This window comes from Salipiger mucosus DSM 16094, assembly GCF_000442255.1.
GTDB classification, from domain to species: domain Bacteria; phylum Pseudomonadota; class Alphaproteobacteria; order Rhodobacterales; family Rhodobacteraceae; genus Salipiger; species Salipiger mucosus.
Genome location: NZ_KE557274.1, coordinates 444,772 through 501,519, shown reverse-complemented (window position 1 = coordinate 501,519; position 56,748 = coordinate 444,772). Strand labels below are relative to the sequence as shown.

Sequence of the window (56,748 nt, the reverse complement as noted above, 5' to 3'; positions counted from 1 at the left end):
CCATTTTCCGCCTCTTTAAGAATTTCTCTGAATATCAGCCGCAGTGAAGGCGTCGTCGGAAGGCGGTCGCGCAGGGAATATTTGAATGGCGAAGCACCCGAAAACCAACCAGGACGGCAGCCGGACCAGGGGCAAGGCGACGAAGAACAAGGCGCCATCCTCGCGGAAGTCGACCGAGGCGCCGCGTTCTCCCGTGGAGGACGTCGTCGCCACGCGCATGCTTCGGGACACCACGGTTCGCGAGAAGGTCTACCTGCAGAACAGGGTCCTGCTCGTCGTATCCGTGGCACTGTGTCTCTCGATCATCGCGAACGTCATGCTGGCCCTTCGGGAACCCGACATCCAGTACTTCGCGACCGACACCAATGGCAGCCTTCTGCCGCTGACGTCTCTCGACCAACCGGTGCAATCGGTCAACGAGGTCCTGAGCTGGTCCACCGATGCGATCACCAAGGCCTACACCTTCTCCTTCGCGAACTACCGCCAACAGCTGCAGGACGCGCGGGACGCCTTCACTACGGAGGGCTGGAGCGGATTTCAGACTGCGCTGGAAGAGAGCGGCAACCTGCGCACCGTGATCGCGAACCGCTTCGTGACGACCGCGGTGCCGCGCGGCGCGCCGGTCGTGGTCAGCGAAGGGTATCTCAACGGCCGCTACGCCTGGAAGATCGAGGTCCCGATCCTCGTGACCTACGAGTCCGCCAACAAGAGCACGACGCAGGATCTGATCGTGCAGGCCGTCATCGTGCGCCGACCCGAACTCGAACATCCGAAGGGCATCGGAATTGCCCAGATCATCGCTCAGTAAGAGGCTCCCCATGAAGTACAGTCGAAACCAAAGATTCCTTTCCATGGTCGCTGCCTGTGCGCTGGCGACCGCCGCACATCCCGCGTTCGCGCAATCCGGGGGTGGAGACGGTGATATCGTCATCTATTCGGAACAGGCCAATCCTGAAAATCCGATCTCCATCCGGAACACCTCCGGGGCGCAGGGGCGGGCTTCCCAGAGCCAGGTCTCCATCAACGCGCAGCAGACAAGCACAGGTGCGCGTGGCGACATTCCGGAAAGCTCGCTGTCCGATCTGCCCGAGATGACCCCGGAGGAAGCCGAGGCCATGTCGGAGATCTTCAAGATCATCGAGAAGAGCAATGCCGTCGACGAGATCCAGGCCGACGATCCGCTTTCCGGGATGTCGCCCCAGCAACGGGCATTCATCGAGGCCATGCAAGGCGTCGTTCCGATGACCCCGGATCAGATCAGGCTGTTCAAACAGCGCTATGACCAAACGCAGCGCGCGGAACGTGAGAGCGTGGGCGAGGACCCGGCACGGACCAGCCGCTCGGTGGACCTTTCCCTCAAGCCAGGCGAGGACATCCCGGTGATCCGCATGCAGCCGGGCCGGGTGTCGACGATCACCTTTTCGGATCGCAATGGAAACCCCTGGCCGGTCCTGTCGGTGACCACCGGCGACTCCAGCGCCTTCGCGGCTCAAACGGCCGGCGAGCAGGGAGATACGAACATCCTGGTGGTCAACCCGCAGCAGGACTACGCCTCCTCGAACATGGTGGTGACCCTCGTGGACAACCCGGTTCCCGTTCTGCTGACCCTCGAGGCCCGGGACGAGGAAACGGTGGATTACCGAACCGATGTCCGGATCGACGGCAAGGGGCCAAACTCGAACTACGCCATCACCGAAGAGCGCGGCCTGTCCCCCACCGGGGACAAGACGATGATGTCCTTCCTGGACGGACTGCCGCCGCGCGGCGCCGAGAAGATGCAGACGTCGAACCCCGGCGTCGAGGCCTGGATGTTCCAGGGCAAGATGTACGTCCGAACCCACGGTGAGGTTCTGTCCCCGGCCTATGTCGCGAAGAGCTCGAACGTCAGTGGCGTCAGCGTCTTCGTGCTCCAGGAAAACCCGATCCTTCTGATTTCGCAGAACGGGGAAATGAACAGCGTCTCGGCGCGCAGGAACTGAGGACCAGAATGGCGGACGACAAGAAGAACGCATTCCAAAGGATCGCCGGAGACAAGAGCTCCAAGCGCATTCTCTTTTTCATCGGAGGTATCGTGCTAGTCATTTTCACAATCGTCTTCTTCCTCGGGGGCGGAGAAGCCGCCGAAGGTAACGAAAGCCGACTGCGCTCGGCTCCGAACCAGCGCGACGATATCATCCAGGGCGACGTCAGCGACAACTACGAGCAGGCACTCCGGGAATCCGACCGGCAGCGGATCGAACAAGCCAGGGATGAGGGCAGATCCGCCCTGCCCTCCATCATGGGATCCTCCGTTCAGGACGAAGACCAGGTCTCCCTGAATGTCGAACAGGACCCGGAACCGGAAATCATCCGCCCGGATGTCCAGGAATCCGGCGAGATCGAACCGGTGGCCATCCCTCAGGAGGTTGCACCCGAGGAGGAAGAGGCTGCCGATCCGCGTCCCATCATCCGGCCTCGCGATACCGTTCAGGAGCCTCGCTCCATGGAGCCACGCAACCGGCCGTCGCAGTCCGGGCCCAACCAGACGGAGCCACAGCTGGTCGAACGTCCGCAGCCAAAGACGGACGATAATCTCCGGTCGCTCTATGCCCAGCAGATGTCACGGATTGCCCAGCGCATGGATAGCCAGCCTGGCAGCCCCTCGACGCAGTATGTCTACCAGCCCGACACTTCGGCGCCTGGCAATGCGAACGCCACCGCATCGGCCGGTGCTCGGGGATCTCAGAGCGGTGACATGCCGCCTGCGATCCTGCGCGAACGTGGGCAAGCAGGTGGTCCCGGCGGCTCCAGCGCCCGGGCGTCCGTTACCGATAGCCCGCAGGCCGAAATGGCCAACCAGGGACCTCCGCAGCAGGAGAAACCGCCGTTTCAGAAGCCGATGCCCGGCGAAATCATCTACGCGTCCATGATCACCCGTGCAGACAGCGATGCCCCGGGGCCCGTCGTAGCGAAAATCCTGCAGGGTGAACTGGCCGGCGCGAGGGTTCTGGGGAACTTCTCGGTGAACAACGAGAAACTGATGCTGGAGTTCACGACGCTTTCGGTCGACGAGACCATGAGCGGCAAGCAGGTGAACAAGACCTACGGCATCCGGGCGGTGGCGGTCGATACCGAACACGTCGGGACCGGCATTGCCACCAGCGTCGACCGTCACCTGGTTTCCAGGATCGCGGTCAAGGCGAGCACCGCTTTCCTGTCCGGGCTCGGCTCGGCCATCGCGACTTCCGGCCAGACCGTGAACTCGCTCGGGGATGGCCAGAGTGAAACGGAAACGCCGGAAAGGTCCCTGCGCACGAACGCTCTGATCGCCGGTGGCGAGGCCGCCAGCGAGACCGGGGCCATCATCGACGAGTATCTCGGCGGACGCCCCACCACGGTGCGTGTCGAAGCCGGCACCCCGCTCGGGATCCTCTTTTTACAGTGACGAAAGCGCGCCTTCCAAGGTTTTCAGGATAGTGGAGTTAGCACATGGCCGACGACGAAGAATTTGAAAAAGAGCTCAAAGACATGGCTCAGGGCGGCTTCCCGGGAAGCGGCTCGGACGATGATGACGAAGATATCTTCGGAGGTGACCCTGATTTCTTCTCTGACCTCGAGGACGAGGAGGAGGACGATGACGTGCCGCCCCCACCGGCCGGCGATCCGGACGACGAGGACTTCGCCGAAGATCAGGCCGGCGAAGATCCTGATTTTTTCGCGGACGAGGACGGCGCGGATGATTTCGAGGACGAGGATCCGGATGACGAGGATCCACTGTCGGAATTCATGGAAGACGACGATGATGACGAAGAGGAGGATGACGACGCCTTCTCCGAGGAGTCGGATGGCGCCGGTAAGAAAGGGAAGATGATCTTCTGGGGCGCTGTCTCGGCCCTGGCGTTGACCGTAGGGTCCGTCGGCTTCTTTGTCGTGGTTCCCATGCTGACAGGCGGAAACGCCCAACCCGAACCCAGGACCCCTGCGACCTACGAGCAACCGGCAAACGTCTCCCGCGGGTATTCTCCGGATTCCGAACGCAACCCGGTCAGCATTCCGGGTGAAACCGGCAACGGGTCCGGGGCCCAGCGCCCGGAAGGCCTTCCTTCGATGCCGGGCAATTCCGGGCCGGCCGGCAACGGTGGCGGCCAGGAGCCCTCGCTGGATGAGCGGCCGTCCCTGGGTGGCGGGAATTCAGGATCCGGAACACCGTCTCTCGAACTTGATGGACCGGATGGTGGCACCTCCCCGGGGATGCAGCTTCCCGGCGGGACGGGCGACCGCCCCGAGAAAACGGACGCCTCAACGGATATGCCGGGCAACTCCCTCATGCCGGACCTGACCCCGGGAGACGGGGCACAGGAGGCCGATCCTGAAAATGCCTCGGCCGACGCGGACACGGGAACCATCGTCGCGAAACTCGATGATGTCATCACGCGCCTGGACGGGTTCGAGGACGAGTTCCTGACCGAGAAGGACACGCGTGAGCTTGTCGGCGAGATCGTTGCCCGGGAAGTCTCCAAGGCGAAGACCACCACGTCCGGAAACGATGCAGCAGGCTCCGGTGAGGTCCAGGTCCTTCGTACGACCCTGGAGGAAATGTCCAAGCGCCTCGAGGCCATGGAGGAGAAACAGCGCACCAGCCTCGAGGATCTCGAGGAGCGGATTGCCGTCATGGATGACGAAGGGTCCGGACCGCGCGGGACATCGGCTGATGACCCCACGCTTCAGCTTCCCGATGTCACGGCATCGACGGGATCCGACGAGCCGGAGGATGAAACCGCGGCGAAGGAAGACGATACCTCATCCGAGGGCGCCGAGATCAAGAAGGCAAAGTCGGAAGCCGCGCGTCTGCGCCGCCAGCTGGCCAGCAAGAAGCGGGAACTGGACGCCATCAATGCGAAGGGGCGCGGGGTCAGTCCGCCGTCACGGCCGCACATGTTCACCGACTACCGCCTGGCCGGGATGTCGAACGACCTGGCATGGATCGAGACCCCCACGGGCGTCTCCATGTTCGGCGTCGGACAGGACGTGCCGGGCGCGGGCCGGATCCGCGAGTTCCGGGAGATGGACGGCAACTTCGCCGTCATCACCACCAAGGGCGTGATCTTTCCCTGATCCTTCCAGGGAACCAGACATGTACCAGAACAGCTCCCGGAGATTTCTTCGGGAGCTGTCTTTCCAGGAGTTTCACTTGGCGGTCTTTGCACTCTTTGCCGGGATGTGTTCTAGGTTGCGCACCCGATCAGTGAACTCTTGACCACCTGCATGACCGACCTTCTCGTTTTCCTACCTGCTTGCTTTGCCTTGAACCTGGCATTCGGTCCAAACAATCTCCTGGCACTCACGCATGGAGCGCAGAATGGCGTGGCCTTCGCACTCAGCGCCAGCACCGCACGCTTGGCCGCATTCGTTCCGATGATCGCTGCCAGTGCGCTCGGCTTGGGTGTCCTGCTCTCGACCTCGGCACTTCTTTTCGGCGCGGTGAAGATCGTTGGCGCAATCTACCTGATTTGGATGGGCGTCAAACTAATATTGACCAAACCGGCGCCCGACGGTGTCGAGACAGACCATCTCAAGCCAACAATCCGGCAAGCATTGCGGCGCGAGGCGATGATTGCAGTCAGCAACCCCAAGGCGATCCTGATTTTCGCTGCGTTCTTTCCGCAGTTCGTCGATACCTCCTCCTATTGGCAAAGCTATGCCACTTTGGGCGCAATCTTCATCGCGCTCGAAGCCTGCGCGATCACCCTATATGCTGCGGCCGGACATTTCGCGGCCGCGTTCGCGTACACACGCCTGCACTGGTTTCAACGCACTTCTGGCGCTGGCATGATCGTCTTTGGATTGATCCTTTTCTTCAGCCGGCAACCCGGACGTGCATAGGCAGAGGCCCGATTTCGGGGTGAAATGGCAGTTGGCTCAGCTTGCCAGTTTCTCCTGGCGGGCAAATGGGCTGAGGCCCAGCCATGTTTGCATGGAGTCGGAAAGGTCCGACGATCCAACCAGAACCAAGTCCTCCCGTTTGACGGCGTCAGCGACCGAACGCAGGCCCATCCAGATTTCTGTCATCGTGCGCAAGTCCGAAGTCGCATAGAGATCGACATCGAAGCCAGGGTCGATGTGACAGAGATCCACGGTGCGGTCGGCTTCCACGATCAGCCACCATCGGCGCTGAGTCTCCGGGAGATCCGGATAGATGAACTCGATCACCACGCGTTGATCCGGAACCGGGCTCGTGTCGAGGTTTCGACGCATGTCCCACATCAGGAGTTCCGGGTCGAGGTTCTCTAGCGAGGGTTCGGTTTCCACCCACTTCTGTCCCCACATGCCGATGGCTTCGACCACTGGCTGCAGATCACGGCCGGCGTCGGTCAGACAATAGGCTTCCACATTCGTCGGACCCGGCACCCGTTCACGTGTTACGACACCGGCCGCCTCCAATTCGCGCAGGCGCTTGGCCAACAAGGCCGGTGACATCCTCGGGACTCCACGGCGCAACTCGTTGAAGCGCGTCGACCCGGCAACCAGCTCCCGCAAAAGGACGACGGTCCACCGAGTGCAGATGATTTCAGACGCCATCGCGACGGGGCAAAACTGCTTGTAGCTCGCGTTGGTCATTTGTGCACCTCCCAGACTGGTGGGGGGAAGTCTGCCTGTCGCGTTCGAGTCTAGCTAGTTCAGATATTGAACCGGGACCGGTTCATTTCGTGAACTGGCCAGCCGGACCCTTCGAATGCCAGGATTTTCAGTACGACGTCGTATTTTCGGCGTGTCGTCCACTGATTGAGTTCGAGGAGAACGAAATGCCGCTTGTAGACATTCAACTTATTGAAAGCGTGGTTGACGCGGACCAGAAACAGAAATTGGCGGCAAGCCCATGACCTCGGCCGACGTCAAGGACGCCCAGGGCGGAGCCCCTGCATGCAACGCCATAACGAGAAAGGAGGCAGCCATGTCCCCGACACTCGCAGAAGACCTTATGACCGTGACACTCTTCGAACGCCTCGGAGGCACCGCCGGCATCCGCAGGATCGTCGACGGGACCGTCGCGGCCCACATGGAAAACCCGCTGATCGGTCACCGGTTTCATCCCTACGCGAACCAGCCCGACCGGGTCGCAGAAATCAAAGAGCATACTTGCGATTTCTTTGCCGCCGGTAGCGGCGGGCCGGCTCAGTACAACGGCCGGAGCATGCCCGAGGCCCATCGAGGCATGGAGATCGAAGATGCGGAATATGATTCCGCGGCCAACGATATCCTGAATACAATGGAGGCTCTGAACTATGACGCGGCCACTCGCGCCGAAGTCAGAGCGATTCTGGAGTCTCTGAAGCCCGAAATCACCCACGTATGATCGAGCCGGCCGCTGGTCGATTTACGGAAAGGAGTCCATGATGACCGCAACTATTGAAACCCGCCGTTTCGAACGTCCGGATGACCGGCTCGACATGAAGGAGCACGGCGGCATCGACATCGTAAAAACCGCGGAAGGTTCCACGGGCATGTATGCCGTGTTCGAGCCCGGCTGGACCTGGGAAGCAGACGAAAAACCACTTCTGGGCTCTCCGGACACATGCCCGATGCATCACACCGGATACTGCCTTTCTGGCAGGCTGATCGTGAGAATGGTCGAAAGCGGGGAAGAGACGCCGATCACAAAGGGGGACTTTTTCGAAATTCCGCCGGGCCACGATGCCTATGTCGCTGGCGATGAACGGGTCGAAATGGTCCTCTTCGAAGCCGCCCATAGTCACTCCTGACCGGAACAATCACATCGGACGCAATGGTCGGATTCCCGCAATCCACCGTTCGCTGTCCGATGTCTTCGGTATCTCGCAGGGCTTGCAAAAGCGCCGCCGAAAGTGGCGCGATCATCAAAGCCAAGCCGCAATCGCGAGTGCAGTCTCTCCAACAAAGCATGGAGAGACTCATGGAATTCGAGATTAACGGAGACCTCGTATCGCTTCCGGAGAAGCTGCGGCACGCATCGCTATTGGACGTCATACGGGATCATTTCGGCCTCAAGGGTACAAAGTTCGGTTGCGGCCGCGGCCTCTGCGGAGCCTGCACGGTTCATGTCGACGGCTTGGCGACGCGGTCGTGTCAAATGACGCCGGCGTCCGTGGCAGGCTCATCAATCGTCACAATCGAAGGTCTGGTTGACGGAGGACGGCTGCACCCGGTGCAAAAAGCATGGATATCTGAACGCGTGCCGCAGTGCGGATATTGCCAGCCAGGACAGATTATGACGGCAGTGGCGTTCCTTCGGCATTCGCCGTCCCCCTCGGATGCCGACATACGGGCAACGATGAGCGGAAATCTCTGCCGCTGCGGGACATATCCTCGAATCCGTGCCGCCGTGGCGCGGGCGGCCAGGGACGCCGGCCATGACTGACCGGGGTACTGTCCTCGATCCGGAGCGTCGTCGCTTCCTGAAGTGCACTGGTTGGGCCGCCGCAGGTGTCGCCGCCGTTTCCGCGGGTTGGTTCGGGAACTCTGCCATCCCGGCAATGCCGACCTTGTCGAAGCCCGATTACCAGGACGGCCTGGCCTGGGTGCAGATGATGCCGGGCGGTCGTGTCCGCATCTTCTGCCCGCGGATGGAGATGGGACAGGGCGCTGGATTGGGGCTGTCCCAAGTCGTCGCTGAAGAATTGAACCTCCGCCAGGACGCCGTGGACCTGGTGCGGCCGAACACCTCTCAAGTGTCTCCGTTCATGTTTACGGTTGGCAGCGACAGCATTCGGCTTTTCGTGGGCCCACTTTCACAGGCATCCGCGTGTTTGCGTGATCACCTCCGAACGCGGGCGGCTGTGTTCGAGGGTCTTTCTCCCGATGAACTTCAGGAGGCCAATGGTGGCTTCATACGCCCGGACGGTGCGCACGTTGCCTACTCAAAGCTGGTTTCCGAAAAGCCGGTCGTGCTGGACGCCGGTATGGCCGAAGTATCCCCCTCGTCCCAGATCGACTACAGGAGCAAAGCTGCTCCGCAGGCCATTGGTGCCTCCTGGGCGCATCCGGAACTCGAAGCAATCGTCACCGGACGCGCTCCATACAGCCGGGACGTCGTATGCAAAAAAATGCTCTTTGGCGCGGTCCGCCCACCCCCCACATTTGGGCGCCCGCCTGCTGGCTGCGGATCGAAATGGCGCACTAAGCGTGACGGGCGTGATCGATGTCGTCGTGGACACCGAGGCGAATTTTGCAGGTATCGTCGCGCGAGACCCGTTTGTTCTGGATGCATCGCTGGAGAAATTGGCACCAAGATGGTCCGCCGAGAAAGATGGAGCGGAAGACCTTCAGGATTTCATGAACAGCGTGCATCTGCAGCAAACCGAAAGTTTCGAGCATGAACTCGTCGAGGAGGGCTCCGGAAACACCTCGTCGGAAGAGGAGATCCGGACAATTTCGGCCGAGTTCAGGACGTCTATGGCGGCTCACGCGGCAATGGAGCCACGCGCGGCCGTGGCGGATGTGGGGCCCGACAAGGCAGAAATCTGGTGCGGTACGCAGGACCCTTATTTTGTCAGGGCCCGGATCGCGGCGCTTCTCGGACGCCGCAGGGCAGATATCGTCATCCATCCGCAACGTATGGGCGGCGCCTTCGGTGGTCGCGTGGCCTGTGGCGCCGCGGAACAGGCCACGCGACTATCGGCGATGGTCGGCAGGCCAGTCCGCGTCCAATGGGATCGCGAAGCGGAATTCCGAAACAGCTACATGCAGCCACCGTTCGCGCATCGCGTATCGGCCGAAGTCAACGCGGCCGGAACTCTGACACGCTGGATGCAGGACTTCGTCTCGGCGCCGATCACCACCGGGCCTGTTTCCGCGCTCGGCGACGGGATGAGCCAGTTCATCGCAGCAGGGATTGACTGGTTCTCAGCCGACACCGGTACCGCGCGCGGAGCAGAGCACCCTTATTCCGCTGCGATCCAGCGGATTCGCTATTCAGATATCCGTACGGATTTGCCGTTCGGGCCATGGCGCGGCCTGGGTGCCGGCCCCAATACTTTCGTCACCGAGAGCGTCATGGACGAATTGGCAGAGGCCGTGGACATGGATCCGGTCGCCTTCCGCTTGCACAATCTCGCAAGTGGCCACGACCGTCTGGCCCACGTTCTGAAACGTGTCGCAAAGCTGTCAGGATGGGCAGGTCGTGCCTCGCAGGAAGCGTCGACAGGCGCACAGGGAGTTGCCTGCGGCATATATAAGGGCATGACCTACGTCGCTGCCGTCGCTCAGATCGAGGCCCTGCACGCCCAGCGAGAGATACGTGTGCGCAAGGTCTGGTGTGTTCAGGATTGTGGATGCGTGGTGAACCCGGACCAGGTTCGCGCGATGATCATGGGGAACATCGTCTGGGGGTGCGGCATGGCCCTGAAAGAGGAGCTGACGCTTGATGGTACCAGCGTCAGGCAAGATAACTTCGATACCTACGAGATCATGCGCAACGACGCCTGTCCCGATGTGGAGATCGAGCTTGTCCCCTCCGAGGAACCGCCGGCAGGAGCTGGAGAAGCCGCACTCGTGTCCATCGCGCCGGCAATAACGAATGCCGTACACGCCGCGACCGGTAATCGCATCCGACGCTTGCCCATTCGATCCGAAGATGTGTTCATCTGATCCATGACCCGTTGCGAGAGACCACCCAATGTTCAGGATTTCGCTTCCTCGAGTCTTGCCGAACTGATCCAGGCTTGGGTGAAGAAAGAGGCCGACAACGCGGCAGGAAACCGCCGGATTGATCCGCTGCGCGAGGGGCGGATTGAACCGCAAGCCAAGCGTGACTTGCTTGCGCGCGTCGTGCAGGTCTCAGGACCCTTCGCGCCGACAAAGGTGTGCGAAATGCTCGATCATATCGCGTACCATCCGATCTGGGCTGCCGCCCTTCGGTCGGCCACGCCAAGCGTGCTCTTCGACAAGTGGGCGCGCTTCGAGCGTTTCGCACACTCCAGGAACCGGCTTTCCATAACGCAAAACGCGGAGAACTCTGCAATCTGTCGACGGACAGCTGTGATTGGCGACATGCCATCCGACGCGGAGAACTTGTTCATCTGCGGTCTGGTCGTCGCACTTCTTGACGGTATTGGCTGTCGCGAAGTGACCTGCTACATGCGTCGTTCTGACGGAGGTGAGTGGTGCCTCGGCGGTTTGGGCCGGTTTACCTTCCCAAGGTCTTTGGCTGAGTTGGACACCGGTTTGTGGCGCCTGAGCTGGACACGTACCCAAGGCACGCCAGCAGACGTAGGCGAAAGCCCCCGGCCTCTCGTCTTGCCGACCAACGTGGAAACACCCGCGGATGCCAGGACACTTCGCCGGGTCGCAGCGTTAATAGCTCAGGATCCCTCTCGTCGGTGGCGCTTGGAGGATCTTGCCGACGAAGTTCAGCTTTCCAGGCGCACTCTCCAGCGACGACTTGGCGCCTGCGGTTTTCCGGTTTCCCGTCTCATCCGCCTGGTGCGGTTACAGGAGGCATGCCACCTTCTCGCAACTGGCAGTCTCAGCGTGACGGCTGTCGGCTTCTGTGCAGGCTATTCAGACAGTGCGCATTTGAGCCGGGATTTCCGGGACGCGATGGGGATAAGTCCGACAGAATTCCGCCGTGTACACGCCGAAGGTGATTTTTCGGATGAGTTGCGAATTCCGGCCCTCGTCTGACTCTCGCCTTCACCACTTCTGAACTCACCGAAAACAGATTGTTACGAGGAACATCTCAGGTGACGCATGAGCGGCGATCCCAGACTCAGACTCTCGGTAAAGGCGAAGAACTGGCGGATGAACGACGAAGGCTCCGAGGATGCAGATGCCGAGTTCGGTCTCGTGCGCCGGAAGGTCCTCGAGCGTGACGACAGCACCTGTCAGCTCTGCGGCTTCAAGGCCAAGAAATGGCAGGAGGTTCACCACGTCAACGACGACCACTCCGATAACCGCAAGGAGAACCTTCTGACCGTCTGCTCGTATTGCCACATGTGCCAGCACATCGGCCTGGCCGGCCGCAACAAGGAAGCGGTCCTGGTGTGGCTTCCGGAGATCCCGCAGGCCACCCTGCATCACGTCGTCCGTGCCATTCAGGTTGCCCAGCGCTGGGCCGAGACAGCCTCCCAGGTCCGTAGCGTGAAACCGGATACGGTTCGTGCAGCCCAGAACATCTCGGACGGCGCCGGGAAACTCCAGGCCGCCTTGCGGGAGCGCGAAGACCATGCCGAGGCCCGCCTCGGAACAACCGACCTGGTCGAGATCGCGAATATCATGATGGCCATGCCGGACGACGTCTATGAGCGCCGCGGCGAGATGTTGCACGGTTTCAGGATGCTGCCGCTCGGTGTGCGCACCAACGAGAACGAGAACACGATGGAGAAGATCGTCGACAGCTGGATGGAGCCGGGCGGGCCCTACGTCAGCCTGAAACCGCAGACCTGGCTCGGCATTTTCAAGTCGGCACTTCGCAGCTGAAGAAAGAGACGACCTTGGCAGAGAAAGACGGGATCACGCGCAGGTTCGGCTATGTCGCCTTCGACAACGAGGGTGAGCCGGCGGACGGTTTTGCCTCGGTGGCAGGGCAGCCGGCAAAACGCATTTCCAGCATCTACGAACTGCCGACCGACGTGATCTGGTGGACGAACATCACTTTCGACGCCTTCTACAAGAAGTCCGATGCCTGGCGCAGTCCGTGGCTGAGGCACGACAAGTACCTCGTGGTGTCCCCGAAGGACGTCCTGAAGGAATGGGGCATGAACCCCACCGACGCCGACGTGACGACGGCCGCGCCAATCATCTCGGAGTTCTTCTCGCGGGTCATGCAGATGAGCTTCCGGCTCATTCGCGACGTGGACCCGCGCTCGCGCATGGAGGATGTTTTCGTGGGGCGCTTCTTGCGCGAGGACCTGCGGTGCGTTCTGCCGGAAGCCGAATACCCGAAATCGGAGGCCGCCACGGTCATCAAGTCGGGGAACGCCTGGCAGGAATTCACGCAGACCGGTGTCAGCCCGGTACGCGGTGGGCGTTGGGTCATGCTGCGCCGGCCGCGGGTTTCCTACGCGCAGGAGATGTTCCACACGCCGATCCCGCGCGGGCCCTTCGAGTTCTACGGGCGTTCGGAGATCCGCTCTGTGGCCAAGGACAAGATGAAATGGGTGCTCGACAACAACAACCCGTGCATCGCGGAGGTCACGGTCAACCGGATCGACGGAGACATCGCGCCGATCTATGGCTTCGGGAACGCCATGGAAAAGGAGAAGCGGATCGCGCGCAGCTGGGTGGCGCATCCCGAGCTCGTCGTCATGGACCACTTCACCGAGATCGACGTGAAGTCCCTCTACATGGGCTCCGAATACGATCTGATCGGGCCCAACCTGCCGGAGCCAGTGAAAGACTTCCTGTCATCAAAGTACACCGAGATCTCCTGGTCGGCCGGCGTTGTCGCCGAGACGCTTTGGCGCGCCTGCGCGCTGGGCGAGGAGAAGTCGAAGGTGCAGGGCCAGGAGCGCGCGCACACGAGCTGGCAGGGCGTCTGGATCAAGGGTGCCGACAAGGCCAACATGTTCCTGACCGCCATGCAGCTGGCCGAGAAGGGCTACTCTGTGGTCTCCTACGGCCTCGGATGGGTGCGCGCCGCTGTTCTCGAGGAGGACATCCCGGATCTCATCCGTCACGGGCTCTCGCTCGGGCTGCTGCCACAGGTGTCGGATCTGCCGAAGGGGCTCTTCTCGCATGACCGCAAGGTGCCCTGGCAGGGAGGCGTGGGCTCCATGGCGCTCGCGCAGTTCACCTTGACCGGAAATCGTGACCTCCTCTGGGGCATGGACACCATTCCTCTTCTCGGCCGGAAACAGCGCAAGCAGACGTTCATGGAACTCATGAAGAAACACGGCGGCGGATGAGCCAGACGGCGCGGCGCAGAGATCCCGTGCATAGACGCACATTGAAGTCAGGAGCCGGCAGATCAGTTCAACCCATCCATTCTCAACAACTTTGTAAGCGTTGGCTGCGCCCCACGCGCGTTCAGCTTGACGGCGGGAAGTTCCACGGCAGGAGATCGTCGATCCGACCTTGCGGATAGCCAGCGGCGATGGCCTCAAGGGTGGCCTTGAGATAGGCGAATGGTTCGACGCCGTTGATCTTTGCGGTTTCGATCAGTGACGCGATGCGGCCCCAGGCCCTGCCGCCCTCGTCGTGACCGGCGAACAACGCATTTTTTCTGTTCAGAGCGATAGGGCGGATCAGGTTTTCGNGACAGCGAGCCGGATATCGCGCCCCACGGCGCTGCTCTCCGCCTCTGGCGCAGGAGACCCCGCGTCACACACCACGAGAGGCGCGAACACCGCCTCATCTCCGGCGCCCTCATCGGCCGGCAGGACAAGCTTGCCGTCCTTCGCCATGCGCCGCCACGCCGACAGCTGGTTCGGCTGGATACCGAACCGCGTTGCAACATCGTTCACCGTCATTCCCGGCTGGAGCGTCTCGGCGACTGCCTGCGCCTTCGCCTCATCCGGCCAGCGCCGGTGTCCGGACGCGTAGATCTCCACACCGAGCGATCTGAGAAACGCATTTGTAGCGCACATTGCGAACCGCACTCCCTAACTCACGATAAGGATGCTCTCGCATTCGCCGAAACATCGCGGAAGGTGACCGCGGGACAGCGCTTACACAACTTTCCGGAGTGCCATGTTGAAAATCGATGGTCACAAACTGAAAACCGACATCGAGAAGACGTCCGGAACGAGTACTCGCTTCCTCCAGGAGCTTCGTCAACAATCGGAGGCCACCATGTCGCCCGACACCCTGGTACGAGCAGTCAAAGGCCAAGCATCGGCGAGGACACTATTCCTCATTTCCTCAAGACTGGGTGTTCCCGAGGATCACTACGTGTTGCCGGAAACATCGTGATTTTGAAATTCAAAATCCTGAATAGCACCACATAGTCCTGACCTGTTTATTTGAAGCATTGCCTCTGACCAGGCGGCCAGCGCCACCTGGCCCTTCGCTATGATGATCGCGAATGACCAAAGTGCAGATCTTCCCGCTGTTTGCCGCAAGAGCGAGATCGCAAATTCTGTGCGCCAAGAATCGATACAAATAGGTGGCCTGCAACATTGCGAGCAGATATGTGCATCAATGGGAAAAATACATTCCTTTTCTGATGAAAATCAATGATCCATACCGGACCTAAATCTAAGAAGAGCCACCTTGGCAACTTCGGGAAAGTCGATCAAATTCTCGGGGCATCTCTGCAGGGCATTCAATATATTGAATGTGCACACTAAAACGTGATCTTCGGGTCCGTGCAGCCTACCGTGATTGAACCTACCGTTGCGGTGTAGCGATTGCGATGTTCAGGGAATCAACCGAGGGCTGAAACTTATGAAAAGAATTGCGTTATCAAAGGGCATCCGTTCGCTGCTGGCCACGCTTGCTGCTACAATCCAAGCGTTGGCAGCTCTGCCAGCCCTCTCGCAGCCGACGTCGCAAACGGTGATCCCAGATCCTGTTATCAGTATCACCGGCTACGTCTCGGATCGCAAGGGAGCGCAGTACACCATTCGGCATAACAATGGCAGCATGTACGTAGACATGTCGGGGTGGCCACAGACCGACTTAGCTGGCAACAGTCCGGGAATCGTTGGGGACACGATCACTGCCACCGGAGATTTCAATGCTGCGTTCCTTGGAACACGGACATTGGAAGCTGACAGCGTTTACAATTTTGACAAGCGCTCCTACCGGACATTTGTAGACCGGGCGCCACAATCATGGCGAGCATACCAAATACCTGAAAACGACTGGGATGAAAATGTTGTGGCTAGTGTTGTCGGGCAAGTCGCTCAACTTGGTGATGAGCAGTTTACGATTATCGTGGCAGATCAGAAAATCAGAGTTTCGACAACACCGTTACGGTACAACCCGCTCGACGATCTCGGGGGCCTTCGGTTGACAATCGGGGACTACATCCGCGTAAGCGGCGTTCCGACCAAAAATTTTTTCGACAAACCGGCCATCAGAGCGCACCGTCTGACCTCCATAGATCTTCTCAAAGCAGATACGTGAGCAATGCTTTGTTCATCCGAAGTTAGGCAAAGAAAACGTTGTGTCTCTTGCTTGGCGGGTTACCACGACCCTCATAGCATTCTTAATCATCTCACTGTCTCTCTCGCATGTTATTGCGCAGACGAACGTGATCCAGATGACATTGAACTCGCATCCAGAACACCTTGCATCTGGCTGGGAACATGATATCGGCTCCGACGAGCTGGGGATCTCAGTGCACCGCGCGCAGATCAAGCACCCTACCTGCTCGCAGCTGTCACCTTTAAAGATTAAATGGAATTGACCTTATGAAAGATACTGACCAGACCGCCTCTGTGAAAGTTGCTCTTTTCCGCTTCATACTAATAACGTCATTAATCGTGTTGAGCATGGCAGCCGTAGACTTTTTCACCGGCCCCGGCGAAATAACAGAGATCGAGAAACCCGCAGTCCGGAAGCTCTGAAGGATCAGAGCGCCTCGGTCAGGTCGGCGATCCCGTCCATGGACTTGAGGCGGCTTTCCACGGCGTTGGTGATCATGAACTTGCCGTCGAGAACCTTGCCGCCCTCGAAGTTTGCGCCCTTCATGAGCTCGAGACGAACCACACTGGCGGCCGACGCGTCCTGGTCAGGCAGTTCACCCTGACCGGAAACCGTGACCTCCTCTGGGGCATGGACACCATCCCTCTTCTCGGCCGGAAACAGCGCAAGCAGACGTTCATGGAGCTCATGAAGAAGCACGGCGGCGGGTGAGCCAGACGGCGGGCCGCAGAGATCCCGCGCGGCTATGGGCGGAGTTCGAGGCGTGGATAGCGACGCCCGAGGTCCGACCAGGAGATCTCAGTGGGCTTTCCCGTCGCAATCGTAACATTTGGGCACGCGTACGTTGACGTTCATCCGAACGGCACATATCTCTTCCTCAACAACACCCCCCAGGCGACCGGTCGAAAGGCCGAGCTCAAGTACCGGGGGTTACTCATTTTTAGGGGTCTGGGCGATTCACTTCGCTTCAGGCCGTCGCTTCGAGTTGAATCGGAATGCCGCTTCCTCCTAGAGATTCGGCAACAAACTACCTGTTGCCGGAAGCATCCTGATTTCTGTGCGCTAGGATCAGGAGGCCTTCCTATGTGAGCGGGTTTCCGCCAACGCCGCAAAACTGCTCACCGGACATTGATATGTCGCAATGCTCCTACCGCCCATTCCGGCAGGTTCCCACCGTCCTATCGAACCTGGAGGAAGAATCGAGATGGTCAGAGCAACCAAGACATCCATGCAGCGCCCGGACGGTCCGGCACGTGCGGCGTTCGGCGCGTGCGGCGTTCGGCGCGTTCATCAGCGAGGGTCAACTGACGCAATCGAGCATCAGAATCCAGGTGCATGCCATCGATCATGCTATCCGGATGAACCAGGACCATCTTGGGTTCCTGAACAAGCGGCTTGATCGAGACCGCGCGCTCTTCGCCGATCTTTCGGGCCTGCGGAACCCCATCGAGGTGGTATCCGACTGGGCAAAGTTCTATCGGACGACCCAAGAGGAATACGCGGAAGAATTCAACAGGTTGATGGGCCTTTTCGCCGACGGAACGCGCGAGACCACGGCCGAGATCCAGCACGACCTGGAGGAGGCAGCGGCGGTTGCGACGAAGGCTCTTCCGGATTCCGAGGGCAGCTCGAGAACGGAGGCTGCCTGAGATGCGGGTGAAGACGGTTCTCACCTATTGGGATGGGTCACCAGCTGGCGACCAGCAGTTGCAGGCAGCAATCGACACCGCACAGTGGTTTGACGCCGCACTGCATGTGGCATCGGTTGCCTATGAGCACGATTTGACAACATGCTCGGATCCCGGTGGACTGGCGAGAGGCGTGATCAGCAGACGCGCCATTCGTGAAGCCGGGAAACGAACCAGGCAGGCGACGGCTCACATTCAGAATGCCGGCCTCGACGGCGAAGCATTTCCGATGGTCGCGACCCGTGCGAGCCTTCCGGAACAGTTTGCTCTCCTCGAAAGGGAGGCGGACGTGGTCGTGCAGCTCCGGCCTCCCAGCGAGACAACCAAGGTTTTCGAAGATCGGTTCGCAAGCCGGTCTGAAACGCAGCGCCCATCACCATGCCCGAGCTTGCTTGCGTGATGTCTTGACGCCGCACGAGTGAGCCGAACCGCGCCCGGAGCGAGACTGTCGTTCCGGACGCGGTTAGTTTGTCAGATCGCCTCGGTCAGGCCGGCGATCCCGTCCATGGACTTGAGGCGGCTTTCCACGGCGTTGGTGATCATGAACTTGCCGTCGAGAACCTTGCCGCCCTCGAAGTTTGCGCCCTTCATGAGCTCGAGACGAACCACGCTGGCGGCCGACGCGTCCTGGTCGGTTTCCGATTTCACCTGGTCAAGATAGTCCCGGAGCTCCTTGAGGCCGGTCTGGACCCGGATTTGCTCGGCATGGGCCAGGGCCCGATTATAGTCCTCGTCAGAGATCTTCCCGTCCCGATGCTGTCGGTCGGCATCCATCTTGATTTTCGTGCTGTCCGAGGTGTCGGCAAATTCCTCCAGCTCGCACCGGATCGTCAGGTCCCCACGAATGTCGCTGGCCACATCGTCAGCCGGCGCGATATCACGAAGGAAAATGTCCATGTCCTCGTTGTCGCCCTTGAACACGAGGTCGATCCGCACGACGACGGGCGCCTTGTTGGCCTGCGCCGCGGCGGCCACCTCGTGGGCCTTGTCCATGGGCGGTCCCTTGCCGCCCCGGGGTCCGAAGTACGGCGCGGAGAACGCCGACATCTTCTCGGCCACGGCGACCCAGAGATACCGGTTCCCCTTTTTCGATTCCTTGATCAGCGCCTTGTCGACCATGACACAGACGAGGGCACCCGTTTTTTCGCCGCGGCCGCTCTCCTGCATGAGACGGACGTGTTCATCGAGGGGTTTCACCCCTTTCCGGCGTAGCTTGGGAAGGTAGTGATCGATGGGGTGCTCCTTGAAGTAGAAGCCCACGGCTTCGAACTCCCGTTCGAGACGGTTTCCCCAGTCCTTCATTTCCACGAGGTCCTTGGGCAGGGAGTCCTCGATCATGCCCTCGAAGAAGCTTGCCTGGCGCTGGTCCTTCTTGGCGTTCTTGAGATGCCAGTTGATCTCGGCGAGTGCCCGGCGGCCATTCTCGTCGAGATCGTCGAAGGCACCGGCGGCCGCCAGGTTCTCGAGGCGGGACTTGTTGAAGAACCCTGCCCCTCGATCCGCGAAATCCTTGATCGACGCGAAGGGAGCCTGCTGGCGGGTCGCGAAGAAGTCGGTCATCTCGCCGGAGATGCCCTTGATTGCCGTGAGGCCGAACCGGATCCCGAAGCCGCCGGTCGAGTCCTCGTGCTCTTCCGGCCGGAAGTAGGCAGTCGACCGGTTGATCGACGGCGGAAGCATCTCGATGCCGAACACGGCCATGTCGTCCTTGATGGCGGCCATGCGCTCGGCCTTGTCCTCGTAGGACAGAAGGGCCGCGAAGAACTCCGCGGGGTAGTGGGCCTTCAGCCATGCGGTCTGGTAGGCGATGTAGGCATAGGCCGCCGCGTGCGACTTGTTGAAGCCGTAGCCCGCGAACTTGGCAATCGTATCGAACAGCTCGTTCGCCTTGGCCTTGGACGTCCCGCGCTCGGTGGCGCCTTCGACGAACTTCACGCGCTGGGCGTCCATCTCCGAGGCGATCTTCTTGCCCATGGCCCGGCGCAGCATGTCGGCGCCGCCAAGCGAGTAGCCGGCAACCTCCTGGGCCACACGCATCACCTGCTCCTGGTAGATCATGATGCCGAAGGTCTCTTCCAGGAAAGGCTTCGTGCGCTCGACGGGCTCCGGGTAGGTCGGCTCCACCTTGCCGTTCTTGCAGGCGGCGTAGTGGGGGATGTTGTCCATGGGGCCGGGCCGGTAGAGCGACACGGCGGCGATCAGGTCTTCCATGCGCGTCGGTCCCACATCCCGGAGCACCTTCTGCATGCCTTCGGATTCGAACTGGAACACGCCGATGGAATTGCCTTCCCGCATCATGGCGTAGACCGCCTCGTCATCGAGTGGGACCTTGGAGATGTCGATCTCCTTGCCGCGCGTGCGCTTGACATGATCCACCGCCGTCTTGATCACCGACAGGGTCTTCAGCCCGAGGAAATCGAATTTTACCAATCCGGTGCTTTCCGAAGCCTTCATGTTGAACTGGGACACCGCGCGCCCGGTTTCTTCGTCCCAGCGGATCGGAACCAGATCCTGCAGGGGGCGATCACCGATAATCACACCGGCCGCGTGGGTGGAGGTGTTCTTGTAGAGCCCCTCGATGAGCTTGGCCTTGTCGAAGAGCGCCTTCAGCTTGGTGCTTTCGTCGATCTGGCGGCGGAATTCCTCGGAATTCTCGTAAGCGTCCGCCAGCGGCTGGGGCTCCGCGCTCGTTTCCTGCTTGGGAACCATCTGCGTGAGCGTGTTCAGTTCCCCGAAGCCGTAGACCCCGAACTGCGGGTGCATGAGCGCCCGGGCCGCGTCCTTGAGAGCGGCCTTCGACTTGAACTCACCGAAGGTGTTGATCATCGAGACCTGTTCTGCGCCGTACTTCTCCTGGACGTATTCGATCACCTGATCGCGGCGATCCGGGCAGAAGTCGATGTCGAAGTCCGGCATGCTGACACGATCCGGGTTCAGAAAACGCTCGAACAGCAGGCCGAACCTGAAGGGATCGAGATCGGTGATGAGCAGCGCCCAGGCCACCATCGACCCGGCGCCGGAACCACGCCCGGGGCCGACCGGGATATCGCGCTCCTTTGCCCATTTGATGAAGTCGGACACGATCAGGAAGTACCCGGGGAACCCCATGCCATCGATGATCCCGAGCTCGTATTCGAGCCTGTCCTCGTATTTCTTGCGCTCCGCTTCGTCCAGATCCCGGTCCGCCAGACGGTTTACCAGGCCTTCCTGGGACTGACGCCGCAGCTCGTCGATTTCGCTGGTGTTGCCATCGGTGAAGCTCGGCAGGATCGGGTCCCTGTCATTGACGATGAACGAGCAGCGGCGGGCGATATGGTTGGCGTTCTGCAGTGCCATGGGCATGTCCGCGAACAGCGCCTCCATCTCGTTCCGGTCACGCATGTAGTATCGGCCGGCGGTCTGGGCCGACACGCTCGTTTCATCGATCTCGATTTTCCGGTTTTTCTCGATGGCCTGGAGGATCTCGAAGGCATCATGCCGGTCCGGCGTCGTGTAGCGGACCTCGGATGAGGCCACCACGGGAACACCGGAGAAGCTCGTGCCGTCTGCCCGCTTGGCGCCGAAGGATGTGTCCGTCGCGATTTCGACCAGCTGACGCTCGATCTCAGGATCGTCCAGTTCGGTGCCCGAGCGATTGACCTGCAGATAGAACCGGTCCCCGAAGACCCCTTGCAGGAACGTCACCATCTGCCGGGTTTCCTCTCGCATATCCTTGCGGAGCATGTTCGCCAGAACGCCGTCTTCCCCGCCACTCAGAGCAATGATGTCGTCTGAGTGTTCTGCAAGCAGGCGACCGCCCACCACGTACCCGATGGTGCCGTGCTCGTTCGGTTTCTGGGCCTCGCGCATGATCCGGCAAAGGTTCCGGTAACCATTCTCGTTTTGGGCCAGGAACACCATGTAGCCGATGTCGCTCGCGTCCGTGCCGAATTTAAGAGGAAGCTGGACCCCCAGGATCGGCTGGATCTCTTCCTTCTTGGCGAGCTTGGACAGCTCGTAGGCGCCGTACATGTTGTTGCGGTCGGTCAGGGCGATGGAATGCGCCCCCTTGTCCTTGGCTGCGGACAGGAGGTCTTTCACTTTCGATGCGCCCTCGAAAAAGGAATACTGGCTCTTCACGAGAAGATGCGTGTGCATGGCGGCTCACTCCGGATTACTATTCTTCATTGACATCCCCCACCTAGAAAGTCAACATTACTGCAGGAAACAAAGGATAGACTATGCTTGACCTGGACTTCCTCGATGACGACCAGAGGGATGCCGTGACCGCGCGCGATGGCGTGGTCCGCATCATGGCCGGCGCCGGGACGGGAAAGACGACAACCCTGAAATCGCGCATCGCCTACATCATCGATCAGGGGCTTGCGCAATCCAGCGAGATCATGGCCGTGACCTTCACCAACAAGGCGGCCCGTGAAATCAGGGAGCGCGTCGAACAGACCGTGGGTGAAGACGCGGCCGGGGTGCGCATGGGCACCTTCCACGCCTTGTCGCTGCGGATCCTGCGCCGCTACGCCGAAATGACCGGTCTGGAGTCGGCGCGCTTCACCATCGTCGACGACGACGAGATCAAGCAGATCATGGACGAGGCCCTCACCAACGCGGGGGTCTATCCGGAATTCGAGGAGCCGCCCAAGCTCGAGGGCATGACCGACAAGGTGCATTCCGACCTCAAGAAGAAGGAGAAGCGCGCCTACGACAAGGATCGCAAGGCCTTCCTCAAGGAAGCCACCCAAAAGATCCAGCGCTGGAAAGAATGCGGCCTGCACATCGAGCAGGCGACCGCCGCGGAGTCGCTGGCGAACCAGGAGCGCCAGTTCGTCGCCCTCTACGAGGAATACCAGTCGCTGCTCGACATGAAGAACATGTGCGATTTCTCCGACCTGCTTCTGCGCGTCGTGCATCTTTTCGACCGCAAGCCGGACATCGCAGCGCGCGAAAGCCGCCGCATCAAGTACCTGCTCGTCGACGAGTTCCAGGACACGAACATGCTGCAATTCCGGTGGCTGCAGCACCTCTACCGTCACTCGGGCAACCTGTTCGTCGTCGGGGATGTCGACCAGTCCCTCTACTCCTTCCGGGGCAGCGCGCCGCAGATCATGGAGCGCCTGTCCGACAGCGCGCCCTACGACGTCGTTCTGAAATCGAACCGGCGCTGCACGCAGGAAATCCTGGCGCCGGCCAACCGTCTCGTGGACTGCAACTCCAGGCCCTCGCCCAAGCAACTGGATGCCGGCAAGCGGGGCGATCCGGTGAAATACGTCGAGGCGGCGAACGACTTCAGCGAGGTGAAGGTCGTCGTGAAGCGCATCAAGGAGCTTATTGCCGCCGGGGAGGACCCGGACGAAATGGCAATCATCGCCCGCGCGGCCTTCGTTCTGAAGCCTTACGAGAAGGAATTGATCACCGCCGGCATCCCCTACTACCTGATGGGGGGCAACACGCTGCTCGAGAAGGAGGAGGTCAAGGATATGCTGGCTTTCGTGAAGCTGGCCGTCGACCCCTACAACGAGATCGCCTTCTCCCGCGTGGCCAACAAGCCCAGCCGCGGTCTCGGCCCCACGACGCTGAAGGCGATCACCGACGTTGCGGCCGCCCGGCGCGTTCCGATGCATGAAGCCTGTTTCCTGATCACCACCGACGCCGTCGAGACCAGTGTCGGGAAGTCCAAGATCGAAGCGGTCGCGGCACTGGGCGCCGCGTTGGCCGAGCTTTCTTCGGCCGTCGAAATGGACGTGCAGCCGGCGCTGGTGATGGACATGGCCTACGAGGACACCGGCTACTGCGACTACATCAAGGATCGCAACGAGGAGGACGACGCCAAACAGGCCCGCATGCAGAACGTCGATTTCCTGCGGACGCTGTCATCGAAGTTCCCGGACATCATCGAGTTCATGCAGGAGTTCTCTCTGATGACGGACACCGCAGACGAAGAGACCGGTGTGCGGATCGGCAGCATTCACTCCTCCAAGGGTCTCGAGTACGATCACGTCTTCCTGCCGGCCTGGGAACAGGGCGTGATGCCGTCCCAGCGCGCTCTCGAGGAAATCCCGGGCGATATCGACGATCCCTGGACAGGTCCGCCCATCGGCGGCGTCGAGGAGGAGCGTCGGATCGCGCACGTCGCCCTTACGCGGGCCCGCAAGTCGGTCATGGTGACCGGGGCCAAGGCCCGCAACAAGCAGAAGACGCGGCCCTCGGCTTTCCTGCAGACCGGCGGGATCGGTCGCCCGGCACGTGGTCCCGAAATCGAGGAAATGGATGACGCCCAGGCCTCCGGCGGTCCCGAATGCTCGGGCATCACATTTCCCAATGCGAAAGCACCGCGGCGCCGGCATCGCCCGAACGTGCGGTTCAGGAAGCGTGAGAGCCGACCACGTCCAGAGCTTCAATAATAGCGTCGTTGCGGGCCGGGGACACGGATATCCATATTCCGTCCGGCCCGTCGATGCAGACTTTCCAGGACTGTTTGGACACGATCATGCGGTCGTCACTGTACGTGATCCCGTTCAGGGCGTCGGACACGGATTTCTCGAGGTTGTCGAGATCCCCATCGCCCTGCCCCACCGGCCAGACATCGTTCCGGCCGGACAGCATGAAGACCAGCTTGAGCTCCACCGGCCCCTCGATGGCGGGCTGTCCCTTCATCTGCATGGAGGCCGCCTGGGCAACGGCCTTCTCGAAGGTCCGCGTCTCGCTGGTGGTGACGGTCCGCATCCGGAGATGTTTCATGAATTCTTCGACGCTTCCCTTGGCCTCCCGGAACCCCTTCCGGATCGACCGCTCGTCGGGATAGGTCCGTGGCCGGTGCTTGCTCTGGGGGCGGAGCGGGACGAGAAAGGTGACCGGCGCCCGTTCCGGCTCTTCCGATGATACCGCCACGCGTCCCTTGTCGGGCGCCTTTCCGGGCCTGGTCGCTTTCTTGCCGGATCCCTCGTCTTTCGAAGACGCTCCCAGGCGCGCGGCCTGGGCCCTGGTCATTTTCAGAGTCATTTTCAGGATCCTTCCGGCCGCATGGCTCAGTTCTCTCGTGTCACGCTCAACATCCCGCGGATGATGGCCTGGGTTTTCTGGGAGTTGCGATGCTTGCGTGCAAGCAACCACATTCCCGGGCCGGTCGGGCAGCCCTCATCGAAATATGCTCTGGACGCGTCCTCGATCACCTCTGTCATCGAGGTCCACTCCTCGCTTTTCAGGATCAGGTCCATCATCCCGGCGGTCTGCACGGAGACCGCCTTCACCTGCCGTGCGGCCAGCTCCCGGCAGGTGGCATCCGCGTCCATCGCCGATACGCGAGCCAGGGCCCGGGCAAGGTCAACCTCGATGCCTTCCGCGTAGGTCTCGGCTTCCTGAACACGGCCCTCGCCGACCATGCGAACGAGAACACGCCGGGGATCGGAGTCGGTCCATGCCTTCACCGCGATGATGGCCCAGGCGAGCAAGATCCCCCACAGGATTTCGCGGCGAAAGCCTTTGAGAATCCGGGGCAGGAAGCGGGAGGGAGAGATTTTATTCATGGTTGAAAGAATAGTCGTGAGATACTAAACCTGTCAACAAGAAGGATTTGGAAGGGCGACATGCAGAAGGATATCGTTTTCGACACCGAGACCACCGGGTTTTCTCCCGAGAAAGGTGACAGGATCGTGGAGGTCGGCTGCGTCGAGCTCGTGAACTTTGTGCCCACCGGCAGGGAATTCCATGTCTACATCAACCCAGAACGTTCGGTCCCCCTGGAGGCCGCAAAGATTCATGGCCTCAAGACAGACTTTCTGAAAGACAAGCCGGTTTTCGCGGACATCGTGGATGACTTCCTGGAGTTCATCGGGGACGGTCGACTTGTGGCCCACAATGCGACCTTCGACATGAAGTTCATCAAGGCCGAAGTGAAGAAGGCCGGACGTCCTGCCCTGACCAACAGCGTTGTCGACTCTCTCGTCTTCGCTCGCAAGAAGCTGCCTCACAAAGGCAGTCACAGCCTGGACACGCTTCTCAACCACTACAAGATCGACAAGACCTCCCGGTCTGACGGCCATGGCGCACTCATCGACGCCCATCTTCTCGCCAAGCTCTGGCTCGAACTCAACGGCGGCGCGAACTACTCGCTGGACCTCGAGAAGGATCAGGAGTCGAAAGCGCCATCGAAAAAGCGGACGCGGCCGAACCTGCGCAAGGGTCTGGCACGGAAGGCCACCGGGCGGGCGGGTGCAACGTCGGCCCGAACATCGAATGGACCGGATACCACGCCACAACCGGATGAAGAGCGCCGGGACAGCGGCACGCAGGCGTCCGTCGAAAATAAAATCCTCGGGCTCGTGGAGATTAAGCCGAGCGAAACTGAAGTCTGCGAAAACAAGGTGTTCAGAGAAGCCAACGGCTTTCCCGAGAAAGGTTACATGCATGAATAAAATCGACTTGAACACCCCTGCAGACGCGCCTCGGCAAGGTCAGCCGGGCTCGCCCATCGAGGGCACGATGCATCGGTTGACGGAGACCCTTGCCAAGCACAACCAGCAGCGCAAGGACCTGATGGAGGCGGTCCGGGATCTCAAGAAGGAAAAGGCCGAGTCCCAAGCCGAACTGGCCAGCCTTCGCAGGGAACTGGAAGACAGCCAGGCGGAGCTCGCGAAGGTTCGCGAAAACAGTGCCGCGGAAATCGAGGAAGCCCGGCAGGCCTTCAACGCCCAGATGTCGGCGAACCAGGCCTACAACACCGACCTTGCCAACCGGGTCTCGGCTCTGCTCAAGGAGGTCGAAGCCAGGGACGAGGAAATCAAGGCCCTCACCAAGTCGGTCGAGGAAGCCGAGACGTACGTCGCCGAAGCCGAAGAGATGAAAAAGAAGCTCAACGACACCGTGATGTCGATCCAGAGCGACGCCAATGCCAAGGTCGCAAACGCGCAAACCCGCGCGGAGGAGGCCGAAGCCAAGGCACAGGACCTGATGCACAAGCTTCAGCGTCATCAGCGCAACGCCGCCCGGAAGGTCGATTCCATGACCCGGGATCACGAGTCCGAAATCGGGAAGGTGCGTGCGGATGCCCAGGCGCGCGAAGAGGAGCTGCGGAAGGAGATCGCCCGCCAGCGCGGGCGCGCGGACGACAACGAGCAACAGGTCCAGCACGCGAGGATGGAGAACGAACGCCTCACGACCCTCATGTCTTCGCTCCAGAAGCAGGTCGAAGGACAGCTCGAGCGCGATCTCTGCTTCTCGGATCTGGCAACCGAAGTCGTCGAGATTTCTTCGCCGTCCGATGTCGAGCCCGCCGCCCGGCAGAGCGAACACACACCCAGCGTCGTCCTTCCGTTCCGGCCGGGCGATATCACCGATGCAGAAACCGTGGAGGTCGAAAATGGACGCCGTCAATAACGAAGAGATCTCTCGCGCCAGGGAGCAAGTCGCGAACTTCCGGAATCGCGAGCTGAAGGCAAGCGCGTCCGCGCTTCGCCAGATCTCTCAGCTCGCAAGCCGGACCAGCCAGATGAGCGCGCGCCAGCAGGAGATCAGTCGCCAGAACGAGGCGCTCCTGACGGAGAACGAAAGCCTGCAGGAGAAACTGGACGACAGTGAGGATCAGTGCTCGGCACTGCGAAGCGACGTCGACAGGCTGAACAAGCTCTGCGACGAGCTCAAGACCGAGGTCGACAACCAGGAAAACCGGGCTTCCAACGTCACCGTGGAACGGGACGAGTGGCGGGCCCTCTTCTTCGAACTCAAGGAGGGGATCGAGGAAAGCTTCAGCGACCAGGAAGATACAGTCCAGGTGATCCTGGACGACGAGTCGCCGGCCGGGGCCGTTCCCGCGTAAATTCAGAGAAAGCCCTTCGTTGCATTTGTCGACGAAGGGCTTTCCTCGAGGCAACCAATGCGATTTCTTTCCGAATTCAGAACTTCCGGCCTGGTCATGCTGGCCGCCATCTGCACGATCTCCATGCTGTCAGTGGTGTTCGTGGCTTTGTCCGTCACGGCGACTGTTGCCGACCTCCAGACTCCCTTCGCGAACCTGTCAGAGGTGGAGGCGTCCTCACTCCGCAAGACTGCGGTCACCTTGTCCGAACAGGTCCGGAATCTGGCCATTCTCTCAGGCGTCAGTCTTCTTGGGTTCGGCCTCCTCGGAACCTGTGTCCTGCTTGTACGTCACGCCACCAGATCCGCCGAGAAACATCGACGGAACATGGCAATGAAAACCGTTCGCGGCGTTTCCGACGAGGTCTCGCGCATGCTCAAGCGAGACAGTGACAGCACCTCCGGTCTCCGCCGGAGTACTGCCGCGCTTGACCAGGACACCGATGCCGGCGCCGCGGCGGCCGCGCTCTTCGAGGCTGTCTGGGTCGCGAACGAGGAGCTCTCGAGGCACCGCAGCAAGGTCAATGAACTCGTGGTGGAGAACGCCACGCTGGAACATCGCGTCAAGGATCTCGAGGATACCACTTTCAGGCTTCGAAATAACGGCGGTGACAGCGGGGGCGATGGCGACCGGGTGGCCGACCGGACGTCGGAGGTGCTCGCGCAAATCACGGGCCTCGAGTCCGAGATGGAAGCCTCGATCCCGGAGTTCATCGACGCCTTTCGACGCGAACTTCAGGCCCTCGTCGAGAAGGTCGAGAAGGACCGCCGCCTGGCCGCGCAACGTGACCAGGACCTGGGCGTCACGGCAACCTCGCTGCAGACCCAATTGCGGGCGGTCCGGGACGCTGTCGACGATATCGAAGACGGTATCAAGAACGTCGGAAACATCGCCGAGAGAACCAATAACCTGGCCCTGAATGCCTCCATCGAAGCCTCCCGGGCCGGGGACGCAGGTCGCGGGTTCAGCGTGGTTGCCGGGGAGGTGAAAGGGCTCGCGGAACGCACGAAGCAGTCGACCACGGACATTTCGGGACGCATCAAGCAAGCCAGTGACGTGTCTCGTCAGGCTCTGGCGACGGCCGAAGCCCTTGGCGAAGGAAAAGACGCCGGCCACCCTGCCGATCAGGATTTCGGCCTGGATCAGGAGGAAATCGACAAGATCACCGACCGTTTCCGCTCCAGCCTGTCACAGGACATCCAGTCGACCTGTGCCCGGGCGCGTGCAGCGATCCAGCCAGGGCAGCCGGCGAAGTCATGACCCCGATGTTCGCGCGTCTGGTCCGGCGCGCCGCCGGCGGAGCTCCCTGCCCTCATGCAGGTGAGTGTTGCCGTCCGACAGGCTCACCGCCGACCGCCGTCTTCCGCTTCTGATGTATCATGAGTGCGATTTCCTCGAGTTCCGCACGGTCCCGCTTTTCCTCGGCTTCGCGCAGGCGGGTCCGCGCGGATCCGATGACATGATCGAGAGTCTTCACCTCTGCGAATGACGCCCTGACAGCGGCCTCTTGCTCGGCACGCTTCTGTCTGGTCTCGACCAGATGGGAGTCGATGATACCAGTCTGGGCCTTCACTGATTTCACGAAAAGGGGAATGTAGCCGGCCGTTTCCACCGGCTGTTTCGCGTTGTCCCGCCGGAGGAGCCCGTCGAGGCGAGCCTTCTCCCCGTCCAGCATGCTTTCCTTCTGCCGCAGCTCGCCGAGATGGCCAGCCTGTTTTTCCAGCTCGATGTTTCGGACTTTCCGGACGAGCGCGAGCCCCTTGATCTGTTGTGGTGTCATCGGCGAAAGTTCAAACCTGCTCTTCCATGCGCACCTCGAGTTCGTCCTGCTCGAAGATGCTGCAATGGGTGGCGGCCGCGCAGAAGAGCAGATGGATCTCATTCAGGTCACTGATCTCTTCGTCGAGCATTTCCGCGATGACCAGTTCGAACCCCTGCGACTTGTTGCGGTAAAAGTAGGGCTGAGCCTCGAGATGCTCGCCGATCCGGGCCCCGATGCCAAGCTCACCCTTGGCAATGACGCAGCGAGGGTGATCCAGGTGGACCAGATATTTCTCGATGCCTTCCACGTCTTTGCAGACGCCATCCGTTCCCTTGTCGGCCGCTGATCCGATAATCCAGTTGGACATAATAACCTCGCTGTATTCATTGGAAAATATACACGACGAAGGCTTAAACAATGGTCTATGCGGTGATCGGGCACGGTGACGTGGTGCCTGTTTTCCATGGCCACCTCGGTCGAGATGGTTCTGCTGCCCTCGAAGATGGCTGGTTGGGGACAATCTTTGGTTGACCGTGTCACAAGAATCTAGCCAAGTTGAAATCATGCGAATTACGTGATCTCGCAAGACGATAATATTCAGCTTTCCCGGTACAAGGATCTCTACCTTATGGCTGACGTTCTGGACATATCATTATCATCCGACGGCCTCGACGTAGACATCACAAGCTTTGAAATCTCCGTGGCCGGAGAAATCATGTCCGAAACGGAGTACGCCGAAGGTCCCCTGCCGGCGACGGAGCTCGTCTATTTTGGTCGAGTCATGGAAGTTCCAATCAACCCACTGCCCGGCATCACAGGATCCTCTGGCTCGCAAATGAGGGTCGTTGGCGATGTTTACGTCACGAAGGTTCGTTCGGTTATTGAGGCCTACGAAAATGGCGACATGTTATACAACACGTCGTACCAGTTCGATGCTGCCGCCATTGAACGATCTACATTCTCCACGGTTGGGATTTTTGATGGCCCGACGAGCGACCTGACAAACTACCGGATTGGTCTGAGTTTTAGGGACACGACGTCCTACGAAGCGGTCTCATTCAATGCGTCGGACCTCATGTCGGGTGATCTTTCGTTCGCTCCAAGGATGGAATTCAGGTCTTCCGGCAATAGTACGATTCAGGCTGGCAGTACGGATGACGTGATCTTCGGATCCGATGGTGCCGACACTCTGCAAGGCGGCAGCGGGGAAGATGAACTCATGCCGCACGCTGGTTTCTATGCTGATGAATTCGCTGACCGTCTGACCGGCGGTGATGGCTATGATATTTTCACTATTTCTGTCGTCGCGCAGGGGGAAGGCGGAGGCAACGCGCCAGCCGTCGCTGATATAATCACGGACTTTACCATGCAGGACGTGATTTCCGTCAACGGAGAAGCTAGTTACCGCGACCAGGTCATCGATTTTCAGGACCCTGAAGAGGTGACTTGGCAAGCCATCGGACGGACCTCCACCGAGTCGGAAACCGTGCTGCATTTTGATATCGACTTCGAGGTCGGCGCAGACAGCAGCATCAGGTTGGAAGGCGATTTCCGCGACAAAGTGTTCCTGTACTCGGCCGAACTCGGCACGATTACCATACAGGACGGCGACCCTCTGTTCACAGAAAGCGGGGATGTTGTCGATTTCCGGAATCTGACGGAGGAACAGTTTCTGGGAACCGGAGACAAGAACGCCAACGCCGACGCCCTCGGAGGGGACGATGTTGTCACCCTGCCGGAAGCCTACGAGGACTACGCTAAGTTCCTATATATAACCAGTCACGATGGCGCCTTCGTCTGGGAGTTCCATGGCGGCACCGGGGCAGACATGATCCGTGGCGGCGACGTTCGCGACTACCTGGTCGGTGACCCGGACGGAGCGGCCTTCAATGACACATTGTTGGGTCTCGGCGGCGGCGATTTTCTTTTCGGCGGAGACGGTGACGACGAGCTGGACGGCTTCACGGGAGACGATGAACTGTTCGGAGGGCCCGGAAACGATACGCTCGTGGGCGCATCCGGTGGCTCCGACACATTGAGCGGCGGATCCGGCTCCGGTGATCGCACTGTCTATGAGGATTTTTCAAGGGCGGACGTGGAGGTGACCGCTCCGAGCTGGGTCGAACTGGGTCTCGGGCTGGGCGACTACAAGTTCGAAGTCAGTGGACCTTTGTACACGGATCGAATCCTGCATGATGTGGAAGAGATCCACTTCAACGGCAAGCCACTGGACGTAAAGGCCACCGAATCCATGGCGGCAGCCGGGCAGGCAATACACGCTGGCGCCTATGTTACTGCGGCCGCCGCGGCATTGGGTGGACCGCCCGGATGGGCAGTGGCAGCTGGCATTCTTGTCGCTGCACCGATCTTCGAGCGCTTCGTCATGACGCTGAGATCGGAAGACGTCGGTCGGGCCGCGTTTGTCAATTCCGTCGTGAGTTTGGTGGACGTCACGACCGGATCATTCTTTGGTCGCATGTTGGAAAAAGCGTTCGGCCCTGCCATAAGTCTGCTTCCGGACCCGCTCGAAGCCGCCTTGAACGAGGTCCTAAACAACACGCGCGTGTTTGCGAATGACCTTTACGACGACCTGCTGGAACTCTTCGGCGACGAGGTCGTGACCAATAGGGACGGTTCCCGTTCTTTGTCGCAGAGCTCAGAGGAAGCCGCTCAGGAATTGATCGGCAACGCTCTGGCCGAGGCTCTAATCTCTCGTATTGACGAAGTCACCGTCGCACTCGAGATCGAGTTCGATTCCTATCTGCAGGACTTCGGTCTCGATCTGGAAGCCGTGAAAACCGTCGAGGATACGCCTCCGGATTTAGACGGACTGTCTGACATCTTTTCCGTCGACGTCATGCCTCCTCTCGCGTTGGATCCCGAAGACTCCAGCATCGTTTCGGCCAGTCTCGCTGCCGCGGACGGGCTGATTGTCCAGCACTTCGGACAGGACGACACCATCGTCATATCGGACAGCAGCGTCTCGCAAGACGATGTTACCGTCACCTACGGTTCGGCGATCCTGGATATCGACGCGGACGGAGACGGAAACTCCGATGCCACGATCACGCTGGAAGGCGATTTTTCCGGAGAAAGCTTCGTCGTATCCTCCGACGGTGGAGCCACGAAAATCAGGATCGCGTCCGACGATGGCTGGGTGGTGGGCACGGGAGACGGTGATGAAATCACCGGTGTCGCCGCAGCGGAGATGATCGATGGTCTTGGGGGCGATGACACTGTCACCGGGGCCGGTGGAGATGACACGCTTCTCGGGGGCACCGGAAACGACTGGATACTTGGCTTCGCAGGTCATGACCTGCTGCGCGGCGAAGACGGTCGAGACACCCTCATTGGCGATGCAGGAAACGACCAGCTGTTTGGTGGCGCCGGAAACGACAGGCTCGTCCCGCACGGCGCCGGCGCAGATGTTCTAAATGGAGGAACCGGTGTCGATGAAGTGAACTACATCCGCGCGGATGGCCGGGTCATCGTCGATCTGGAGCGGGATGTCACTGACGAAGACTTCGTCCGCTTTTTCACTCAGGGTGCGGGATCGGGCGATACATTTTTCGGGATCGAAAACGTCATGGGCGGAAACTTCGCCGACAATCTTCGCGGCGACGCCGCCGACAACCATCTCCAAGGTAGCGGGGTATCGGACAGGCTCTACGGCCGCGGCGGCGACGACACGCTCGACGGAGGAACAGGTGCCGACGCACTCTACGGGAACCTCGGCGTAGATATCATGACAGGCGGCAGTGACGAAGGGCGACGTGACCGCTTCATATATTTCCAGACCCAGGAATCCGGACCCGGCGCGGAAAACCGTGACATAATCACCGATTTCGTCCCCGGAGAGGACCGGATCGAGCTGTCGCGCTTCGATGCCGACACCACACAAGGTCACAAGCAGGCCTTCGACTTCATCGGCGACGCCGCCTTCACCTCCGCCGGCCAGCTCGGCTACCGGCATGAGGGCGGCAATACCATCGTCCAGGCCGATTTCGACGGAGACGGTAATGCCGACTTCGAGATCGAACTCACGGGCGCCATGGACCTGACCGAAGCGGATTTCCTGATCTGAAGTCGATGCCCGGACCCTATAAGGGAGGTCCGGGCATCGGAGACCGACAAGGCTGCCGACAGAAACATCATCACGGGCGACATGACCTTCGCGATCCGGGCCGCCCGGGTGACAAATTCCAGGTGCCCGGATATCCCTGCGCCATGGTCAATCAGTACACAGATCTCCTGTTCCAACCACTCAAACTGCCCTGCGGGAAGACCCTGAAGAACCGCATTGCCAAATCGGCGATGTCGGATTCACTCGGGAACGGCCGCGGAAACCCGACAGCCGCCCAAATCCGCCTTTATGAGCGCTGGGCGGAAGGCGGTGTGGCCGTTTCCATTGTCGGTGAGGTGCAAGGGAATCCCAACTTCGCCGAGAAGCCGGGCAACCTCGTTCTCGGCATGGCCTCCGATCCCGACCTCTTCAGGTCCCTGGCGCATCGTGGCGCCGCCAGCAACACGCATCTTTGGCTCCAGCTCGGTCATGCGGGAGCCATGGCCCATCCTCCCATCAGCACGCCGAAAGGGCCCAGCGCGCTGAACATCCCGGGACTGACCTGTGAGGCCCTGACAATTGACGAAGTGCGAACCCTGCCAGCCGAGTTCGCGCGCACCGCCCGCCTGGCGAAGGAACTCGGCTTCGGCGGCGTACAGGTTCACGCAGCACATGGGTTCCTTCTAAGCCAGTTCCTGTCGCCACTGTTCAATAAGAGAGATGACGCCTACGGCGGGCCAATCGAGAACCGCATGCGTCTGCTTCTGGAAGTCGTTGAAGAGATCCGAAGTGAGGTCGGGACGAGATTCCCGGTCGCGCTGAAACTGAACTCGACCGACCAGCTTGAAGGCGGCCTCGGCGAGGAAGATGCGCTGTCCGTCATCGCAGCCCTAGATGGCACATCTATCGACCTGATCGACATCAGTGGTGGCACCTATTTTCCCGGGGCCCGCGCCGCCTCCGACAGCGATGGCTCCGGGCCGTACTTTCTGAAATTTGCGGAGGCTGCGCGCGAGATGACTGGCAAGCCACTCATGTTGACCGGCGGTTTCAAGACCCGCGACCAGGCAATCGATGCACTCAACCGGGGCATCGACATCGTTGGTCTCGCGCGCGCACTCGTTCTCGATCCGGCCCTTCCGAAAGTCTGGAAATCCGAAGCTGTTGACCCCCACTTTCCCCGATTTCAGAATCCTCCGGACGGCGGGGTCACGGCATGGTACACAATGCGCCTCCTCGATATCGGACATGACCGTGAAGGCGAGAACACCTGGGACCTTCGAGCCCAGGTTCAGGCCTATGAAGCCCGTGATCGTGTTCGTGTTCCGGTCTGGAACGCCAACACCTGGGAATGAGTTTCCTGACATTTCCAGGCGCCAAGCGCAAAGGAAACAGGACTTCTGACATGCCCGGGAGGTGGTGCCCACCAACCGTCGGTTGACGAGACCCGAACGAGACAGCAAGCTTCGCACGTCGATTTCAAAGAAAATATTATTGTTCGGAGTTCCCAATGCCCACTGTCTCGGATTTCACCGCCCTGCTCTCCGGCAGCAGCTGGACAGCAGAGGCCGGCACACCAACGGTCCTGACTTTCTCGTTTGCTTCGGGGGAATATCATCCCGGTGTTTACCTCGACAGCACCCTGCCGCTTTCAGACGAGATGTTCTTCAGTATGCAGGCTTTCACCGAGGAACAGCGGAATACCACGCGTCAGGCTCTTGACCTCTGGGCCGACGCCAGCGGACTTGTCTTCGTCGAGCTCGGGACGCCCGGCGCCGTTGGTGACCTGTATTTCGCAAACTATGATTTTTCGCTCGACACGGGCGACACCCTGACTGGCGACGGATTCGCTCTCCACCCCGCCAGATCCCTCAGCCAGCCTTGGGGGGAAACCGCTCGGATCGGAGGCGACGTGCTGATCGACAGCGCAACGATGACCGAGATGCCGCTGGCACTGATCCTCCACGAGACCGGCCGTGCGCTGGGCCTCACGCATCCGTCCGAGGGAGACGTGACGCATTCTCCGGGGGTCCTGGACGGACACGCAACGATCATGGCGCTCGACTTCGACATCTCTGCCTCGCAGCTGGGACCTCTGGACCGAGACGCCATCGGAGCTCTGTACGGTGACGGCTCCCTGGACCCTGAAGCGGCAGGAATCCGAAATTTCTCGGTCGATGAGGTGGCATTCCAGGCCACGCAGGCTTGGGGCGGCGGAGATTCCGAAATCTTCGGAAGCAGTCTCGACGATGTTGTGTCCGCGGGAGCGGGAGACGACACCGTTTCCGGTTTTGAGGGCGCCGATATTTTGCGCGGCGAGGACGGAAGTGATCTTCTTCATGGCCACCTCGGGGCCGATACCCTCGAGGGCGGGAACGGAGCGGACGTTCTCGTCGGTGGATCAGACAACGATGAGCTGCGAGGTGGCGCCGGCAACGACACGTTGCACGGAGACTTTTTCGGCGGCTACCCGCCACTCTATGGAGCCGCTTTCCCGGCATTCGGCGGTTCGGACAGCCTGTTCGGTGACGCCGGCTCAGATGTTCTCCGCGGCGGTGATTACGACGACCTGCTTGTTGGCGGTGATGGTGACGATACCCTTGAAGGCGGCGAGGGCGCAGATACGCTCGAGGGCGGTTCAGGCGCCGACAGTTTTATCGGCGGTCCAGGGGATCTTGCTGGTTGGGAGATCGATACCGCCTCGTTTGCAAACGCAGGCGGACGCGTGCTCGTCGACTTGCAACAGGATGTCTCTGAAGCCGTCTTCGCGAAGTTCTTCGAAGAGGGCGCTCCCGAAGGCGATACATTCACGGCGATCGATGCCCTGATCGGAAGCCGGTTCTCTGACAACCTGCGCGGAGACGCCGCCTGGAATATTCTCGAAGGCGGCGCGGGGTGGGACCGCCTCTACGGACGCGCGGGCAATGACGAGATCCATGGCGGCGGGGGCACGGACGCGATCTACGGGAACCTCGGCGCCGATGTCATGAGTGGCGGCACGCAGGCCCAGCGCGACCGCTATATCTATTTCAGCGCCGCGGAGAGCGGCGTCGGCGCGAGCGCGCGGGATGTCATCATCGATTTTCAGCCCGGCATCGACCGAATTGAGATCAGCCGCCTGGATGCCGACACCACACAAGGTCACAAGCAGGCCTTCGACTTCATCGGCGACGCCGCCTTCACCTCCGCCGGCCAGCTCGGCTACCGACATGACGGCGGCAACACCATCGTACAGGCCGACTTCGACGGCGACGGCGCGGCCGACTTCGAGATCGAACTCACTGGCGTCATGGACGTGACCGAAGCGGACTTCCTGATTTGAAGCTGACCGACCGCAGTTCAGAGGGCGGCCTTGCCTAGCATGGATGCCTCCGACTGAAGTCTTGGCGCAAGAATCTTTCATGAGCGCGCGGCATCTGTCAGGGTTCGCACAGGGAGGACTTCAAGATGGCTTCAGGGTCTCGGCATGTCGATCATGTTCTGGGGATTGCGACGCATCCAGGTGCCGCAGCGAAGTCGCGCCTCGCCGCATCGTGGAGACGGTCACTCGATCATCACGGACTGGATCCCGGTCAAAGGGACGGCGTGCACCGTATCGCCGGAGAAGAGCTGGCATACCGCAAAGAGCGCTCGGAAGGCATGATCCGAGCGGCCAGTCCGAAATTGGATGCCCTGTTCCAACTCGTGGGTAGTTCCGGATGTGGAGTGCTGCTTACCGATGCTGACGGCGTCGTTCTGGATTTCCGTACGGCCGATGGTGACCGGTCTACGTTCGAATCCTGGGGACTGATTCCCGGGTCGGACTGGTCTGAGGCAAGCGAAGGAACCAACGGGATCGGCACCTGCATCGCCGAGGGGCGCCGCGTGATCATCCACCGCGATGAGCACTTTCATGCGCGGAACACCGGGATGAGCTGTATGGACGCGCCGATTTTCGGGGCGCAGGGGGAGCTCATCGGCTCGCTCGATGTATCGTCGGCGCGCGCTGATCAGACAGAGGCTTTCAACCACCTCATTGGCGCGATGGTGAGCCAGACCGCGCGGCAAATCGAAACCGACAATTTTCGCGGAGCTTTCCCTAACACGCGGATCATTGTGGCCAACACGGATGACAGCGAAGCGGCAATGCTTCTGGCAGTTGACCAAGACGATATCGTTCTCGGTGCGACGCGCGGGGCTCGGAAGGCGTTCCGTCTGGCCCCCTCGGGAGCCATTGCACCAATGGCCGCCTCCGACATCTTTGGGCGCGAGGACGGGCCTACCGGCTTCGAAAAGGCCGAACGTGCGGCAATGAAAAGGGCCCTGATACGAGCAAACGGGAACATATCCGAGGCAGCCCGAAGTCTCGGTATCGGCCGGGCAACACTATACCGACGGATGAAAAGGCTCGGCATGAGCACAAAACAAGATTGATCTGTCTCAGGCCTGAGACAGGTCTCCCAGACTTGCTTCGTATCGTGGGATGACGCACCTCTCGCCTTGGATCAACCTCCGTTCAGCTACCGGTGGAGGACCGGAGCACAAGTGGAGGACATCCGATGAACGCACTGACGCAGGTCGTGAGCAAGCACGTCTCACCCTTTAAATCCCGCTACGACAACTTCATCGGGGGCAAGTTTGTCGCGCCGACGAAAGGACAATATTTCGACAACGTAACCCCGATCACAGGCGAAAAGGTCTGCGAAGTGGCCAGATCGAGCGCTGAAGACGTCGAGCTAGCGCTGGACGCGGCTCACGCCGCAAAGGATGCATGGGGAAAGTTGAGCGCCACGGAGCGCTCGAACCTGCTTCTCAAGATCGCCGACCGCATCGAGCAGAATTTGGAACTGATCGCGACGGCGGAGACCTGGGACAACGGCAAGCCGATCCGCGAGACGATGGCCGCAGATATCCCATTGGCGGTAGACCATTTCCGCTACTTCGCAGGTGTTCTACGTGGCCAGGAAGGAACCATGTCGGAGATCGATCACGACACCGTGGCTTACCATTTCCACGAACCTCTTGGCGTCGTCGGCCAGATCATCCCTTGGAACTTTTCTATCCTCATGGCGGCCTGGAAGCTGGCACCGGCGCTTGCTGCAGGAAACTGCATCGTCCTGAAGCCGGCGGAACAAACCCCGGCCGCGATCATGGTGCTGATCGATGTCATCGGTGATTTGCTGCCTGACGGTGTGCTCAATATCGTCAACGGGATGGGCCCCGAGGTTGGCGGTCCCCTGGCACAAAGCCACCGTATCGCGAAGATCGCATTTACAGGATCGACCGAGACCGGCCGGGTCATCATGAAAGCGGCTACCAACAACCTGATCCCGGTGACTCTGGAGCTTGGCGGAAAGAGCCCGAACATCTTTTTCTCCGACGTCATGGCCGAGGACGACGCGTTCCTGGACAAGGCGGTAGAAGGTTTCGTTCTCTTCGCCTTCAACCAGGGTGAAGTCTGTACCTGTCCGTCCCGAGCGCTGATCCAGGAAGATATTTACGAGGATTTCATCACGCGCTGCATCGAACGCGTCAAAGCCATCAAGCAGGGCGATCCCCGGGAGATGGAAACCATGGTCGGTGCGCAGGCCAGCAAGGAACAACAGGACAAGATCATGTCCTACCTGACCATCGGTGTCGAAGAGGGAGCAGAAGTTCTCGCCGGCGGTGAGGTAGCATGCTTCAACGGCGAACTTGAGAACGGATACTATGTTCAACCCACGATCCTGAAAGGACACAACAAGATGCGTGTCTTCCAGGAAGAGATCTTCGGCCCCGTCGTGTCGGTGACCACCTTCAAGACCGAAGAGGAGGCTCTCGCCATCGCCAATGACACCATGTACGGTCTCGGCGCTGGTGTCTGGACCCGCGACGCCACCCGGGCCTATCGTTGCGGGCGAAACATCGAGGCCGGGCGCGTTTGGGTCAACAACTACCATGCATACCCCGCCCACGCTGCCTTCGGCGGCTACAAGCAATCAGGCGTTGGTCGAGAAAACCACAAGATGATGCTCGACCACTACCAACAGACCAAGAACATGCTCGTCAGTTATAATCCCAACAAGCTTGGCTTCTTCTGATGTGATCTTGCGCTTCGATGCCGGCCTCGTTGGCCGGCATCGTCTGTTATTACGTTGCGTATCGTGATCAGGAATAACCCAGGATCGCCCTGACACCGGCCAGGTCGTGGTGTGAATAGCCCCGTGTATCGTGGACGCCTTCTTCGCTAATTTTGAGGCAAGGAGGCCATGATGAGCAGCAGCAAGTTCAGCGATGAGTTCAAGCGGGACGCGGTCGCGCAGATCACCGAACGGGGCTACCCGGTCAGGGAAGTGTCGGAGCGTTTGGGGGTCAGCGCGTATTCGCTCTACGCCTGGAAGAAGAAGTTCGCGAAGGCGTCCTCGGGAGAGGCGGAGAAGGACGCCGAGATCCGGCGTCTGAAGAAGGAGCTGGCGCGGGTCTCGGAGGAGCGCGACATCCTAAAAAACCGTTCCGGGCCACAGCCCGCCTGTGCGCGGTAGCAACAGCTTGTGCTAAGCTCGTAGTGAGGGGCAGTTGCCGATGGCTTATTGGTGGGCTGGACCCCGTTAAAAAACGTGGCACATGGGCTGATGCGCACTTGAGAGTGGTGACGGCGCGCTCGCGGCGATCCCGGATAGGAAGATGACGAACTTGCATGGCCCACGCCCTTCGTTCTGAACGGAGGAGATGTCATGCCCAGACTTACGACCGGCGACCACCCGGACCTGAAGATGGTCAATCCCAATGCGGCCGCGATCGACATCGGCTCGACGATGCACATGGCAGCGGTAAACCCGTCCAGCTGTGACATGCCGGTGCGCGCCTTCGGCACGTTCACCCAGGATCTGCACGACCTCGCCGACTGGTTCCGGTCTTGCGGCGTCACCAGCCTGGCCATGGAATCCACCGGCGTCTACTGGATCCCGGCGTTCGAGATCCTCGAGGCCCGAGGCTTCGAGGTGATCCTGGTGAACGCCCGTTATGCCAAGAACGTGCCCGGCCGCAAAACCGATGTCAGCGATGCAGGATGGCTGCGCCAGTTGCATTCCTACGGCCTGCTGCGTGGTAGTTTCCGCCCCGAAGCCGAGATCGCAACCCTGCGTGCTTACATGCGCCAGCGCGAACGTCTCACAGAGTATGCGGCCGCTCATATTCAACACATGCAGAAGGCGCTGATGGAGATGAACTTACAGCTGCACCATGTCGTCTCCGACATCACCGGCGCGACCGGCATGAAGATCATTCGCGCCATCGTCGCGGGTGAGCGCGATCCGGACGTGCTGGCCGATTACCGGGATGTGCGATGCAAATCCTCGCCGGAGACGATCCGGGCAGCACTTGTGGGCAATGACCGGGCGGAACATGTCTTCGCTCTGGCGCAGTCGCTTGACCTTTACGACTTCTACAAAGCCAAGATCGAGGAATGTGATCAGCGGCTGGAGGCGGCTGTTGCCGCCCTCTCAGTCAAGGGAGGGGACGATCGGCCCCCGCTGCCGAAGGCCCGGATCAAAGGTAGGCAAGTCAATGCACCGGCCTTCGACGTGCGAGCAGCACTTTACGGGGTATTGGGAACCGACCTGACCCAGATACATGGCCTTGGTCCTTCGCTGGCGCTGAAGCTGGTGGCTGAGTGCGGCACTGATCTGCGCGCGTGGAAGACGGCAAAGCACTTCACATCCTGGCTCTGCCTGGCACCCGGCAACAAGATCTCCGGGGGCAAGCTTCTGTCGTCGAAGACGCGGCGCTCCTCGAGCCGGGCGGCGGCCCTGTTGCGATTGGCCGCCACAACCATCGGACGCAGCGACACCGCTCTGGGCGCCTTCTATCGCCGTCTCTCGGCGCGGATCGGAAAGCAGAAGGCGGTGACGGCGACCGCCCGCAAGATCGCCGTCCTGTTCTACAACGCCATCCGGCATGGAATGACTTATCAGGATCAGGGCGCCGCAGCCTATGATGAGCGACACCGCCAGCGCGTTCTCGCAAACCTCCAGCGGCGCGCCAAGACCCTGGGCTACGCCTTGGCGCCCGTTTTGCCTGAACCGGCTGTTTCTTAGGAAGGGCGAGGCATGTCCGCCATTGGTCCGAGGACAATGCCGAGCGCGTATTTCGCCAGGGATGCAAAGTGAGATACGCGTTCGTGGCCGAGCATCGCGGGCAGTTCTCCGTCAGGGCGATGTGCCGGTGTCTGTGCATCCAACCGAGCGGCTTCTATGCGTGGGTGAAGGCGCCGCTCAGCAAGCGCGCCCAGGAAGACGCCCGCCAGACCGAACTGCTGAAGGAGGCCTGGGTCGAAAGCGGCAAGGTCTATGGGCACCGCAAGCTTCACGACGATCTTCTCGATCAGGGCGAAAGTGCCTGTCTGAACCGCGTTGCCCGCCTGACCAGGCTGGCCGGGATCACGGCACAGATCGGCTACAAGCGCCGCCCCGGGAAGTATGGCGGCAAACCCTCGGTCGTGGTCGACAACACCTTGGATCGACAGTTCGACGTGGAGGCTCCGGACAAGGTCTGGGTGACCGACATCACCTACATACGGACGCAAGAAGGCTTCGCTTACCTCGCTGTCGTAATCGACCTGTTTTCTCGGCGCGTGGTCGGATGGTGCATGCGGTCACGCCAGACGACCGACGTCGTGCTCCAGGCCCTGCTCATGGCCACATGGCGAAGGAAGCCGAAGGCTGAGGTGCTGATCCACTCGGATCAGGGCAGCCAGTTCACAAGCATAGACTGGGCCGCTTTCCTGAAAGCCCACGACCTCGAGCATTCCATGAGCCGACGCGGCAATTGCCACGACAACGCCGTCGCCGAGAGCTTCTTCAACCTCCTCAAGCGCGAGAGGATCAGGCGCCGCACCTACCGGACCCGCCAAGAAGCGCGGCGGGACGTGTTCGACTACATCGAGATGTTCTACAATCCAAAGCGCAAGCACGCGCGGAACGGAATGCTGCCGCCTGTCGAGTTCGAGCGGCAGCAAAAACTGAGACAAGAAGGCGTCTAAGAAACGCGGGGCTATTCAGTGGTCTGCGCCGATCTTCCATTGGAAGAGCCCGATGATTTCATCCTCGTCGGGCTCTCCCACCCCGAGATCGGAGACCTTTTTCTTGTGCGAGGCCTGGTGCACCGCCTGCCCGGAGAAATGCGAGAGCTCCGCCTCCGCCGGAACAGAAAAGGTTTCCCGGAAATACGCCTCGTCGGAGACCAGCCGCTCCATCTGCACGGTCTCGCATCGGGCCTTCAGCGCCGCGACCGTGAAGCTCATGACGTGGTTCACCGCAAACGCGAAGAGCGCATTCGGGAACGTGTTCCGCACCGGTGATTGCGCCAGGACCTCCCGGTCGAAGGCCACCAGTTGCATCTGGGCACCCTCGTCTCCGGACAGGACCTTTTTCACGATCCATGCATAGCAGCTGCGGATCTGTCTGATGGGGTCCCGAACGATGACCATGTGGCGCCCGCCCTTCATACGCGTCAGGGCCCGGGCTTCTCCGGGTTTGAAGACGGAATGCACCGCGTATGCTCGGCGACCCTCCACCTCACTGGCCTTCATCGCCTCGAGAAAATCAGAAAGCGTCATGTCGTCATGCCCGAGCGGTCCCTTTTTCAGGAAGTTCTTGGACCCGTGACTGACATCCGCGTTCGGGATCTCCTCGAGGATGCGACAGATCGTATGCGTGCCGGCGAAGCCGATGGAGTCGGCGATGATCATGTTGAGAATACCTGTTCTTGGTTCCGCGCCAATGTCACCGGTCGAGGATAAAGTGAGGTGAAAACGACCGTTCTTCGCCGCCGATCAGACCGTCGTTTTCGGCAACCATCATCCCGACGCAGGCGTCCTCGACCATCCAGGATCCGATCACGGCACTCCGCGCCGGCGACAGCGCACCGGGCGGCGTACGGCTTCCCTCAAACACGGGAACGTCGGTCGCGTCCTGCAGAATGCCGGCCGCCGCGCCTTCCAAAATGACACCCTGCTCCTCCCGGGCCAGGACGCGGCCGTTTTTTCGCGCCTCGATGCCTTCCCCATTTCCCGAGAAAAGCGGCTTGAAAAAATGGAGCCCGTCGAAATCCACGTCCTCATCCAGGAAGGCGGATTTCAGGATGTTCGGGTGGCCGCGGTGACGTTCCCAGAGCAACGGCAGCAAGGCCTTGCTCGACAGGATCGATTTCCATGCAGGCTCGACCATCCGGCAGCCGCTCGCAGGGATCGCTTCGCAGAACGCCTCGAAGAACATGAAATCCCAGGCATAGAATTTCACGAGATCCCGGATGATCCGCTGATTGCCGTCGGTGAAATGGCCATCCTGATCGATCCTGATTTCGTCCATCAACGTGAAGTGCGGCGTCGATCCGTTCTCAAACAACAGGCGGCCAAGCAACTCGGTGTATGCGTAGTCCTCCTCGAATGAAGCGCAGGTGAAGTGCACGTCGCTCCCGGCCGGGTAGATCGCTGCAAGCCGATCCCGGAGCGCTTCTTGCAAGGTATTGAACTGGCCGGCATCTCCGGGAAGAACGCCGAGATCAATCTGCTCCGCGAGCCAGTCGCTCTGTGTCACCGAGCTCTCGACCCCCATCCCCGGGGTCTCCGCGTTGTACTCAAGCATCTTCGGAACACCGCCCCCGCCCAGCGCCAGATCGAACCGGCCGGCAATACCCCGGTCGCGCTCCGTCCGCCAACTCTCGGCGATCATGTTCCAGTGCACCTCCGGAATCCCGAAGCGTCGCATCAAGGCTTCCGTTTCCACCACATCAGACACCAGATCGAGACACATCGCATGGAGCTCGTCGGAGGCATGCCGGATCCGGTCAACCTCTCCCGGACTGAGCTCGTATACTCGGCCCTCTGACCAGTAGACTTCTCCATCGACCGTGTGGAACGGAAGGCCGGTATCCTCGACCTTTGACTGCCAACCCTCTCGGGGCGTGAATTCTTTGAGTCGCAACAAGAGCTCCATTCTAAACTTACACGGTGGAGGTACACCAAAGAATATAAGTTGACAAGACACCCTATTCTTTTCTATTCTATTTTTACTAGGAGAGAGTATGCCCAAGAAAATGACGCCGGCCGAGAAGCTCGTCGGTCGCAAAGTGCCCAAGCAACCGAAATACATCGACCAGGTGATGGCCCGTTTCGTCCGAAACCGGGATGCCGAAGGTGCTGATCGGTTCGGTGCCCGCGCAACACCCGACGAGTCCTGGTTGCGCCGCGCTCACAGGCAAGCACGCAAGAACGGGTGGATCCGGGTTGGCCTCAAGGTCAAGATCGGCACCTGCCGCCAGTCCAATCTCTGGTTCCTGACGGAAACCGGGCAAGCGGCCCTCACCCTAACGCGCAACGAACGCAACATCGCGTTCTGAGCGCCGGGTGGGGTGCAGACTAAGAAAGGAGAAATCCAATCTACGTTAGTGGCGTGATGAAATGCTTTGGTGAACGCCAGCCATTGCCTCTTTCGCCCAGCTTTAAGTCTCTCGCGCGAGCGGGAGGGACTGAAAGGTCCAGTGAGTTGGGCACACGAAAGCGCCAGTAACCTTGTCGAGGCAAACTTAACGGCCTGAGGGCCAGAAAGGGACAGAAATGTCCAACTATGTTTTAGTTCTGGATGACGGTCGGCGACCCTTATCGCCGACGTCGCCAGCACGAGCGCGGCAGTTGCTGCGCGATGGGAAGGCGGCGGTGTTTCGTCGTTATCCCTTCACGATCATCCTCAAGCGGAAGGTGCCTGATGCGGAGCCCGCACCGGTTGAAGTGAAAATCGACCCCGGCTCCAAGGTCACGGGTCTGGCGCTGGTGCAGGGTGACAAGGTTATCTGGGGCGGGGAGCTGACCCATCGTGGCCACCAAATCAGGGACCGCTTGCAGATGCGCCGTGAGCGCCGTCGTGGACGGCGGAACAAGCTGCGCTACCGCAAGCCACGTTACAGGACAAAGGCTCAGATCAACAACGCCGGCCGAAAGCGTGAGAAGGGTTGGCTCGCACCGAGCCTGATGCACCGCGTCGAAACGATCATGACCTGGATGGACAGGTTCTGCCGCTACGCGCCTGCCGCCTCCATCGCGATGGAACTGGTGAGATTCGATCTGCAGCAGATGCAGAACCCTGAAATCAGCGGCGTCGAGTATCAGCAGGGCGATCTGGCAGGCTACGAAGTGAAGGAGTATCTACTCGCAAAATGGGGCCGCAAATGCGCCTATTGCGGGGCAGAGGGCCGCCCGCTCGAGGTTGAACATATCCAACCCAGGTCGCGCGGCGGCTCGAACAGGGTCAGCAACCTGACGCTGGCCTGCGAGCCCTGCAACCAGAAGAAAGGCAACCGCCCCGTCGAGGACTTCCTGTCGGGCAGGCCCGACCTTCTGGCGCGCATCAGGAAACAGGCGAAACAGCCTCTCAGAGACGCGGCATCGGTCAACTCGACACGCTGGGTCTTGATCAACGCACTGAAGCTGACGGGGCTGCCTGTCACGACGGGAACAGGCGGCAGGACCAAGTACAACCGCAAGCGGATGGGCTGGCCCAAGGCTCATTGGCTCGATGCTGCAGCCGTCGGCCGCGTGGATGCCCTGACCCTTCGCACCGACAAGCCGTTGCTTATCTCTGCCAAGGGTCAGGGTGGTCGACAGAAGGGCGTGTTTGACAAACACGGCCAGCCCCGCCGCAACAAGGCGGGCGCCGCTCAGATCCGCCCGCTCAAGCCCATCCACGGCTGGCGCTCCGGCGACATCGCCAAGGCGCGCGGGCTAGAAGGTCGCATCTCTCCGCGCACCAAGGGTAATTTTGAACTCCGCGCCGCGGGACGGAAACCATGCTCATTCCCGCTTCGCGACTTCGCGGCGATCCATCGCAACGACGGATACGCGTATCAATGATGTTGCGTTCGTTGCGGAAAACTGGGGCCGCCCTGGAGGCCCATGACCGCTCCAAGGCACAGTGGGCCGCCCGAGATCAATGGGCTCGGGATTTTCTCGCAGCACGACGTCAACTTCGTGAAACGAAAAATCAGGATGTAACGGTCTCGGGGGTGAGCGCATGACCAGCACCACGTCCACCATTCCGGCCAAGCCCGGCAAGCCGACCATCGTGCATGTGAACCGGCAGCACATCGGTCAGAATGCCAAGGATGGCGGAAACCGACCGGTCTATACGGTGAAGTGTCCAGACGGCCGGACCCGCTACGCTCGCGAGGTCACCTTCGAAGGTCGCACCCGCGCGATCTATAACGGCGCTCAACTTCGCTGCGGAGCGCGGGCCTGGCTCGAGACAGAATGCGACATCACGCTCATCGACGAGATGAGTTTTCAGGACGCTTGGCAAGCGGTGTAACGCAGCCGCTCTGAAAATTTTCAGGATCCATTTTCACAGGAGTTCCAATGACCAAAAAAACCACCTCCCCGGATGCCGATCTTTCGAGCATCGAGGCCGTTCTCTCCGGGGACGCCGATATCTCGTATCGCCAAGGCTACGTCGTCCTGTCGACCCGGCGATTTCAGGAGATCCTGAACGAACGGGACCGGCTCCTCGCCGAGGCTCGAGCCCAGATCGCGACCGCAGGAGCCGGGGAATGCGCCAACAACCTGGACCCGATTTTCCACGAGGTCGATGACGAATGCCGGCGCCAGGTCGAGGTCGAAGGCTGGACCGCCGAAAACGACGACAGATATTTCGCGGGCCGCCTGGCCGCGGCCGGCGGGACATACGCCCTGCAGGCCGCCGATACCCTAATGGGCCGCCCAGCGCCCGAAAGAGAGATCCCTCGGACCTGGAGCATGGATCCGAAAGCCTGGAAGCCCAAGGATGCTCGGCGGGACCTGATCCGCGCGCTCGCGCTGGGCGTGGCCGAGCTCAAACGAATGCAGCGCGCGGAAACCCCCGCCGCCCGGAAGCACTGAGGAGCACCACGATGTCCGAGCAACTCTCGCTCGAAGAGCAGAATCCCGAAATTTCAGATGCGGAAGACGAAGGCACTGTCGAGGACGGGCCCGCGCCGGTTCTCGAAGAGATGGAGCGTTTCCTGAAGCTTGGCCAGAAGTACACCGACCTTCTTGCCAGATACAGCCTGCTTCATGCGGATGCGGACGACGGACGTCACAAGGTCGCCGGGGAGATGTTCAAGGCGCGCAAGGAAATGCGCGCGATCCTCGACGATGTCACCGAAAGAGCGGGAGAGATCGCATGATGATGTGGGGAAAACGAGTCCTTCGAGAAGCCCGGATCGCGCGCGCCTGCCCGGAAATCCGGGCGTTCGTCCTCCGTCGCTGGGGACTCGGAATTCTGGAAATGATCGCGGTGGTCGTGCTGATCCCGGTCTGGGTCCCGATTGCGATCCTGATGTTGGTCTCGGGCATCACAGCGACGGTCGCCGACCTGGCTCATCGTGTCGGTGGCGTCTTGCTTTGGCCGATCTCCGCAATTGAACGCGCCAGGAAACGGCAACTCACCAACGCGCACGCCACCATGTCTGCCGATGAGATCCGGGAACGCCTCGGTGAGAAGACGCCGCGGATCGTTCCGAATTCGATCCGGTTGCGGGACGCTTCCGAAGAAGCTTGAATTTGGCAAAAGCGGTCAATTTAATCGAGCATGGCCTCGGCGCCCAGGCCGAGAGAAATCAGGATCCCTGCGGTCAGGACAACCGACGCTCCGCCGATTGCGAGGCCGACAGTGGTGGCGACCCCATCCCGTTCAACGAGACCGACGCCGATCACGAAGAGCGAGATCGCCGGAAACCAGCCCGTGAACGGCAGCGGGATGAAAAGCGCGAAAGCGATCAGGAAGAGCAGCGATCCAAGCAGTCGATCATGGCGGCGATCCAGCAGTGGCGAGTGCCGTTCCCGCAGAATGCGCTCCAGCCGGCGGGTGATCGGCCGCAATCGAAGCACGGTTTGCCTCATCTTTCCCTGGTCGAGGCGAAACCGGGAGAGGGGACCGGGGAGCTTCACGCTCGGAAATCCAAGCGCCATCTGCCCGGTTGCAACCAGAAGCGGGACGGCCGTGACCAGTGACGACCCTGGCGGTAGAGGCAGAAGCGTCAGCAGTGAGAAGATGACGATGGCCCACGCGAACGACGTCTCCCCGAGCTCAGCCAGGAGACTCCCGAGCGTCAGCGCCCCTGCGCGCTCCTGGCTGCGGCATGTGCGCAGGATCGGGAGCGATAGAGAAGGTCGTCGTCTAGGTCCTGCCTCGATTTGCATCGGTTCTCACTTTCCGGCGTTTGCAACGCATCTCGGGCCCTCCGGGCAGACATGCAATCCCTGAACGCAGCGGGAGGCCATTTCGTGCCGATTTTCACGCCTGATTGACGTAGGGTCATTTTTGGAGGTGCCAAAGTCTGCGAGATGCCGTAGAAATCCTCCGGGGAGGATACGTCATGCCGTACACGAACAGGATGAATCTAGGCGATTTTGCCATGCCCGCTCAGTGTCAAGGCGAGTTGCTGGCCGAGAACAGGAAGCTGAAGTCGGATCTGCGCAGCTTTGTTGCCGTCGCCATGCAAAATGGACTGCAGCACTACTGCTTGAAGCGTCATCCCGACATCGTGCGTGACCTGGAAGCGGGCGTCCAGCGATCCGAGCAACTTGCCGAGAGCAAGTACGGAAAAGTCCTGTCGATGATCCAGGATGTTCCAGGCCTCCGGGCAACTCGCGGCGAAACCGGAGAGCGCACGTACTATCTCAATGCCGTCGACAATGTCGCTTACCTCGAGCACGAGCTCCTGGACAGGCGCTTCGTCCTGCACGGGATCTGGGTCGCGCCGTCATATCGCGGCCAAGGTATCGCACATCGCATCCTGCGCCGCTTGGTAGATGCCGCCGACGAAGCTGACTGCGGTCTCGCGCTCTACCATGAGCCGTTCGGCTCCGAGGGCCTCAACAAGGAGGAACTGGAAGCTTTTTACGGTCGGCACGGCTTCCAAAATCATGGATGCACGCCAGGCGGCCTGTTTCGGTTCCCGAAGAGTCCGTTGGACTTGTATTCCCGGCGTCAGCTCTGAAAATGGAGCGGCTTGTGCACAGAGTCCGGCAACCTACCAGGCCAGTCTCTGTGCAGCGAGGACATCGGTCTCCGAGCCTTGCTCAGGCAGCTTCAAGACAGTCGATGTACAATCGACCAGCGGTCTGAAAACGCCGCAGGACAAACGGGCCATCACCGCCTTGCCCGGGCTCCTCGAGTATCTTGAAATCGACGCTATCGGCCGCCACCACCGGCAAGGCCCGCCCTTCGGCCTCAAGCGTCAGCCCCAGCAGCATCGACAGCGTTGGGGCCACGTCCACCAGACTGGTCGGTGCGGTTTCGGTCCCAATCCGCCCACCGGGTACGTTCCATATCATGGTGGTGGTCATCTCGTGGCGATTGAGCCCGCCATGCATTCCCCCGCCGAGCGGCACGCCGCCGGTGTACGCTCGACGCCCGGGCAAGCCCCATGTGTCCAGTCCATCATCTGACCGCATGACAAAAAATAGATCAGGCGCTCGTGCGTGTCCGTGCCGAACCAAGGATTGAGGCAGTGCCCCCGGAAGCCTTTCGCAGAGTTCGTCGCGGGCGAATACAGCTCCGACCTTCGGATGCCCCAGCAAGAACGCGGTCGTCGCCGGAAGGAGCGCTGGATCCTCACGCAGAGCCCGCAACTCGCCGGTGGCGCCATTAACCATGGCGAGCTTTGTGTCGGTGTCTGGGGTTGTGCTCGCCGTCAAACCTTCCCTCGTCAGCGCGGCAGCAAGGTCGACTTCCTCATCCGTCGAAATCTGACCGTGGTCTGAAAGCGCAAGGATGGCCGTTCGTTCGGCGTCCGGCCCACTACGGATGTAATCGACAACTTCTCCGAATACCGCATCGGCGGCACGGCGCGCCTTCCGGCTGGCTTCGGATCCAATTTCTCGAAAGTGGAACGACGTGTCCGGTTCGGGTAACCAGAGCCACGCGACGTCGGCACGGTCCTGTGCAAGAGCAAGCTCGCGCAGCACCCTGCCAGCGTACCCGGTTGCATCGATCTTGGGAATCTCCATCTCCGGCAATGGCCCGCATGCGGCTACGGCACGCCGGACGGCTTCAGGTGTTTGGGTCTTGCCTTCACCATGGACGGAAATCGTCCAGTGACCGTGCTTTGCGGCTTCGTGGTTCACAAGGAATGCAGAGCCTGCCGACCCGGCATGTACCGTAGCCATCTTCTTGCCCGCCCGGGCCAATGCATGCCCCAGACTGTCCGCAGTCACGATGTCGCCGAGCGTCGCACGGATCCGAGCCAAATGTTCGAAGTCCGATGTATCGACGGCTCGTCCCTGCAAGACCTGCGGCAGATGGAAGGCGTTTCCCACGATCCCATGCGACTCTGGCCACGTCCCCGTGGCAAGAGACGTGGTGCAGACCCGCGTGAGCGACGGGAAGACTGAGCGCGCGTTCGCGAAATTCAGGCTCTCGGCTGCAAAGGCCTGCAGGTTGGGCATCGTCTCGTCGATGAGATCCGGACGCAGTCCGTCGAAGACGACGACGACCGCCTTTTCGACAACGGGGCTCATGCCGCGTTCACCCTTGCCGCAAAGTCCTGTGCAGCGCGAAGCGTTGCCCGCTCCGCGTGGCTGTGGAAGTTGCGCTTGATCTCGATGACCGCGCGGGTGCCCGAGCGTACCGGAAGTCGGTCGGCCAGCGCGTCGAAGTCCACCGACCCCATGCCGCGCGGCGCATGCATGTCGCCGACACCGAAGAAGTGCTTTTCACCCTCGTGTGTGTAGGGGAAGGTTGCCGGCACGCCGGTGCTGTCGGAGTAGTGGATGTGTCCGATCCAGGGCCCCAACGCGACGCATGCCTCGATCATGTCGAAGCCACACAGCACTGCACCCTGTTGGGCGTGACTGATGTCGAGACATGCGAAAACCGCCTTATGGTCGAGCATCGAAAGCTGATCGGCAAGCTGTCGCGGATCCAGAGAATATGAGGTCTCAAGCCCCTCGATCACCCGCCGGTTGGGCGAGATGTTTTCGTATGCGATGGCAGTGCCGAGGTTCCGGGCGTGCGCTGCCACGGGCGCCAACCGCTCGAGTTCGCGCGCCAGCAGCTCCTCGCGACGTTCGGCCCAGGCAGCGGGATGGCAACGCCCCGGGTGGATAACGACAGCACCTGCGCCAATCTCGGCCGCGAGTTCCATCGACACCATCGCAGCGCGCTGCATCAGATCACCGTGCTCCTCGTCCATGAGGTTGATGGCGATGGGCGCATGCATGGAATAATTCAATGGATAGCGGGCCATGATCTCGCGGATGCGGGCTACCCGTTCCGGGAGTAGCCGGCACGAAACCACGGCGTCCAGCCCGGTCGCGGTGATCTCGGCACCATTGCATCCGATCTCCGTCATGTGCGCCAGACGGGCATCGAGACGGTCCAGATCGGCTTCGGCCCCGGTGTTGAAACCAACCGCGGCGATACGGACGGCGCCAGCCGGGGTTTCGGGGGTAAGGATATCGGTGGCTGTCATGTCTCAGGTCTCCAGAGATGGGTCGAGTTTGATACGCAGCCAGTCACCCAGGACCGACATGCTGAGTGTCGTTAGGAAAATCACCATTCCGGGGATCACGGCGAGCCACCATGCATTGATAAGGTAGTCGCGCCCGTCGCCCAGCATCTGGCCGAGCGATGTCATCGGCGGCCGTATTCCGAGGCCGAGAAAACTGAGCGAAGTCTCGAACAGAATGGTGCTGGGAAAATTGATCGTCAGCTGTACGATCAGCGGGCCCGCGATATTGGGCAGAATGTGGTGCACATAGACGCGCGAAGGCTTCCCTCCAAGCCCTCGGACCGCCAGAGCGTAACCTTGTTCGCGAGCAGACAGAACCAAGCCCCGGGTGATGCGGGCGTAGGTCTCCCATCCGTAGAGCGCCATGATCCCGATGAAAATCACCATGGAATTCCCCATGAAGGCGAGGATGGCGAGCGCGATGATGAACCACGGCATGGCGGCTTGGAAATCGACCAGCCCCATGATGACCTCGTCCCAGAGTCCGCCCTTGTGCGCTGCGACAAACCCCAGCGCGATGCCCATGACGGCTCCCAGAACCGTTCCGAGGATCGAAAGGAGCATCGATGTCTGGGCAGCAACGAGAAGCCGCGACAGCAAATCGCGCCCCAGGGTGTCAGTTCCCAGGGGATGCGTCCAGGTAGCGCCCGACAGCGGAACAGGCGGGGTCATCCGGTTCATCAGGTCCACGTGGTCGAACGCGTATGGCTGCACGAGCTGGGCAAAGGCCGCGACGAAGAGCATGAGGGCCATAAAGCACATGGCGCAGATCACCACGACAGGAAGCTGGGAAAGCCCTGCTAGCCACCTGCGGGTGCGCCCCGGGCCAACTGAGTCAATAACGCTCATGCCTGTGCCCTCCGTCCCACGCGGACCCTCGGGTCGAGCCAGCCATAGATCAGGTCGACCAGCATGTTGGCCATGACCATGGTGAAAGCGAGGATGATCATGATGCACTGGACGACCGCGAGATCGCGCGTGGCCACGGCACTGGTCAGCAGTCGCCCGATCCCGGGCCATGCGAAGACTGTCTCGGTCACAACAGCCCAGCCCAGCATTTCCCCGATTTTTATGCCGAGGACGGTGACGACCGGCACCGAGGCATTGGGAAGCGCGTGGCGCACAACCCTTTGCCCCAGGCTCGCGCCCTTGGAGCGCGCCGTTCGCATGTAAGCCTTCGACAGCACCTCGATCATCGAAGATCGCGTGTAGCGGGCGATCTGCGCGGCGAACCCCGTGCCCAGCGTTGCGGCCGGCATGATGAGGTGTTGCCATGTGCCGGAGCCGGACGAAGGAAGCACCCGAAGTTTCAAGGAAAAAATCAGGATCAGCAGGATGCCGAGAAAGAAATTCGGCATCGAGAAGCCGAAGACAGCGATGCTCATGACGATGCGATCCAGCCAGCTATTGCGATAGACCGCGGCAAGAACGCCAAGGGGCATGCCGATCAGCAAGGCGACCGCGATGGAGGCGAGCCCCAGGAGCGCAGTCTTCGGAACGCGTTCCCACACCACCTGGAAGGCGTCGAGGTTGTTGCGGAACGAAACGCCGAAGTCGCCTTGCAGAAGCGCCCGGAGGTAGGAGGTGTATTGCTCCCACAGGGGTAGATCCAGACCCCATTTTGCACGATAAAAGTCCCGTGTTGCCTGGTCGACGTCATCTGGAAGAAGAACCATCGTCGGATCGCCGGAAAGGCGCAGGACAAAAAATACAAAGGTCAGCACAAGCCACATCGTGACCAGGGCCCGGAGGAGTTTCAGCGAAATCCAGGTCATTGTGACAATTCCTCGACGCGGTGGCAGGCGGCTCGTCGGCCTCCGAAATCGCGCAGCGCGGGGCGCTCAGCGCGGCATACGTCCGTTGCGAACGGGCAGCGCGGATGGAAGCGACAGGCCGGCGGAGGCGCCGCCGGGTTCGGCGGATCGCCGATGCGGGGTGCGGCCCGGCTGCGCCTGGCCGGATCGGGGACCGGCACCGCCTCGAGAAGCGCGCGGGCATAGGGGTGCAGGGCACCGTCGAAGAATGCGTCGCGCGGCGCTTCCTCGACCACCTCTCCTAGGTACATGACGGCGACCCGATCCGAGACGTGGCGCAGCACAGACAGATCATGGGTTACGAAAAGATATGCCAGCCCCCGATCACGCTGCAGATCCTGGATCAGGTTCACAATCTGGGCCTGAATGGACACGTCGAGCGCCGAGACCGGTTCATCCATGACGATCAGATCCGGATTGAGCGTCAAGGCGCGGGCGATAACCACGCGTTGGAGCTGGCCGCCCGACAGTTCGAAGGGGTGCCGCGATCCCATTGCGGGAACAAGCCCCACGTCTGCCATCGCCTTCTGGGCACGTTCCAGCGGAAGGCCATGAATCCGCAGCGGCTCCTCGATCTGGGTGCGTATGGTTTGACGCGGGTCGAGGGCGCCTGCAGCATCCTGGTAGATCAGCTGGACCCTGCGACGCAGGCGGCGCCACGCTTCGGTATCTTGACCGGGCAACGGCGTCCCGTCGAAGACCACGCCGCCTTCATCGCAAGGGCTGAGCCCCAGCACGAGGCGCGAGAGCGTCGACTTGCCGCACCCGGACTCGCCCACGATCCCCAGGGTCTCGCCCCGCTCGAGCGTGAGTGAGACCCCATCCACGGCGTTGAACCGGCGAGCCTTTCGAAAAAGGCTCCTGCGCCCCACCTGGTAGGATTTGCGCAGGCTTTCGGCGTGCAGAAGTGCGGTCATGAGTATTCTCTCTCGCGCCGCACGACCGGGGCGGGCGCGGGCGTCAGCGGATGGTGGCAGGCATATCCCAGAGCCATTTCTGGCACATCCGCCGCGCACCGTTCGCTCGCGCGCGGGCAGCGGGGCGCAAAGGTGCAGCCCGGCGGAAGCGCGTCGATGGTCGGCACCGTGCCCGGGATAGTGGAAAGTCTCTCGTTCTTGCGTTGGCGCTCCGGCAGCGACGCCAGCAATCCCCGCGTGTAAGGGTGACGCGGTGCGGCGAAGAGGTCGGCCACATCGGCGCGCTCCACGACGCGACCGGCATACATGACCGCCACCCGGTCGGCATTCTGCGCCACGAGACCAAGGTCGTGGGTGACGAAGATCACGCCCATGCCGAGGCTCTCGCGAAGATCGGCGATCAGGTCGAGGATCTGGGCTTGCAGCGTGACGTCGAGCGCGGTCGTCGCCTCGTCGGCGATCAGAAGCTTCGGGTTCCCGGCGATGGCAAGCGCGATCATCGCGCGCTGGTTCATGCCCCCGGAGAACTGGTGCGGATATTCCCGGGCGCGCCGCTCGGGGTCTGGCAGGCCCACACGGCCAAGAAGACGTACCGCCTCGGCCTGCGCCTCCCGTCTGGTGGCGCCCTTGCGCAGGCGGACGGCCTCGGCCACCTGCCAACCGATAGAACGGACCGGATTCAACCCGCCCGTGGCATCCTGAAAGACGCTGGACAGGCTGCGGCGGCGCAGGGTGCGGGCGTCTTTCTCGGAAAGCGCGCAGAGGTCGCGTCCCTCGATACGCAGCGCGCCACCGGCGACCCGCCCACGCTTCGGCAGAAGGCCCGCGATCGCAAGGCAGGTCATCGACTTGCCGCAACCGGACTCGCCGACCAACGCCAGGGTCATGCCGGCCTCGAGCGAAAAGCTCACATCCCGGACCGGGCGCACGGGAGAGTTACGGGGACGGTCAACTTCGACCGACACGTTTTCAGCTGAAAACAGCATTTCGGACTTTCGGAAATCGGAGGAACGGTCCCGGCGTTCAAGACGCCGAGACCAGGTCGCACTCAGTTGTTCGGAGCGTCTCCGAAGGTCAGGTTGTAGGGCCGCAGGTCCATGTAATAGAGGCCGTAGGGCTGCCACTGGATGTCGCGACGCATCGCGTAGGTTTCCAGCGGGTTGTACAGCATCGTACCGGGGGCCTCGTCGACCCAGATGTCCAGCGCGTCGCGATACGCTTGCTGGCGCTCATCCCAGTCGGTCGAGGTCACGATCACGTCCTGCAGGTCGTTGAATGCCTCGGGCGCCTTCCAGCTGCGCGCCGGATCTTCGTTGTTGTTCTGCACCCAGCTTTCCTTGCCCCATTGCGGCACGAAGCTGCCGGTCGGATCGGGAAGACGGTGGGTATTCGACCAGGGACGGATATGGACGGTCTGGTCAGGGTCGTTCACCTGCGACCAATTCTCGACCGGCTGCAGCGTCACGTTGAGGCCCACCTCGCTCCACATCTGCTGCATCGCCTGCGCCGCCTCGAGCGACATCAGGTAATAGTTGAGCGGCAGCTTGTAGACGATTTCTTCACCGTCGTAGCAATCGCAGGCGGCCAAAATCTCGCGTGCCTTCTCCGGATCGTAAGCGAAATCCGGGTAGTCCTCCATGTACATCTCGTAGGCCGGCAGCTGGTGGCCGTTGGGCGTGTAGTTCTTGTCGGCCCAGAGCGCCTCGCGCAGCAGATCGCGGTCAATGCCCAGGCTCAGCGCCTGGCGCACGGCCTTGTGCGCGGTCGGCCCGTCGTTGAAGAAGACCAGCATGTGCGTGTTGTCGAGAACGATTTGCTCAACCTTCAGATCGTCGTAGCCTTCCACGACAGGGATTTGGTCCGGCGGGATGTTGACCGAGATGTCGTATTCACCGGACACGAGGCCCGCGATCCGCGCCGAGACTTCAGGAACCTGCACGAAGGTCACCGACTTGGCGGTCGGCTCGCCTCCAAAATAATCATCGTGGGCGACAAGGCGGATGTACTCTCCGTCGACCCATTCGTCCATTTTGTATGGACCGGTGCCGACAGGGTTCCGCGCGAATGCGTCCTTGCCCTGCGTCATGTAATTCTTGTTCTCGACCACCCAGAAGGCAT

The 56,748-nt window shown here is 60.9% G+C and carries 50 protein-coding genes and 4 pseudogenes (1 of these 54 only partly in view); 36 read left to right on the top strand and 18 right to left on the bottom strand.

All coding sequences use genetic code 11. The features are described from left to right. Positions 1-85: 85 nt before the first annotated feature. From SALMUC_RS08455 to SALMUC_RS08435, 5 genes are all read left to right on the top strand, one after another. Positions 86-808: a type IVB secretion system apparatus protein IcmL/DotI gene (locus SALMUC_RS08455; RefSeq protein WP_020041245.1), complete on the top strand. Its 723-nt coding sequence runs from the start codon at positions 86-88 to the stop codon at positions 806-808. Between the two features lie 43 nt (positions 809-851). After that, positions 852-1,979 carry a DotH/IcmK family type IV secretion protein gene (locus tag SALMUC_RS08450; protein ID WP_020041244.1) on the top strand — a complete coding sequence of 376 codons (1,128 nt, stop codon included), beginning with the start codon at positions 852-854 and terminating at the stop codon, positions 1,977-1,979. Positions 1,980-1,987: 8 nt separating this feature from the next. Beyond that, a complete protein-coding gene (locus SALMUC_RS08445; protein WP_020041243.1) occupies positions 1,988-3,424 on the top strand; it encodes a TrbI/VirB10 family protein in 1,437 nt (478 codons plus the stop codon). A 44-nt stretch (positions 3,425-3,468) separates the two neighbouring features. Beyond that, entirely contained in the window at positions 3,469-5,094 is a 1,626-nt protein-coding gene (locus tag SALMUC_RS28145) for a hypothetical protein (RefSeq protein ID WP_020041242.1), read from the top strand. A 150-nt stretch (positions 5,095-5,244) separates the two neighbouring features. Further along, complete coding sequence (locus SALMUC_RS08435; RefSeq protein ID WP_020041241.1) at positions 5,245-5,862, top strand: LysE family translocator; 618 nt, start codon at positions 5,245-5,247, stop codon at positions 5,860-5,862. Between the two features lie 36 nt (positions 5,863-5,898). On the opposite strand, the gene SALMUC_RS08430 is transcribed toward SALMUC_RS08435, so the two are convergent. Further along, positions 5,899-6,597, bottom strand: a complete 699-nt coding sequence (locus SALMUC_RS08430) for a winged helix-turn-helix transcriptional regulator (RefSeq protein WP_020041240.1) — start codon at positions 6,595-6,597, stop codon at positions 5,899-5,901. Positions 6,598-6,931: 334 nt separating this feature from the next. Between SALMUC_RS08430 and SALMUC_RS08425 the strand changes: the two genes are divergently transcribed. The 8 genes and pseudogenes from SALMUC_RS08425 to SALMUC_RS08400 all read left to right on the top strand — a co-directional run bounded on the left by SALMUC_RS08425 (position 6,932) and on the right by SALMUC_RS08400 (position 13,859). Continuing rightward, positions 6,932-7,333, top strand: a complete 402-nt coding sequence (locus tag SALMUC_RS08425) for a group I truncated hemoglobin (protein ID WP_020041239.1) — start codon at positions 6,932-6,934, stop codon at positions 7,331-7,333. A 37-nt stretch (positions 7,334-7,370) separates the two neighbouring features. Then, the gene (locus SALMUC_RS08420; protein ID WP_021120086.1) at positions 7,371-7,739 is read left to right on the top strand and encodes a cupin domain-containing protein; all 369 of its coding nucleotides are present in this window, start codon (positions 7,371-7,373) and stop codon (positions 7,737-7,739) included. A gap of 170 nt (positions 7,740-7,909) precedes the next feature. Beyond that, positions 7,910-8,374 carry a (2Fe-2S)-binding protein gene (locus SALMUC_RS28845; RefSeq protein ID WP_084513946.1) on the top strand — a complete coding sequence of 155 codons (465 nt, stop codon included), beginning with the start codon at positions 7,910-7,912 and terminating at the stop codon, positions 8,372-8,374. Continuing rightward, positions 8,367-8,834, top strand: a pseudogene (locus tag SALMUC_RS31000) (molybdopterin cofactor-binding domain-containing protein); the annotation flags it as partial. The gene SALMUC_RS28845 and the pseudogene SALMUC_RS31000, both read left to right, overlap by 8 nt. A 304-nt stretch (positions 8,835-9,138) precedes the next feature. Further along, the gene (locus SALMUC_RS08415) at positions 9,139-10,602 is read left to right on the top strand and encodes a xanthine dehydrogenase family protein molybdopterin-binding subunit (RefSeq protein WP_037371376.1); all 1,464 of its coding nucleotides are present in this window, start codon (positions 9,139-9,141) and stop codon (positions 10,600-10,602) included. 3 nt (positions 10,603-10,605) lie between these two features. Then, positions 10,606-11,637, top strand: coding sequence for a helix-turn-helix domain-containing protein (locus tag SALMUC_RS28840; protein WP_021120084.1), 1,032 nt, complete (start codon positions 10,606-10,608; stop codon positions 11,635-11,637). A gap of 117 nt (positions 11,638-11,754) precedes the next feature. Further along, positions 11,755-12,432, top strand: a complete 678-nt coding sequence (locus tag SALMUC_RS08405; RefSeq protein ID WP_020041235.1) for an HNH endonuclease — start codon at positions 11,755-11,757, stop codon at positions 12,430-12,432. A gap of 14 nt (positions 12,433-12,446) precedes the next feature. Then, positions 12,447-13,859, top strand: a complete 1,413-nt coding sequence (locus tag SALMUC_RS08400; RefSeq protein WP_020041234.1) for a hypothetical protein — start codon at positions 12,447-12,449, stop codon at positions 13,857-13,859. 121 nt (positions 13,860-13,980) lie between these two features. Here the strand turns inward: SALMUC_RS08400 and SALMUC_RS08395 are convergent. Then, positions 13,981-14,208: pseudogene (locus SALMUC_RS08395) on the bottom strand (transposase domain-containing protein); the annotation flags it as partial. Then, a complete protein-coding gene (locus SALMUC_RS08390) occupies positions 14,199-14,423 on the bottom strand; it encodes a transposase (RefSeq protein ID WP_425414295.1) in 225 nt (74 codons plus the stop codon). The pseudogene SALMUC_RS08395 and the gene SALMUC_RS08390, both read right to left, overlap by 10 nt. Before the next feature lie 916 nt (positions 14,424-15,339). Here SALMUC_RS08390 and SALMUC_RS29665 point away from each other — a divergent pair. The 3 genes from SALMUC_RS29665 to SALMUC_RS08380 all read left to right on the top strand — a co-directional run bounded on the left by SALMUC_RS29665 (position 15,340) and on the right by SALMUC_RS08380 (position 18,132). Next, the gene (locus SALMUC_RS29665; protein WP_021120081.1) at positions 15,340-16,023 is read left to right on the top strand and encodes a hypothetical protein; all 684 of its coding nucleotides are present in this window, start codon (positions 15,340-15,342) and stop codon (positions 16,021-16,023) included. Between the two features lie 1,274 nt (positions 16,024-17,297). Beyond that, a complete protein-coding gene (locus tag SALMUC_RS08385) occupies positions 17,298-17,693 on the top strand; it encodes a hypothetical protein (RefSeq protein WP_020042009.1) in 396 nt (131 codons plus the stop codon). 1 nt (position 17,694) lies between these two features. Further along, a complete protein-coding gene (locus SALMUC_RS08380; RefSeq protein ID WP_020042010.1) occupies positions 17,695-18,132 on the top strand; it encodes an adenine nucleotide alpha hydrolase family protein in 438 nt (145 codons plus the stop codon). Between the two features lie 71 nt (positions 18,133-18,203). Here SALMUC_RS08380 and dnaE read toward each other — a convergent pair whose 3' ends face one another. Beyond that, the gene (gene dnaE, locus SALMUC_RS08375; protein WP_020042011.1) at positions 18,204-21,869 is read right to left on the bottom strand and encodes a DNA polymerase III subunit alpha; all 3,666 of its coding nucleotides are present in this window, start codon (positions 21,867-21,869) and stop codon (positions 18,204-18,206) included. An 83-nt stretch (positions 21,870-21,952) separates the two neighbouring features. Between dnaE and SALMUC_RS08370 the strand changes: the two genes are divergently transcribed. After that, positions 21,953-24,127 carry an ATP-dependent helicase gene (locus SALMUC_RS08370; RefSeq protein WP_020042012.1) on the top strand — a complete coding sequence of 725 codons (2,175 nt, stop codon included), beginning with the start codon at positions 21,953-21,955 and terminating at the stop codon, positions 24,125-24,127. On the opposite strand, the gene SALMUC_RS30370 is transcribed toward SALMUC_RS08370, so the two are convergent. Then, entirely contained in the window at positions 24,087-24,464 is a 378-nt protein-coding gene (locus SALMUC_RS30370; protein WP_198014546.1) for a RusA family crossover junction endodeoxyribonuclease, read from the bottom strand. The two genes, SALMUC_RS08370 and SALMUC_RS30370, sit on opposite strands and share 41 nt — an antisense overlap. Positions 24,465-24,751: 287 nt before the next feature. After that, positions 24,752-25,249 carry a hypothetical protein gene (locus SALMUC_RS08360; protein ID WP_020042014.1) on the bottom strand — a complete coding sequence of 166 codons (498 nt, stop codon included), beginning with the start codon at positions 25,247-25,249 and terminating at the stop codon, positions 24,752-24,754. Positions 25,250-25,309: 60 nt separating this feature from the next. Between SALMUC_RS08360 and dnaQ the strand changes: the two genes are divergently transcribed. The 4 genes from dnaQ (at position 25,310) to SALMUC_RS31515 (ending at position 28,836) form a co-directional block, all read left to right on the top strand. Further along, positions 25,310-26,137, top strand: a complete 828-nt coding sequence (gene dnaQ, locus SALMUC_RS08355; protein WP_021120078.1) for a DNA polymerase III subunit epsilon — start codon at positions 25,310-25,312, stop codon at positions 26,135-26,137. A gap of 121 nt (positions 26,138-26,258) precedes the next feature. After that, entirely contained in the window at positions 26,259-27,098 is an 840-nt protein-coding gene (locus tag SALMUC_RS08350; RefSeq protein WP_156883438.1) for a coiled-coil domain-containing protein, read from the top strand. Between the two features lie 112 nt (positions 27,099-27,210). Then, positions 27,211-27,537, top strand: coding sequence for a hypothetical protein (locus SALMUC_RS08345; RefSeq protein ID WP_021120076.1), 327 nt, complete (start codon positions 27,211-27,213; stop codon positions 27,535-27,537). A 57-nt stretch (positions 27,538-27,594) separates the two neighbouring features. Then, a complete protein-coding gene (locus SALMUC_RS31515; RefSeq protein WP_020042017.1) occupies positions 27,595-28,836 on the top strand; it encodes a methyl-accepting chemotaxis protein in 1,242 nt (413 codons plus the stop codon). A gap of 52 nt (positions 28,837-28,888) precedes the next feature. Here the strand turns inward: SALMUC_RS31515 and SALMUC_RS08335 are convergent, their stop codons facing one another. Both SALMUC_RS08335 and SALMUC_RS08330 read right to left on the bottom strand, forming a co-directional pair. Continuing rightward, positions 28,889-29,356: a hypothetical protein gene (locus SALMUC_RS08335; RefSeq protein ID WP_020042018.1), complete on the bottom strand. Its 468-nt coding sequence runs from the start codon at positions 29,354-29,356 to the stop codon at positions 28,889-28,891. A gap of 10 nt (positions 29,357-29,366) precedes the next feature. Then, entirely contained in the window at positions 29,367-29,705 is a 339-nt protein-coding gene (locus SALMUC_RS08330) for a hypothetical protein (protein WP_020042019.1), read from the bottom strand. Positions 29,706-29,966: 261 nt separating this feature from the next. Here SALMUC_RS08330 and SALMUC_RS28135 point away from each other — a divergent pair, with 261 nt between their 5' ends. The 8 genes and pseudogenes from SALMUC_RS28135 to SALMUC_RS08290 all read left to right on the top strand — a co-directional run. Further along, on the top strand, positions 29,967-33,422 hold the full coding sequence (locus tag SALMUC_RS28135; RefSeq protein WP_020042020.1) for a calcium-binding protein: 3,456 nt from the start codon (positions 29,967-29,969) through the stop codon (positions 33,420-33,422). A 143-nt stretch (positions 33,423-33,565) separates the two neighbouring features. Next, a complete protein-coding gene (locus tag SALMUC_RS08320) occupies positions 33,566-34,756 on the top strand; it encodes an NADH:flavin oxidoreductase/NADH oxidase family protein (protein WP_020042021.1) in 1,191 nt (396 codons plus the stop codon). 155 nt (positions 34,757-34,911) lie between these two features. Continuing rightward, positions 34,912-36,723 carry a M10 family metallopeptidase C-terminal domain-containing protein gene (locus SALMUC_RS08315; protein WP_020042022.1) on the top strand — a complete coding sequence of 604 codons (1,812 nt, stop codon included), beginning with the start codon at positions 34,912-34,914 and terminating at the stop codon, positions 36,721-36,723. Between the two features lie 317 nt (positions 36,724-37,040). Continuing rightward, positions 37,041-37,814: a GAF domain-containing protein gene (locus SALMUC_RS08310; protein WP_084513944.1), complete on the top strand. Its 774-nt coding sequence runs from the start codon at positions 37,041-37,043 to the stop codon at positions 37,812-37,814. A 125-nt stretch (positions 37,815-37,939) separates the two neighbouring features. Continuing rightward, the gene (gene adh, locus SALMUC_RS08305) at positions 37,940-39,460 is read left to right on the top strand and encodes an aldehyde dehydrogenase (RefSeq protein WP_020042025.1); all 1,521 of its coding nucleotides are present in this window, start codon (positions 37,940-37,942) and stop codon (positions 39,458-39,460) included. Between the two features lie 171 nt (positions 39,461-39,631). Continuing rightward, a pseudogene (locus SALMUC_RS08300) lies at positions 39,632-39,865 on the top strand (transposase); the annotation flags it as partial. A 228-nt stretch (positions 39,866-40,093) separates the two neighbouring features. Further along, positions 40,094-41,455 carry an IS110 family RNA-guided transposase gene (locus tag SALMUC_RS08295; RefSeq protein WP_020042027.1) on the top strand — a complete coding sequence of 454 codons (1,362 nt, stop codon included), beginning with the start codon at positions 40,094-40,096 and terminating at the stop codon, positions 41,453-41,455. A 44-nt stretch (positions 41,456-41,499) separates the two neighbouring features. Further along, positions 41,500-42,399, top strand: a pseudogene (locus SALMUC_RS08290) (IS3 family transposase); the annotation flags it as partial. A 15-nt stretch (positions 42,400-42,414) separates the two neighbouring features. Here the strand turns inward: SALMUC_RS08290 and SALMUC_RS08285 are convergent. Together SALMUC_RS08285 and SALMUC_RS08280 are read right to left on the bottom strand one after the other, a co-directional pair. Continuing rightward, positions 42,415-43,107, bottom strand: a complete 693-nt coding sequence (locus tag SALMUC_RS08285) for a hypothetical protein (RefSeq protein ID WP_020042029.1) — start codon at positions 43,105-43,107, stop codon at positions 42,415-42,417. A 34-nt stretch (positions 43,108-43,141) separates the two neighbouring features. Then, positions 43,142-44,341, bottom strand: a complete 1,200-nt coding sequence (locus tag SALMUC_RS08280; protein ID WP_020042030.1) for a glutathionylspermidine synthase family protein — start codon at positions 44,339-44,341, stop codon at positions 43,142-43,144. Between the two features lie 100 nt (positions 44,342-44,441). Here SALMUC_RS08280 and SALMUC_RS29660 point away from each other — a divergent pair, with 100 nt between their 5' ends. From SALMUC_RS29660 to SALMUC_RS08250, 6 genes are all read left to right on the top strand, one after another. Further along, positions 44,442-44,756, top strand: coding sequence for an MPN domain-containing protein (locus SALMUC_RS29660; protein WP_020042031.1), 315 nt, complete (start codon positions 44,442-44,444; stop codon positions 44,754-44,756). A 217-nt stretch (positions 44,757-44,973) separates the two neighbouring features. Further along, positions 44,974-46,263, top strand: a complete 1,290-nt coding sequence (gene iscB / locus SALMUC_RS08270) for an RNA-guided endonuclease IscB (RefSeq protein ID WP_037371366.1) — start codon at positions 44,974-44,976, stop codon at positions 46,261-46,263. A gap of 160 nt (positions 46,264-46,423) precedes the next feature. Then, positions 46,424-46,717, top strand: coding sequence for a hypothetical protein (locus tag SALMUC_RS08265; RefSeq protein ID WP_020042033.1), 294 nt, complete (start codon positions 46,424-46,426; stop codon positions 46,715-46,717). 47 nt (positions 46,718-46,764) lie between these two features. Further along, positions 46,765-47,283: a hypothetical protein gene (locus SALMUC_RS28130; RefSeq protein ID WP_020042034.1), complete on the top strand. Its 519-nt coding sequence runs from the start codon at positions 46,765-46,767 to the stop codon at positions 47,281-47,283. Positions 47,284-47,294: 11 nt separating this feature from the next. Further along, on the top strand, positions 47,295-47,570 hold the full coding sequence (locus tag SALMUC_RS08255; protein ID WP_020042035.1) for a hypothetical protein: 276 nt from the start codon (positions 47,295-47,297) through the stop codon (positions 47,568-47,570). Further along, the gene (locus tag SALMUC_RS08250) at positions 47,567-47,944 is read left to right on the top strand and encodes a hypothetical protein (RefSeq protein WP_020042036.1); all 378 of its coding nucleotides are present in this window, start codon (positions 47,567-47,569) and stop codon (positions 47,942-47,944) included. The genes SALMUC_RS08255 and SALMUC_RS08250 overlap by 4 nt, the downstream gene beginning before the upstream one ends. A 20-nt stretch (positions 47,945-47,964) precedes the next feature. On the opposite strand, the gene SALMUC_RS08245 is transcribed toward SALMUC_RS08250, so the two are convergent. Further along, positions 47,965-48,585, bottom strand: a complete 621-nt coding sequence (locus SALMUC_RS08245) for an exopolysaccharide biosynthesis protein (RefSeq protein ID WP_020042037.1) — start codon at positions 48,583-48,585, stop codon at positions 47,965-47,967. Positions 48,586-48,761: 176 nt separating this feature from the next. Between SALMUC_RS08245 and SALMUC_RS08240 the strand changes: the two genes are divergently transcribed. After that, the gene (locus SALMUC_RS08240; RefSeq protein WP_020042038.1) at positions 48,762-49,385 is read left to right on the top strand and encodes a GNAT family N-acetyltransferase; all 624 of its coding nucleotides are present in this window, start codon (positions 48,762-48,764) and stop codon (positions 49,383-49,385) included. Positions 49,386-49,467: 82 nt separating this feature from the next. Here SALMUC_RS08240 and SALMUC_RS08235 read toward each other — a convergent pair whose 3' ends face one another. The 7 genes from SALMUC_RS08235 to SALMUC_RS08205 form a co-directional block, all read right to left on the bottom strand. Beyond that, the gene (locus SALMUC_RS08235; RefSeq protein WP_020042039.1) at positions 49,468-50,907 is read right to left on the bottom strand and encodes an alkaline phosphatase family protein; all 1,440 of its coding nucleotides are present in this window, start codon (positions 50,905-50,907) and stop codon (positions 49,468-49,470) included. Beyond that, on the bottom strand, positions 50,904-51,860 hold the full coding sequence (locus SALMUC_RS08230; RefSeq protein ID WP_020042040.1) for a sugar phosphate isomerase/epimerase family protein: 957 nt from the start codon (positions 51,858-51,860) through the stop codon (positions 50,904-50,906). Before SALMUC_RS08230 ends, SALMUC_RS08235 begins: the two co-directional genes overlap by 4 nt. A gap of 3 nt (positions 51,861-51,863) precedes the next feature. Next, positions 51,864-52,748, bottom strand: coding sequence for an ABC transporter permease (locus tag SALMUC_RS08225; RefSeq protein WP_020042041.1), 885 nt, complete (start codon positions 52,746-52,748; stop codon positions 51,864-51,866). Beyond that, positions 52,745-53,674, bottom strand: coding sequence for an ABC transporter permease (locus SALMUC_RS08220; RefSeq protein WP_020042042.1), 930 nt, complete (start codon positions 53,672-53,674; stop codon positions 52,745-52,747). The genes SALMUC_RS08225 and SALMUC_RS08220 overlap by 4 nt, the downstream gene beginning before the upstream one ends. Then, the gene (locus SALMUC_RS08215) at positions 53,671-54,630 is read right to left on the bottom strand and encodes an ABC transporter ATP-binding protein (RefSeq protein ID WP_020042043.1); all 960 of its coding nucleotides are present in this window, start codon (positions 54,628-54,630) and stop codon (positions 53,671-53,673) included. Before SALMUC_RS08215 ends, SALMUC_RS08220 begins: the two co-directional genes overlap by 4 nt. Beyond that, the gene (locus SALMUC_RS08210) at positions 54,627-55,616 is read right to left on the bottom strand and encodes an ABC transporter ATP-binding protein (RefSeq protein WP_051155883.1); all 990 of its coding nucleotides are present in this window, start codon (positions 55,614-55,616) and stop codon (positions 54,627-54,629) included. The genes SALMUC_RS08215 and SALMUC_RS08210 overlap by 4 nt, the downstream gene beginning before the upstream one ends. A gap of 62 nt (positions 55,617-55,678) precedes the next feature. Next, a protein-coding gene (locus tag SALMUC_RS08205; protein ID WP_020042045.1) for an ABC transporter substrate-binding protein crosses the window boundary here: on the bottom strand, positions 55,679-56,748 show its 3' portion. It continues 511 nt past the right edge of the window; 1,070 of the gene's 1,581 nt are visible here — the last part of the coding sequence; its start codon lies beyond the right edge, outside the window — the gene reads right to left on this strand; the stop codon is at positions 55,679-55,681.

Excerpts from the sequence above, each read along its gene's own strand:
- SALMUC_RS08455 (WP_020041245.1), top strand. The coding sequence starts at position 86 with ATGGCGAAGCACCCGAAAACCAACCAGGACGGCAGCCGGACCAGGGGC.
- SALMUC_RS08450 (WP_020041244.1), top strand. The coding sequence starts at position 852 with ATGGTCGCTGCCTGTGCGCTGGCGACCGCCGCACATCCCGCGTTCGCG.
- SALMUC_RS08445 (WP_020041243.1), top strand. The coding sequence starts at position 1,988 with ATGGCGGACGACAAGAAGAACGCATTCCAAAGGATCGCCGGAGACAAG.
- SALMUC_RS28145 (WP_020041242.1), top strand. The coding sequence starts at position 3,469 with ATGGCCGACGACGAAGAATTTGAAAAAGAGCTCAAAGACATGGCTCAG.
- SALMUC_RS08435 (WP_020041241.1), top strand. The coding sequence starts at position 5,245 with ATGACCGACCTTCTCGTTTTCCTACCTGCTTGCTTTGCCTTGAACCTG.
- SALMUC_RS08430 (WP_020041240.1), bottom strand. The coding sequence starts at position 6,597 with ATGACCAACGCGAGCTACAAGCAGTTTTGCCCCGTCGCGATGGCGTCT.
- SALMUC_RS08425 (WP_020041239.1), top strand. The coding sequence starts at position 6,932 with ATGTCCCCGACACTCGCAGAAGACCTTATGACCGTGACACTCTTCGAA.
- SALMUC_RS08420 (WP_021120086.1), top strand. The coding sequence starts at position 7,371 with ATGATGACCGCAACTATTGAAACCCGCCGTTTCGAACGTCCGGATGAC.
- SALMUC_RS28845 (WP_084513946.1), top strand. The coding sequence starts at position 7,910 with ATGGAATTCGAGATTAACGGAGACCTCGTATCGCTTCCGGAGAAGCTG.
- SALMUC_RS28840 (WP_021120084.1), top strand. The coding sequence starts at position 10,606 with ATGACCCGTTGCGAGAGACCACCCAATGTTCAGGATTTCGCTTCCTCG.
- SALMUC_RS08405 (WP_020041235.1), top strand. The coding sequence starts at position 11,755 with ATGAACGACGAAGGCTCCGAGGATGCAGATGCCGAGTTCGGTCTCGTG.
- SALMUC_RS29665 (WP_021120081.1), top strand. The coding sequence starts at position 15,340 with ATGAAAAGAATTGCGTTATCAAAGGGCATCCGTTCGCTGCTGGCCACG.
- SALMUC_RS08380 (WP_020042010.1), top strand. The coding sequence starts at position 17,695 with ATGCGGGTGAAGACGGTTCTCACCTATTGGGATGGGTCACCAGCTGGC.
- dnaE (WP_020042011.1), bottom strand. The coding sequence starts at position 21,869 with ATGCACACGCATCTTCTCGTGAAGAGCCAGTATTCCTTTTTCGAGGGC.
- SALMUC_RS08370 (WP_020042012.1), top strand. The coding sequence starts at position 21,953 with ATGCTTGACCTGGACTTCCTCGATGACGACCAGAGGGATGCCGTGACC.
- SALMUC_RS30370 (WP_198014546.1), bottom strand. The coding sequence starts at position 24,464 with ATGAAACATCTCCGGATGCGGACCGTCACCACCAGCGAGACGCGGACC.
- SALMUC_RS08360 (WP_020042014.1), bottom strand. The coding sequence starts at position 25,249 with ATGAATAAAATCTCTCCCTCCCGCTTCCTGCCCCGGATTCTCAAAGGC.
- dnaQ (WP_021120078.1), top strand. The coding sequence starts at position 25,310 with ATGCAGAAGGATATCGTTTTCGACACCGAGACCACCGGGTTTTCTCCC.
- SALMUC_RS08350 (WP_156883438.1), top strand. The coding sequence starts at position 26,259 with ATGGAGGCGGTCCGGGATCTCAAGAAGGAAAAGGCCGAGTCCCAAGCC.
- SALMUC_RS08345 (WP_021120076.1), top strand. The coding sequence starts at position 27,211 with ATGAGCGCGCGCCAGCAGGAGATCAGTCGCCAGAACGAGGCGCTCCTG.
- SALMUC_RS31515 (WP_020042017.1), top strand. The coding sequence starts at position 27,595 with ATGCGATTTCTTTCCGAATTCAGAACTTCCGGCCTGGTCATGCTGGCC.
- SALMUC_RS08335 (WP_020042018.1), bottom strand. The coding sequence starts at position 29,356 with ATGACACCACAACAGATCAAGGGGCTCGCGCTCGTCCGGAAAGTCCGA.
- SALMUC_RS08330 (WP_020042019.1), bottom strand. The coding sequence starts at position 29,705 with ATGTCCAACTGGATTATCGGATCAGCGGCCGACAAGGGAACGGATGGC.
- SALMUC_RS28135 (WP_020042020.1), top strand. The coding sequence starts at position 29,967 with ATGGCTGACGTTCTGGACATATCATTATCATCCGACGGCCTCGACGTA.
- SALMUC_RS08320 (WP_020042021.1), top strand. The coding sequence starts at position 33,566 with ATGGTCAATCAGTACACAGATCTCCTGTTCCAACCACTCAAACTGCCC.
- SALMUC_RS08315 (WP_020042022.1), top strand. The coding sequence starts at position 34,912 with ATGCCCACTGTCTCGGATTTCACCGCCCTGCTCTCCGGCAGCAGCTGG.
- SALMUC_RS08310 (WP_084513944.1), top strand. The coding sequence starts at position 37,041 with ATGATCCGAGCGGCCAGTCCGAAATTGGATGCCCTGTTCCAACTCGTG.
- adh (WP_020042025.1), top strand. The coding sequence starts at position 37,940 with ATGAACGCACTGACGCAGGTCGTGAGCAAGCACGTCTCACCCTTTAAA.
- SALMUC_RS08295 (WP_020042027.1), top strand. The coding sequence starts at position 40,094 with ATGCCCAGACTTACGACCGGCGACCACCCGGACCTGAAGATGGTCAAT.
- SALMUC_RS08285 (WP_020042029.1), bottom strand. The coding sequence starts at position 43,107 with ATGATCATCGCCGACTCCATCGGCTTCGCCGGCACGCATACGATCTGT.
- SALMUC_RS29660 (WP_020042031.1), top strand. The coding sequence starts at position 44,442 with ATGCCCAAGAAAATGACGCCGGCCGAGAAGCTCGTCGGTCGCAAAGTG.
- iscB (WP_037371366.1), top strand. The coding sequence starts at position 44,974 with ATGTCCAACTATGTTTTAGTTCTGGATGACGGTCGGCGACCCTTATCG.
- SALMUC_RS08265 (WP_020042033.1), top strand. The coding sequence starts at position 46,424 with ATGACCAGCACCACGTCCACCATTCCGGCCAAGCCCGGCAAGCCGACC.
- SALMUC_RS28130 (WP_020042034.1), top strand. The coding sequence starts at position 46,765 with ATGACCAAAAAAACCACCTCCCCGGATGCCGATCTTTCGAGCATCGAG.
- SALMUC_RS08255 (WP_020042035.1), top strand. The coding sequence starts at position 47,295 with ATGTCCGAGCAACTCTCGCTCGAAGAGCAGAATCCCGAAATTTCAGAT.
- SALMUC_RS08250 (WP_020042036.1), top strand. The coding sequence starts at position 47,567 with ATGATGATGTGGGGAAAACGAGTCCTTCGAGAAGCCCGGATCGCGCGC.
- SALMUC_RS08245 (WP_020042037.1), bottom strand. The coding sequence starts at position 48,585 with ATGCAAATCGAGGCAGGACCTAGACGACGACCTTCTCTATCGCTCCCG.
- SALMUC_RS08240 (WP_020042038.1), top strand. The coding sequence starts at position 48,762 with ATGCCGTACACGAACAGGATGAATCTAGGCGATTTTGCCATGCCCGCT.
- SALMUC_RS08235 (WP_020042039.1), bottom strand. The coding sequence starts at position 50,907 with ATGAGCCCCGTTGTCGAAAAGGCGGTCGTCGTCGTCTTCGACGGACTG.
- SALMUC_RS08230 (WP_020042040.1), bottom strand. The coding sequence starts at position 51,860 with ATGACAGCCACCGATATCCTTACCCCCGAAACCCCGGCTGGCGCCGTC.
- SALMUC_RS08225 (WP_020042041.1), bottom strand. The coding sequence starts at position 52,748 with ATGAGCGTTATTGACTCAGTTGGCCCGGGGCGCACCCGCAGGTGGCTA.
- SALMUC_RS08220 (WP_020042042.1), bottom strand. The coding sequence starts at position 53,674 with ATGACCTGGATTTCGCTGAAACTCCTCCGGGCCCTGGTCACGATGTGG.
- SALMUC_RS08215 (WP_020042043.1), bottom strand. The coding sequence starts at position 54,630 with ATGACCGCACTTCTGCACGCCGAAAGCCTGCGCAAATCCTACCAGGTG.
- SALMUC_RS08210 (WP_051155883.1), bottom strand. The coding sequence starts at position 55,616 with ATGCTGTTTTCAGCTGAAAACGTGTCGGTCGAAGTTGACCGTCCCCGT.